The sequence below is a fragment of the Rhodococcus sp. B7740 genome (assembly GCF_000954115.1).
Classification (GTDB): domain Bacteria; phylum Actinomycetota; class Actinomycetes; order Mycobacteriales; family Mycobacteriaceae; genus Rhodococcoides.
The window spans coordinates 4,424,342-4,481,212 of sequence record NZ_CP010797.1; the positions used below are offsets into that span (position 1 = coordinate 4,424,342).

The following is a 56,871-nucleotide window of genomic DNA, read 5'->3' on the forward strand; positions in this document are numbered from 1 at the left end:
GGCGCGATCGTTTTCGTCGTCAGCTTGAACGTCTTACCCGTCACTCCACCGTTGGCCTTGGTGTGGTGGACGATGTAGTCGATCGCGACCTTGGCCGGTTCGGTGCCGACATTGTGGATCGACGCATCGAAGCGCACGCTCTCACCGATCCGTAGCTCCGCGACGTCGAGGGTGGGGCCTGTCACCTCCAAGTCGGCGGGCGCGAACCCCAGCAGGGCGAGTGCGTCGGTGTCACCGTTCTTGATCACCGTCCGAAGTGCGTGTCGTACGAGCCGGTCGGTGTGCGCGTCCGGGTCGTCGAGCCACCGCGCCGCCGTCCGAACGACCAAGTCCGGGACGTCCCGGCTGAAGTCGTTGAGGTGGTTGGCGACCGACCGCCGAACGTAGTCACTGTCGTCCCGGTAGAGCTCGTCGAGGATCGCTACCGTGACGCCGGGCCGCGCAAGAATCTCGGGGACACGCACCGACCACGGCAGATACGGGCGTGTGCCTTCCGATGCCAGACGCCGCACGTGCTCGTCCGATGATCGAGTCCATTCCGCCGCGATGGCGAGAGCCCGATCCAGATCGGCTCGTAGGAACGTGCGGATGGCGAACTCGGAGCTGAGTCTGCCGGTGAGTTCGGCCAGCAGCGACATTCCGTCGTCGAACGCGGCCGAGGTCTGCTCCTCGACGGCTTTCGTCGCCACGGCGCTCGTGACCGGCCAGATCGACCAGCCTTGGAAATCCGGATCCTCGGCGGCCCGTCGGATGGTCCGAGCGAACTCTGCGTAATCGCCGGGCAATCCCACGAGAAGCGCGTCGCGCAGTAGATCGGCGCGCGCCCGCAGCGTGAGCGGTCCCAACTGATCGACCGATCCCGTCAGCAGCGACAGATCAGCACTCGGTACGGCGTTGCGGATGGTCCGAAGCAGCGTGCGAGCCGCGTCCGGGCCGATGAGTTCGTCGGCGAAGGGCATGAGTGCTTCTTACCCGAGATCCATGAGTCGCGGAATCACAGAGCCGAGTCGGGCAGCGTCCGAGCTGCAGTTGGCGGGAAGGATCGACCGCCCCCGGACGTTGACCAGAGGTAATGGACAACGATCTCTCTGCCCCCACTCGGCTGTGGACGCCCTCGCGTGTCCTGGTCACCCGGTCTGCGTCCGAGCTTCCCCATACCGCGGAGATCATCCGTCGATGCGAAGCAGCCGGAGTGACCGAGATCGATATGTTGCAGGGGGACCGTCTGACCGGCCTGCGCGGTGAGTCCGAGCGGGAGACCTATGCGCGTGCCAAGACGACGATGGCGGTGGTGGTGGCACCACCGAGTGTGCTGAAGCCACAACCGATTCCGCCGAGTGCAGATTGGCGTATCGATCTGGCGAAGGGGTGCCCGGCGCACTGTCAGTACTGCTATCTGGCGGGCTCGTTGTCCGGGCCTCCGATCACCAGGGTGTTCGCCAACATCGACGACGTCCTGGCCGGTATCGGCACCCATGCCGGCCGTGGCACCATCACCTCGGGGACCGAGGAGCGTGGACACGAGGGCACCACCTTCGAACTGTCCTGCTACACCGATCCTCTGGGGATCGAGCATGTGACGGGATCACTCGCCGAGGCCGTACGCATGGTGGGTGCAGGAACCTACGGCGACGACGTGTCGCTGCGTTTCACCACCAAGTTCGACGACGTCACCGAGTTGGTGACGCTCGATCACGGGCGACGAACCCGAGTTCGACTGTCGGTCAACGCCGATGACATCGCCCACCGATTCGAGGGTGGAACCGCGAGGATGCCCGCTCGGATCGAGGCGCTGAGACGGTTGGCTCTCGCCGGATATCGAGTGGGGCTGACGATCGCTCCGATCATGCCGATACCGCAGTGGCGCGAACAATACGGTCGACTGCTCTCGAACGTCGCCGACGCGGTGCGCGATGTCCCTGATCTCGACCTGACTGCCGAGATCATCACCCATCGATTCACGCCGTCCAGCAAGGACGTGCTGTTGAGTTGGTACCCGGGGACCAAGCTCGAGATGGACGAAAGTGCCCGCACAGCAAAGAGAAACAAGTTCGGCGGCGTGAAGTACGTCTACCCCAAGGACACGATGACCGAGATGCGCACATGGTTCGTCGAAGAACTGGGGTCCGTGCTCCCCGACGCGCAGCTTCTCTATTGGACGTGACGCAGCCCGGCCGCCATCGGTGTGCGGTGGAGGCCGGGCTGCGAAAGAGGATAATTCACTTCATCTTTCCGAACGTGGCGTCGATGTCGGCCATCTCCATCTCGGCGGTCTGCTGAATCAGCTCCATGAGGTCGGTGTCCAGTCCCGGGGCGAACTCCTCCAGCCGTTCCGGTGAGATTTCCATCGGAACGCCTTCGGGGGCCTGCTCGCGCACGATCCGGTACGAAATGGTCGATCGCGCAGCCTTGTTGGCGGTCATCTCGTACATGCGGCACTTCTGCAGGCAACCGGTCGACTCGAGCATGAGGTTGTACATCAGGTCGAGGATTAGGTTGCCGGAGTTGTAGACGTAGCCACCGCTCCACGGGTTGCCGACGGAATCGACCGGCAGTGCCCCCTCTGCCTGCACTCGACCCTGGGCCCCTCTGCATGGCCGTCGTGCAGGCGATCTATTCCTTGCCCAGCGCCCGGTGACAAATCGGGCTCGTCGAGGTCAGTACCCACGACCCCATCGGATTTCAGGAGTGACATGGCAATTCTGACGTACAACATGCACGTTTCTCTCGACGGCTTCATCGAGAATTCCGCAGGCAGTCTCGACTTCTCCGTGCCCGACGAGGAGTCCCATCGATTCTCGAACCGGCAGACGGAGGCCACTACTGCCTTTCTGTTCGGGCGTCGACTGTACGAGGCCATGGAGGACTACTGGACGGACCCGCTACGAGCGGAGGGTGACGACGTCGAGGCGGAGTTCGCGCGACTGTATGTGGACACCCCGCGGATCGTCTTCTCCGACACTCTCGATTCGGTGGCCGACGGGTGCCGGTTGGTGCGCAGTGCCGACGCTGTCGCCGAGGTCAAGCGACTGAAACGCGAGACCGAGGGGACATTGGCCGTGGGCGGTGCCGCATTGGCGGAGTCGCTGGTCGACGAGATCGATCAGTTCGAGGTCATCCTTCTGCCGACCATCCTGGGCGGTGGCAAACCGTACTTTCCGGTCGGTCACCATCTCGACCTGACACTCGCGGAGCAGAAGGTGTTCGCCGAGTCGGGGTGGCTGTATCTGCGTTACAGCGTGTCTCGCTGACATCTCGCAGGTACGGGCCGGATTGAGATACCCTCGCGGCACGACACCGGCGGGTGGTTCGTCCGCTTTGGTCGGTCCGGCCCACACCCAGCAGTTCAGACCCCGCGGAGGTCATCGATGCCGCACATGCCGCACTCCCACTCCGACGCGGACCCGGACGCGACCGACAGAGAGTCCGTCGTATGAGCGGTTGGCTCTGGGTCGTGATCCTGAACGCGATCACTGCGTCGGCGTATCTCGGGATCGTGCTGTTCATCGTTCGTGGGCTGCGTCGCACCGCCCAGCTTCGGAAGAATCGATTGGCGCTGGCAACCGCCGCCATCTTCACCACCTGCGCGGCTCACCATGTGTTGCATGCGGTTCACCTGCTCGCGGGTGCCGGGCACAGCGAACATGCAGGCGGCGGAACGATCGCGATCATGCGGGAGTCCATGGGCGGCGATCTGGATGTCGCAGTGACCCTGTCGACCGCGTTGGCGGGTGTTCTGTATCTCGGAATGCGCCGCTCCTACGGTCCACTGCTTCGCTCGCCGGCGATGTTCGACGATGCCGGTGAGGCTCGGTACCGTCAGCTCGCCGCGAATCTGCCCCACACGACGGTGTTCATCGTCGACCCTGACCTTCGATTCGTCCTGGTCGAAGGTGCCGATCTGGTCGCGGAGGGCTACGACCCGCGCCGGATGGAAGGGAAGTTGCTCGATGACACGGTGCCAACGGAGGTCTTCGCGCACGTCGCTCCGTACTACCGGGCAGCTGTTGCAGGGGAGGAATCCTCCTTCGATTCCGTCAGCGCCGGGACCGGAAGAGTCTTTCAGGTTCGAGCCCGGCCGCTGCGCGACGAGGCCGATGCCATCGTCGGTGCCATGGTGCTGTCGGAGGACGTGACGGCCGAGCGTGAGGCGCGGGCGGAGCTGGATCGTGCGCGAGCATTCCGGGACGCAGTGTTGACCGCGTCGCCGGATATCGCGACGGTCGTCGACGTCGACACGGGGCACCTGACGTGGGCGTCGCGCAGCCTCCGCTCGTTGATCGGTACCGCGACCGCCGGTAATCCGGAGGGGCAGCCCGACGGAGATTCGACAGTCGACGGTGCCGAGGATTCGTCCGACATCGAGGTGCTTGTGGAGGACCTCGACATCGTTGCGGCGGCCGACCGGGCCGCTGCATCGTTGGCAGACGGGGAAAGCCTCACGACTCAGTACCGAGTGCGTGGCCTCGGCGGTGAGACCCGGTGGTTGTCGCGTCGAACCACGCCCTTTCGACGGGGGCCGTCGGGTGAGGTGCTGCAGGTGCTTTCGGTCCTCCGAGAGGTGACCGACGTCGTCGAGGCCGAGCGTGCTCTCGAACGTGCGGCGCTGCAGGATCCGTTGACGGGACTGCCCAATCGAATGCTGCTGTTGGACCGGATCGGCTCTGCGATCGATCGGGGCGCGCGCACCGGCATCGCGGCGGTGGTGCTGTTCTGCGACCTGGACGGTTTCAAGAGCGTGAACGACAGCGGTGGACATGCTGCTGGCGACGCGGTGCTGGTCGAGGTGGCACGGCGTCTGCGCGCGATACTCAGAAGCGACGACTTCATCGCCCGGGTGGGCGGTGACGAATTCGTCCTGGTCCTCGACGCCCAGATGGACGACCCGGCCTCGGACGCGGACGGACTCGCGGGCAGCGTGGCTGCGCGGATCAGGGCCGCGCTGGCCTCGGCCATCGAGTTCGAGGGACGGCAGTACGAGGTGTCGGCGAGCATCGGAATGGTGGTGGCCCGCAGGGGTGCCACAGCTCAGGATGTGCTTCGGGACGCGGATTCCGCGATGTACCGGGCCAAGCAGAGCGGCAAGGATCGGATCGAATTGTTCGACGATTCAGAGGAAACTGTCGCGTCCGCCGAACAGGCGATCGCGGGCACAGCACAATGAACGCATGACTCCAGCAGACCCCGGCAACTGGTGGACACTGCCCTCTCATCGATCGTGGCTCGACACCGAGTCGTCTCGACTTCTGGATTTCGGAACCACACTCGACCACCCCGCCGGAGGCGCGGCGTGGCTGGACGATCGCGGTAACCCCGACCTCGACCATCCGGCGCATACGTACATCACCGCTCGGATGGCGCATGTGCACTTTCTCGGGTCCGTGCAGGGCCGACCGGGTTCCCGCAGGAGAGCCGATCGCGTCTTCGATGGACTGTTGACCACGTTGCGGGACAGCAAGAATGGCGGTTGGTTCGAGTCCAGTGCCGACACGGCCTCGCCCGATGCAGTGAAATCGGCGTACACGCATGCCTTCGTGGTGCTCGCCGCGTCGGCTGCCACCGCGGTGGGTCACGCACGTGGCCGGGAAGTTCTCGACGAGGCACTCGATATCGTCGACTCTCGGTTCTGGGACGAACGGTACGGAATGTGTTCGGACACCTGGACTGTCGACTGGTCCGAGCTCGATCCGTATCGCGGCATCAACGCCAACATGCACATGGTCGAGGCGCTGCTGGCCGCCGCCGACGCCGGTGCGCCCGAGCTCTGGCGCGAACGTGCACTGCGTATCTGCGACAACGTATGTCGATGGTCCGCGGCCAACGAGTGGCGCGTCCCGGAGCACTTCACTGCAGAGTGGATCCCGCAGCTCGAGTACAACCGCGACGACGTAGCGAACCAGTTCAAGCCCTACGGTGCCACCGTCGGCCACGGCTTCGAGTGGGCGCGACTCCTCGTGCAGGCAAGTCTCGTTGCGGGCGGGCGGGACTACGTCGACGCGGCCGAGTCCCTCTACGACCGGGCTGCCGTCGACGGCTGGCAGCCCGGGCCCACCCCCGGGTTCGTCTACACCACGGACTGGACAGGGCAGCCGGTTGTCACGGGTCGACTGCACTGGGTGTTGTGCGAGGCGATCGGAGCAGCCGCGACTCTCGGACGCGTTACGGGAGAAGAACGGTACGGCACCGACTATCGAACGTGGTGGGACGTTGCGGCCGACTACTTCGTCGACCGCGTCGACGGCTCCTGGCATCACGAACTCGACTCCCACAACGTTCCAGCGGCAACGGTGTGGAGCGGAAAACCCGATCTCTACCACGCCGTCCAAGCGACGTGGATCAGCCGATATGCGCCGAACACGAGCATGTTGGCTGCGCTGCAGCCCGATTCGGACTGACGAGTGCCACAGGCAGCGCAGACGCACAGATGTCAGTGCACCTCCGCCACCAATCGGTTGCTCACCGACCCGAGGTTGTCGATTTCCACACTCACGTGATCGCCGGGCTTCAGTAACAGCTGGGGCTTGCGGCGGTAGCCCACTCCGCCGGGCGTGCCGGTGAGGATGACATCACCGGGCTCGAGGGTGGTGAACGTGGAGATTGTTGCGATCAGGTTCGGCACCGTGAACAGCAACTGCGACAGATCCGATTCCTGTACCTTCTCGCCGTTGACGATCGTACGGATGCCGCAGCTCGCGAGGTCCACCTCGTCGGGGCAGACGACGTACGGGCCGAGGGGAGTGCTTGCGTCCCAAGCCTTTCCCTGCATCCACTGATGCGTCTTGTACTGGAAATCACGCATCGTGATGTCGTTTGCGACGGCGTAACCCAGAACGTGATCGAGTGCGTTCTCCTCGGTGATGCGCCTGCCCGCGCGTCCGATGATCACCGCCATCTCGCCCTCGTAGTCCACCTCGGAACTCTCCGGTGGGATGGCGATGTCGTCGTAGGCCCCGATCAGGCTGGAGGCGAATTTGGGAAACATCACCGGGTACGTGGGGAACTCGCGTCCTGTTTCGGCAATGTGGTCGCGGTAGTTCAGTCCGACGCAGATCACTCGGGCGGGGTCGGTGACAGCCGGGAGGACGCGCACGTCGCCGATCGGCAGGCGCTCCCCGGTCAGGCGATCCGCGGCGGCGAGTGCCTCGAGCGAACTGGTTCGCCCGAGTGCGTCGATTCCCTGCAGCGGGATCAGCGAATCCCCGTCGACCTCGCCGACTCCGCGAATACCGTTGTGCTCGTAGCTGATGTAAGCCATAGCTCAGATCTCGCTTTCGCTCGTCTTGCGCCAGCTCGCCAGCTGTCCGCCCCACAGATTCACCGACGCGGGTACCGGACGCCACTGCCGCGTCACGTACGTGGCTCGGTCGTCGTGGAACTTCTCCATCTCGGCCGAGAGCTCGATGTGGTTGCCCGCCGGATCGTCGAAGAAGACGAACAGATTGTTGCCGGGGCCATGGCGTCCCGGGCCCCAGACGACGTCGACACCGATCTCGGTGAGGCGATCGCACCAGGACTTGAAGTCCTCCCACTCGGCGAGGTCGTAGGAGTAATGGTCGAGATCGCCGGGCACACCGTTCTCGACGACGGCCAGAGTGTGGTGATCGCGGTCGCTGCGCAGCCACGCGAACCGGCCGTCCTCGAGCTGATCGGAGATGCGGAATCCGACGGTGTCGACGAAGAACGAGACCATCTGCGCCACGTTGTCGGTGCCGAGAGTGGTGTGCTGGAACTTGATCGGGCGTCGACCCGGATCGGCAGCGTTCTCACCCTGGCGAGCGACCGGTCCGTGGAAATGCACCGTGGTGCCGTCGGGGTCGGTCACCGAGATGCCCGACGGTGCGCCGACGGCATGGTCGAGGACGGACGGATCCAGATCCACGACGTCATGGCCGGCGTCCTTCAATCGCGCGGTGATCCCGGCGATACCGTCGGCATCACGAACCTCGAAGCCATAGTGAGACAGTCCCTTCGGACCCTCGGTGAGGTCCAGAACGTGGTGTCCGAGGCCCCAGCCGAGGCGCAGGCCGCCGCCCGCGAGCTCCTCCTGCACGGTCAGACCGACGGTGCGGCCGTAGAAGTCGGCGGTGGCGGCGACGTCGGTAACGGTGAATCCGAGGTGCGAGACGGCGGTCCGGTGCAGTGTGCCCACGGCTCCACCTTCCTGCAGTCTGTTCCGGGTGGGAGTGGTCATGTCAGTGATCCGCCTTTCGGGGCGTCGATGGGGTGGGGACGATGGCGTCGGTGTAGACGGTGATACGCACCCGGTCGCCGCGGGTGGGCGGTTCCAAGTGGCCGAGGAACACGCTGTGGTTCAACCACTTCCATCCTGGATCGGCCACCTCGAAGCGAGGGTTGGTGGAGCAGTACCAGCGGTCGATATCGGCACCACCGCCGGCGAAGATGCGCTCCATGGTGGCATCGTCCTGGGTGCCCCAGCCCTCGTTGGTGACCATGATGGTCACGTCGTCGTCGGTGACGATCGTGTAGCGAGCCCACAGGTGGGTGACGCCGTCGGTGCGCACCAGGTTCCAGTCCGCACCGCCGGGCAGGATCGTCCCGGATCCGGCCGGTCCCCGGAATCGGCCGCCGGTGATCGGGATGACCCGACGCATTCCGTGTGGGGTCGACCCGATCACCACCGGGGGAGCCAGCTCGACGTCGAGGGTGAAGACGTGATGGAGAGTGGGCGTGGACATGTCACTCACCGGCGGGCAGCAGTCGCCCGGCCGTAGGTGATGCTGCCGCGTCGATCGGGGCAGCATCGAGTCCCCTGGGGGCTCCGCCGGGAATGACGAGGGCGATGAGCGCAGCCAGGACGGTGGCTCCGGCACAGACGTAGATGCCGATGTCGAGGCCGGTCTCGAGAGCCGTCCTGGCAAGTGGTGCAACCAGATCCGAGATCGGACCGAGGTCGGCGTTGGCCACCGCCAACGGCCCGCCCTGCTCTGCGACGCCGGATGCCACGCCCACCGCCTCGGGAGGGAGAGAACCATCGGACAGGGTGGAGGTCAGGGTGGCTCCGGCAACTCCGAACGCCACGGCGCTGACGATCGCGGGCCCGAGGCTCTGCCCGGTCTCGCGAACGAGACTGGTTACCGCGCTGGCCATTCCGGCGTAATCGATGGCGACGGCTCCGACGGCGACGGCCGTCAGTGCGGTGAACATGGTGATGAAGCCGGTTCCGAGCAACAGGATCGGGCCGGTCATCGCGAGCAGCGAGGTGGAGTCGCCGGGTAGCTGAGCCATCCATATCTGACCGACGGCCAATGCCGACAGTCCGGTGACCAACAGGGTGCGGGCCGCGACGCGCATCAACAGGCGCGGGAGCAGTGGCGTGAGGAGCAGCGGTACGGCTTGGATGAGAGCGAACGGCAGTGCAGCCTGCAGCGGGCTGACGTGCAGGATCGCTTCGAGCTTCACGCTGAGCGCGTAGGCGGTTCCGATGAAGCCGAACATCGCGAGCAAACCGATCAGCGCAGCCGCCGCGAAGGCAGGCGTACGGAACAGCGCGAGATTCAGCATCGGGGTGCGCGCTCGCTGCTCGCTGATGACGAACGCGACGCCTGCGGCGACCGCGAGAACGAAGGCACCCACGATGACAGGGCTCGAATAGCCGTCCACGGAGCCCTGGATCACCGCATACAGCAGGGCGAGCAAGGCGACGGCGATGGTGATCTGGCCCGGCCAGTCGAGTCCGCGTCCGGCGGGATGACGCGAGTCGACGATCACCGCGGCGCTGACCACGGCGGTGACGAGACCCAGAACGGCGGGAATGGCGAACGACCAGCCCCAGCTGAAGTGTTCGGCCGCGAAGCCGCTGATCAGCGGAGCGATCATGGCACCGAACGCCAGGCTGACTGCCCAGAGAGACAGAGCGCGGGCTCGCTCCTGACGATCGGGGGTTGCCGAGACCAGCATGGCCAGTGACGTGGGAAAGATTGCGGCGGCACCGAGTCCGGCGATGGCCTGCCCGGCGATCAGTTGTGTCAGGGTTCCCGACGTTCCGGCGACGACGTCGCCGACGAAGACGAGCACGCCGCCCCAGACGAGCAGCCTCTTGCGGCCGAACATGTCGCCCAGTACGCCGAAATTCAGCTCGAGTATGGCGGTGGGGAGGATGAACGCGGCCGGGATCCAGGCCAGCGCCGCTGCGCTCGCTCCGAGGTCGCGTTGGATCACGCCGAGAATGGGCGCTGCGAGTGAGACGCCCATCTGGGCGACGCCGATCGCGAGGCAACAGGCGATGAGCGTGCCGCGATCCAGTTTCTGGTGGGTGGGGTTCATGGGTTCCTCATCCTGAGGGAATGTCCTGTAAAGCAGGACTACTGTTGTCTAATACAGGACAGTGTTCATGGCCTGGATCACAGCTGTCAAGGGCGAAGATCCGTTTGATGACACCGCAGTCCTGACAGTCAGAACTAGGATGGATACATGGCTCCCGAGACGAGTGGATACCGAGAACGCAACAGCACGGCCGACCGCGCGCTGATCATCCTGGGAATGTTCACCGAGGATCGCCTGCAGATCAGCGCCAACGATGTCGCCGAGGCCCTCGGCAGTGCGCGCTCCACGGCGTACCGATATCTGCAGACGTTGGTCGGCGCATCGTTTCTCGAGGAAGCTCCCAATGGCGGCTTTCGGTTGGGTGTCGCAGTACTCGAACTTGCTCGATTGGCCAGGCGCGGTTACGGATTGACGACGATCGCCCAACCCGTGATGCGTGAATTGGCCGACGAGGTAGGGGAAACCGTGTTGCTCACCAGGCTCGTCGACGACACGGCTGTGTGCATCGAGCGGTGCGAGGGGGCCAAGCAGCTGGTGCGCCTGAGCTACGAGCGTGGGAGTCGGCTGCCCATCAATGCCGGTGCGTCGGCGTTGACGCTTCTGGCCTGGCTGCCGGAGAAGGAGATCCGCTCGATTCTGGGTCGGCATGTGCTGCAACGCTTCACCGATCGGACGTTGACCGACGTCGATCGCCTCGTCGATCGCCTCGAGCGCATCCGCACCACCGGCTACGGCGTCACCGTCGCGGAGGTGGACCCGGATGCGATGGGCATCGCCGCACCCATCTTCGACGAGTCCGGTTCGGTGGCAGCGGCATTGAGCATCGTCGCGATCAGACGTCGTGTTCCGGAGGATCGGACCGACGTGCTCGTCACCGCAGTGCGGGCCGCGGCGGAGACTCTGTCGACGAGGCTCGCCGTCGTCAGCTCGTAGCGTGTCCTATTTTATGGGACACCATTCCTATTTAACGTGATGCGCGCTACCTTGGTGGTGTGGACACGAGATTCGACACCCTCTACGACGTAGCGATCTGCGGTGCCGGTCCGGTCGGGATGACCGCGGGCCTGCTGCTCGCTGCACGAGGGCTCCGCGTCATCGTTCTCGAGCGTCGTTCGACGACGAGCGACGAACCCAAAGCGATCAGCATCGACGACGAGGCACTGCGTACCTATCAGCAGGCTGGCGTCATCGACCGAATTCTGCCGATCGTCGTGCCGGGCACCGGAACTCGCTACTACGGCCTCGATGACGAACCGCTCTTCCACGGTGGTGCGGAGAGCGCCTACCGACTGGGCTACCCGTTCAAGAACCCGTTCGCGCAACCGGATCTCGAACGCGTGCTGGCAGCGGCTCTGCATACGGCACACCATGTCACCGTACGGTTCGACACCGAGGTCACCTCGATCGTGCAGGACGCGGACGCCGTGGCCATCGATGCGGGTGGACGCACGGTGCGCGCCCGCTACCTCCTCGGCAGCGACGGTGGACGATCCACGGTTCGAAACCTGCTGAAGATCGGCATGACCGGACGCAGCCATCCGGAATTGTGGTTGGTGGTGGACACGCTCGGCGACCCTCACATCGAGCGTTACGGAATGCACCATGCCGATCCGAGCAGGCCGCACGTGGTGGTACCCGGACTCGACGGTCGCTGTCGATACGAATTCCGCCTGTTCGACGGCGAGGGCGCGGCCACCGACTCGCCACCGTTCGAGCTCATCGAAAGACTCGTCTCGCGGTACCGCCCGATCACACCCGCTCAGGTCGAACGAGCCGTCAACTATCGCTTCCACGGTCTTGTGGCCGACCGATGGCAGCTCGGGCGCTGCTTCCTGCTCGGCGACGCCGCACACATGATGCCCCCGTTCGCCGGTCAGGGGCTGAACTCCGGCATTCGTGATGCCGCGAACCTGGCGTGGAAGTTGGCCGGGGTGCTCGACGGCTGTCTGCACGAAAGCGTCTTGGCCACATACCGATCTGAGCGTGGCCCGCACGCCGCCGCGATGGTTCGCGCGTCCGAGCGGTTGGGCCGGGTGGTGATGACGACCAATGCTCGTGTCGCGGCCAGGCGCGACGAGTTGGTCCGAGCCGCATTGGCCACCGAGAACGGGCGACGCTGGTTCGAGACCATGGCCTACCGCCCGCCGTACCGATTCTCCGACGGACTCGTACTCCCCGGCGACGACACCGGGAGTGCGATCGGGCAACCCCTGGCCTTCGACTCGGCGACCCGAACCATCCGCCCGCTCGACGAGATTCTCGGAACCGGTTGGGCGCTGATGGGAATCGACGTGCACGACGCGGGGGACTGGTCCCGTGCCCGCGGTATCGCACGCGGCCTGCATGCGGTCGAGGCCGCAGTGCCCACCGATCGCACGGCACCGAGAATCGACGACGTCAACGTACTGCTCGACGTCGACGGTCGATTGGACGACGAGATGCGCACGTACACCGGCAGATTCGTTCTCGTCCGGCCCGACCGATTCGTCGCGGCCGCGTGGCTTCCGCACGAGGGTGACGACGTTCGAGCCGCGGTGGCGTCGTGGACCGGATCTTCCTCGAGCCCTTCCGAACTGTCCTGTCTCGAGACGAAAGGCGTCAGCTATGCGTGACCTACCCACCCCGCTCCCGACGACACTGGTCCGACGGACCGCGCCTGCGACTGCGCGCCACGAGGCGGATGTCGACTGGAACACGTCCAACAAGTTCCTGAACGGTCCGTTCGCGCCGTGGCACGAGGAGACCGAGGCATTCGACCTCGAGGTCATCGGGAAACTGCCCGACGACCTGGCCGGCGCCCTGTTCCGGGTAGCCGACAACCCCCGCTTCGAGCCACTCGACACCGACCGCTACCACTGGTGGGAAGGCGACGGCGGAGTCGCCGGCACCTATATCCGCGACGGGAAGGCGTCGTTCCGGATGAAGTGGGTGCACACCGACACCATGAAGATCGAGGTCGAGGCCGGTGAAGCGTTGTACAGCGGTTTCGTCAACGGCTCGGGAAAGGCCAAGCGGGATCTGCCCGTTGGCGCACCGCCGTCCAAGAGCGTCGCCAATACCAACGTCGGCCTGTTCGCCGATCACCTGCTGGTGTACTACGAAGGCGGACTGCCGCATTCGATACACCCCGAAAGCTTGGACACGCAGGGCACGTACGATTTCGGTGGCGCACTGGACATCCTGTGCACAGCGCACTACAAGATCGAACCGTCGACGGGCAACATGCTCTTCTACTCTGCCATCGGGCCGAATCTGACATGGTACGAGGCCGATACCAGCGGCACCGTCGTCGATACCGTCACTTTCGACATGGGCTGTCCGGCAATGGTGCACGATTACATCGTGAGCGAACACCTCGCGATCTTCCTGATCTCGCCCAACCAGTTCCGCCTCGACCGCATCATGGCGGGGCGGCCAGGGGTGCTCTGGGACGAATCGGCTACACCGAACGGCAGCAGGTTCGCCGTCCTCGACCGTCGAACCCACGAAGTCACGTGGTACGACACCGGCCTGATGCTGGCCCCGACGCACTTCTTCAACGCCCACGAAACTGCCACGGGAATCGTGGTGGACCTGCACGTCATTGCACGTCTGGGCAATCCGGCCGACGATTCGGACGAGCCGATCGACTCGCACTCCTGGTTTCCGCCCGCGATGGCCTGGCGGTTCGTGCTCGATACCGCAACCAGGACGACCACCCAGCACATGCACAGCGGGGTGGCGGGCGAGTTCCCGAAGATCAACGACGCGTGGCTGGGCCGGGAGAATCGCTTCGGCTACTTCGCTACCACCCGAAGCCTGTCGCCGCTGACCCTGACGGATGGGCTTGCGCGCCATGACTTCTCGACCGGACAGACGATCGTGCTCGAAGGACCGGACGGGTTGACCAGCCCCAGTGAACCGGTCTTCGTTCAGCGTCGAGGCGCGAGCATCGAGAACGACGGCTACCTGCTGACCCTGTGGTGGAATCCGGCGTCCGGTCTGTCCGAACTATTGGTGCACGAGGCCGACTCGTTCACCCGCGAACCACTCGCACGCGTCAAGCTCCCCGTCCGAGTGCCGTTCGCATTCCACGGATCCTGGGCCGAGGCCGAGGTGCTCGACGCAGCGATCGCAGCCCAACCTCGACGAACGAAGAACACCGAGTAGGAAAGAGCAGGACTGACATGGCGAACACACTGGCGTGGACGGCAAAGATCTTCGACGGCGGATGGGTGGACGGCGGTGGTGGAACCCTCGACGTGACCGCGCCGTCCGACGGGTCGGTCGTGGCAACCGTCGGTGCCGCCGACGTCGCCGACCTCGATCGAGCGGTCGCGAAAGCTGCACGTGCGCAGAAGGAATGGGCCGCCAAGCCGTACACCGAGCGAGCGTCGGTCATGACGAGGGCCGCGGAGCTTCTCGCGGACGATCCCGAGCGTCTGACGCGGTGGTTGGTTCCCGAATCGGGATCGAGTCACGGCAAGGCGGGGGCCGAGATCGGACTGGTTCTCGCCGAGCTGACCGAGGCCGCCGCTCTCGCGTCGCAGCCCTACGGGCAGGTGCTGCGGAGCGCGAAATCGCGTTTCTCGGTGGGGCGTTACGTTCCGATGGGCGTCGTCGGCGTGATCAGTCCGTTCAACTTCCCCTCGGTACTGTCCATGCGGTCGGTCGCACCTGCTCTGGCCGTCGGCAATGCCGTCGTTCTCAAACCCGATCCGCGAACGCCGATTTCGGGTGGTCTGATCCTCGCCGAGATCTTCGCCGAAGCGGGCCTGCCGGACGGTCTGTTGCACGTGCTGCCGTCGGGCGCCGATGTGGGAGCCGCTCTCGTCTCGCACCCCGATGTCCCGTGCATCTCGTTCACCGGGTCCACGGCGGCCGGCCGGCGAATCGCGGAAGCTGCAGCGCCACTGCTGAAGAAGGTCCACCTCGAACTCGGCGGGAACAACGCGTTCCTCGTGCTGCCCGACGCAGACATCGAGGCCGCCGCATCGGCGGGCGCATGGGGATCGTTCCTGCACCAGGGGCAGATCTGCATGGCGTCGGGCCGGCACCTCGTTCCCGAGCATCTCGCCGAGCAGTACACCGCGGAGCTTGCGAAGATCGCTGCACGCATCACCGTCGGAGACCCGACCGACCCGTCGAATGCGTTGGGGCCCATCATCGACGAGAACCAACTGAAGCGAGTCGACGGCATCGTGCAGTCCACGGTGACGGCCGGTGCCGAACTGGCTGCAGGCGGAACGTTCGACGGTCTCCACTACCGGCCGACCGTGCTCGGCAACGTGCCGAAGGACTCACCCGCGTTCACCGAGGAGATCTTCGGCCCGGTCGCACCCATCACCACGTACCGCACCGTGGACGAGGCGATCGAGATCATCAATTCATCGGAATACGGCCTGTCCGTTGCGATCGTCACCGCGAATCCGTTCGCGGCGTACGAGTTGGCGGACCGAATCCGTTCCGGCGCAGTGCACATCAACGATCAGACGGTCGACGACGAGGCGGTCGCTCCGTTCGGTGGCGTGAAGGCCTCGGGTTCGGGTGGGCACTTCGGCACCACCGTCAACCTCGACACCTTCTGTGACCTGCAGTGGGTCACGATGCAGTCGGACATCCAGAGATATCCGTTCTGAGCCCCACAGCCGTTTCGAACCTGCAGCGGCCCCGCATCCAGTGCTCTACTCGCGGTGTGGGGTCCGCTCGCCGGTATTGGGGTCGACGTCGAACAGTTCGTCGGTGTGGTCCGGCGCGTAGACGACCTGCGTGGACTCGCTGGATCGACGACGAGCGCCCTCGCGTACGGCCAGATATCCGCCGGCGAACAGCGCGATTACCGCGATGCCCGCAACGATGGCCCAACCCTCGAAGCCGCCGGCCAATGCGGCGATCAGGCCGCCGATTGAGGCAATTCCGGCAAAGATCAGTACGACGGCCAACATGTTGACGACAGCTCTGGACATGCTTGATACGGGAGGCCTTTTCTCGACCATGGGAGTAATTCCTTTCGATCAGTTCGATCGTGGAATACCCGAAAGCCGATCGACTAAGCCCCGCGGTCCTACTGGGCCTTGCGCGCTCGATACGCAGCAACCGCCGCGCGGTTGCCGCACGTGGTGCTGCAGAACCGACGCGACCGGTTGCGTGAGAGGTCGAGCACCAGCCCGTTGCAGTCCGGATCGGCGCAGACGTCGAAGCGCGAGAGCTCGTCTGCCCGGATGACGTCGATCATGGCCATCGCGGTCTCGACCACGATGCGGGTCACGAGGGGACTGTCGTCGGCGACGGCATGGACGTGCCAGTCGAGATCTCCGTGACGAACCAGTCGGGGCAGGGCCGAGGACTCGGCGAGAAGACGGTTCACCTCCACCACGGCGTCGTCGCGGCTGCTGGTGAGCAGTGCGCGCAGGGTCGGCCGCAGCGCCCGCACCGCCTCGAGCTCGGCGTCGTCGCCGTCGAACCGGCCGGAGTACCCCTGTTCGATGAAGAACTCGGCGAGCTGCTCCCGCGTGGTCAGTGTGTCCGGGTCCTCGGCCGAATTGACCAAGGCCACGGCGGACAGCAACGACAATTCCGCGTCATGAGCAAAAAGCATGTTGACACCTTACCAAGTCACTCCCTACTGTCACATGTCATGACGGCTTACACTCATGACGCGCAGGTAGATCTCGCGGCCACCCACGACGCTGCGGCGCGGTCGCGTCGACTCTCGGGACTCGGTTTCGCGCTGCTCTCCGCTGCGTCCTTCGGGCTCTCCGGTTCGCTCGCGACGGGACTGCTCGACGCCGGCTGGACGGCCGGGGCTGCGGTGACCGCGCGAATCCTGCTGGCGGCGGCCGTCCTGCTGATTCCGTCGATTCTGGCGTTGCGTGGGCGATGGAGCCTGCTGGCGAAGAACTGGAAGCTGCTGCTCGCCTACGGAGCTTTTGCGGTGGCAGGCTGCCAGCTCGCGTTCTTCAACGCCGTCGGACGGATGGAGGTGGGGGTGGCGCTGCTGATCGAGTTCACCTCGCCTGTGGCCGTCATCGGCTGGATGTGGTTCCGTCACCAACAGCGACCGGGTCGGCTGACCGTGGTGGGCGCACTGCTGGCCGCGATGGGTCTGGTGCTCGTGCTCGACCTGATCTCCGGTGCCGACGTCGACACCGTCGGTGTGCTGTGGGCGCTGGGCTCGATGGCCGGTGCGGCCGTCTACTGGGTGCTGTCGGCGGACGAGAGCAACGGACTCCCGCCGATCGTGCTCGCCGGGGCCGGCCTGCTCACCGGTGGTCTCATCCTGTTGGTCGCAGGGCTGATCGGTATCGTCCCGTTCGCCGCCCCGCTCACCGACGTCACCTTCGTCGATGCGGTTGTGCCGTGGTGGGTCCCGATCATCGGCCTCGGCGTCGTGACGGCCGCATTGGCCTACGTCCTCGGGATCGCCGCGGGCCGACGCCTCGGGTCACGGTTGGCATCGTTCATGGGATTGATGGAAGTCGTTGCCGCACTTGTGTTCGCGTGGTTGCTGCTCGGTCAGGCTCCGGCGCCGATCCAATTGGCCGGTGGCGCACTGGTTCTGCTCGGCGTGGTCGTCGTCAAGTCCGGCGAGCGAGCCACGGCGGAGGAGCCGGTGGAGCCGCTGCAGAGCAGGCCGTGACCTGACGCTCAACCGTCGACGCGGCCGAAGACCACGGCGGCCAGGATGGTGTGGGCGCTGGCGATCACCGAATCCAACGGTTCGCGCTCGGGAGAGAGCAGCCATTGTTGGGCGATGGTGAGGACCGCGCCCACCAGGCCCATAGCCAGTGTTCGACGGTTCGGCCCGGCGAGCCCGTGGCCGGAACCGACCGCCTCGGCCACCTGGAGCACGGTCTCCGAGAACGAGGTCGTGGTCTTGCGGTAGAGCGCATCGACGGTGGACGAGACCCCGAGAATCTCGACGAAGGCGATGCGCGCAGATTTCGGATTCTCGGCGACGAAGGTGAAGAAGCCGGTGAGAGCGGCTCGAAGCACCTGCTCGGTGGAGTCGGCCTCGGCGGCGGCACCGGCCAGGATGTTCTCGCGCATGGCGTCGGTGGCGCGGGCGTAGGTCGCCATCAGCAGGTCCTCGCTGTTGGTGAAGGACTCGTAGAAGTAGCGCTTGGTCAGGCCCGCCTCGCTGCACACCTTCTCCACGGTTGCGGTCCGGTAGCCGGTGGTTCCGAAGACTTCGACGGCTGCGTCGAGCAGGCGAATCCGACGCTCCTGCTGCCGCTGCCGAGGATCGGCACCTCGGTAGGTGCGGCCGACTTCACTGTGAGGGATGGTCACAGACAGATCTTGACACCGCTCGGTATCAGATGCAAAGTGTTCGCAGACAAGCATTCCGATCGAGGGGGAGCACATGGCGGCGTCGACGCTACGGAACAAGGTCGTTCTGATCACCGGGGCGGCACGGGGGATCGGTGCCGCGACCGCGCGGGCGCTCGCCGGCCGAGGTGCCCAGCTGATCCTCGTCGATGTCGACGAAGCCCCGCTCCGTGAGGTCGCGGCCCAGTTGAAGGCAACCGCGTTCGTCGCCGACGTCCGGAACCTCGACGACATGCAGCGGGCCGTCGACGGCGGAATCGAGGCGTACGGCGGCATCGACCTGGTGCTCGCGAACGCCGGAATCGCCAGCTACGGATCGATCATGCAGGTCGATCCCGCCACGTTCCAACGTGTCATGGACATCAACGTGATGGGCGTGTTCAACACCGTCCGCGCTGCGCTGCCGTCGCTCATCGAACGCAACGGCTACATCCTCGTCGTCTCCTCGCTCGCGGCGTTCACCCCGTGCCCCGGCCTGGCCGCGTACAACGCCAGTAAGGCTGCAGCAGAACACTTTGCGAATGCGCTCCGGCTCGAGGTCAACTACCGAGGCGTCGACGTCGGCTCGGCACACATGGCCTGGATCGATACGCCGATGGTGCAGGACGCCAAGTCCGACCTCACCGCATTCCAGGATCTGCTCGCGGTGCTCCCGGGCCCGCTGGGCAAGACGATGACCGTCGACCAGTGCGTCGATGCCTTCGTCGACGGCCTGGCCAAGCGCAAGCGTCGCGTCTACGTGCCGCGGTGGGTGGGAGCAGCGTCGTGGTTCAAAGCCGTCATCACCTCGCGGGTCGGCGATCGCAGCATGCTCGAACACGTGCCGACGATCCTGCCGAAGATGGACGAGGAAGTGGCCCGCCTCGGCAGGTCCGAGAGCGCTCGCAACAAGACCAGCTGATCGAAAGACATCGAAGGAATCGTTGACATGACTGCCGTACTGCCCACTCCCGAGGTCGACGTCCTCATCATCGGTGCCGGCCTGTCCGGGATCGGTGCCGCGCGCCACCTCGGGCACGATCTGCCCGGCAAGACCTACGCAATTCTCGAGAGCCGCGGCGCTATCGGGGGAACGTGGGATCTGTTCCGCTACCCCGGGATTCGCTCCGACTCCGACATGTACACCCTCGGATACAGCTTCAAGCCGTGGATGGGGGAGAAATCAATCGCCGACGGCACCGATATCCGCAACTACATCGTCGAGACCGCGCGAGAAGCAGGCGTCGAGAAGCACATCCGGTTCCATCACAAGGTCGTCGCTCTCGAATGGTCGTCCGAGCAGCAGTTCTGGACGGTGACCGCGCATCGAAGCGATACGAACGAGACGGTCACGGTCACCGCGTCGTTCGTGTTCTCCTGCAGCGGCTACTACGACTACGACAAGGGCTTCAGTCCCGAGTTCGCCGGACAGGACAAGTTCGGCGGCCAGGTGATCCACCCGCAGCACTGGCCCGAGGATTTGGACTGGTCGGGCAAGAAGATCGTCGTGATCGGCAGTGGTGCCACGGCAATCACGTTGGCCCCCAATCTGGCTCGCGATGCCGAGCACGTCACGTTGCTGCAGCGCTCGCCCAGCTACGTCCTCTCACTTCCGTCGCAGGATCCGATTGCGCTGACCCTTCGCAAGCGCCTGCCGAAGAAATTGGCGTACAGCGCCACTCGGCTCAAGAACGTGTCCATGGCGATGCTGATCTACACCCTGAGCCAGAAGTACCCGGAGTTCATGAAGAAGCGGATCCGGACGATGCAGGAAGGGTGGCTGCCGAAGGGATACGACCTCGACACCCACTTCACCCCGTCCTACAACCCGTGGGATCAGCGGCTGTGCCTGGTGCCCGACAACGATCTGTTTCGCTCGATTCGCAAAGACGAGGTCTCGATCGTCACCGACCACATCGACACGTTCACCGAGACCGGACTGAAGCTGAAGTCCGGCCAGCACCTCGATGCCGATATCGTCGTCACCGCAACGGGACTGAATCTGTCTGCATTGGGCGGCGCCGCGTTCCGCGTCGACGGCAAGGACGTCGACCTGCCCAGCACCATGGCCTACAAGGGCATGATGCTCACCGGTATCCCCAACTTCGCCTTCGTCGTCGGATACACCAACGCCTCGTGGACGCTCAAAGCCGACATGGTCTCGAACTACGTGATGCGACTGCTCGCGCACATGGACGAGAAGGGATACAGCACCGTCGAACTCGAGCGCGACCCGTCCATCGACGAAGAACCGTTCCTCGACTTCGCCGCGGGCTACGTTCTGCGCGCGGTGGACAACTTCCCCAGGCAGGGCAGCGAGACCCCGTGGAAGCTGCGCATGAACTACTTCCGCGACCTTCCGGTGCTGCGCTACGGCAAGGTGGTGGACAAGGCCATGAAGTTCGGCCGTCCGCGCGCGAAGGTCTCGGTCGGATCCTGACGGGAATTGTTTCGGGTCGAGTGTGTTGGTTCTCGATATGAAAATTGGAATCATCGGAAGTGGACTGATCGGCGGCACCCTCGTTCGGCGTTGGGCGGCGCTCGGTCACGAGATCAGATTCTCGAATTCACGTGACCCGGAAACGCTGGCGGACCTGGCAGCGGAGACCGGAGCGACGGCCGTCTGGGCCGCGGAGGCCGCGCAGGACGCAGACCTGGTGCTGCTGAGCATTCCGCAGAAGAACGTTCCCGATCTCGCTCCGGGAATTGCTTCCGCCCGCAAGCCCGGGGCCCCGATCATCGAGACCAACAACTACTACCCGCAGCAGCGGGACGGATTGATCGAGGACATCGAGGGTGGGACGCCCGAAAGCGTGTGGGTCTCCCAGCAACTCGGCGAGCCGGTCATCAAGGCGTTCAACGGAATCTGGTACAAGCACCTGCTCGAGAAGGGTGTGCCCGCCGGGACCAGAGGTCGAATCGCACTACCGATCGCAGGCGACGACGACGATTCGAAGAAGCTGGTCTTCTCGGTCATCGACGAGCTCGGATTCGACCCCGTCGACGGCGGAACCCTCGCCCAGTCGTGGCGTCAGCAGCCGGGAACGCCGTCGTACGGCAGGGACTTCGGAATCGACGCCCTCGTCGAGGCGCTGGGTCAGGCCACCGACGAACGCAGTGCGGAGTGGAAGGCCTGAACGAGGTTCTCGCGCTACCGGACGCGACCCTCGCGGAGTGTGCGCTCCGCGAGGTCGCGTAGCGGGCCGGTCAGGCTGGAATCGCCCACCCGGCACGAGTGCTCACCCACCGACACACTCCACACGAAGGTGTCGCGGGCGTTGGACTCGGCCGGATCGGCGGCCTGCTGATCGGCGATGTACGGCTGCGCGGCCTCGACCAACGACTGCCATTCCGGCTCGTCGGTCTCGACGACGCCGCGCTTGGACATCCCGGCGACACCACCGGTTCGCAGTACCTCGATGCGCAGGCTCATCTGCTCTCGATCACACCCGATCGTCGCTCGGCTTCGGTAGGGACTCGAGCCCTGTTGTCTTCACCCCCACGGTAGACCAACCCGTGGCCACGGCCTCGGCAACGTCGGAACCGGCTCCGAATCGCTTGGTTGCTGCGGCGAGGGTCGCGGCCGAGAACCCGGCGAAATCGACTGTCGGGGACAGTCCGCCGACGGTCATCGTGTCGAACCACACCTGCCCGATGCGGTCCCAGGCCGGACCGCCGAGCGTGGTGGCCGCAACGGCGAACGCGCGGTTCGGGATACCCGAATTGATGTGCACGCCACCGTCGTCCTCGGTGGTGACGACGAAATCGTCCATGCTGGCCGGCTGCGGATCCTTGCCGAGCACGTCGTCGTCGTAGGCGGTTCCGGGCTCGAGCAGCGAGCGCAACGCCTGACCTTGCACTGCAGGCAGGAACAGGCCTTCGCCGATCAGCCACGAGGCGTCCTCGGCGTTCTGCCCGGCTGTGTACTGCTCGACCAATGCGCCGAACACATCGGAGATCGACTCGTTCAGCGCGCCGGCCTGGTCCTTGTACTCGAGCGGGGTGGTGTACTGCGTGAACCCGTGCGCGAGTTCGTGTGCGATGACGCCGAGCGAGACGGTGAATCGAGCGAACACCTCACCGTCACCGTCGCCGAACACCATGCGCGAGCCGTCCCAGAACGCGTTGTCGTAGTCCTGGCCGTAGTGCACGGTCGCGTCGAGGGGCAGGCCGCTTCCGTCGAGACTCGAGTAGCCGTAGACCTCGTCGAAGAACGCGTATGTGGCACCGAGGCCGTCGTACGCTTCGTCGGTCGCGGCATCGCCCGTGGGATCCTCGCCCTCGGCACGTACCTGCCGGCCGGGTAGATCACGAGTGGACTGCGCGTCGGAGATCGTGCGCTCGAGCGTGCCGCCGGTGCGCGGGGCGATGGCGGTGCGCGCCTGCACCACCTCGCGGCCTGCGCGCATCTCACGATCGGCGAGCAGAGTGGCGCGAGCACCCGGCCCCTGCAGCCGCTCGAGCAGAAACGGTGGAACTACAGAATGGAACGTCATACGCGGTGACCCCCTAGGTCCGTGGCATGTGCGGTGATGGTTCCTAGTGTGCACGAGCTCACCGACACATCTCGGTGAGCTCGAACGAAACAGGTCAGCTGCGCATCGCCGACAGGTCGATTCCCTCCACCTCGCTGGGCGGACGGATCGCCGTCAACGTCGCCCAGTTGCGGGCCAACAGCGACGCGTCGGAATCGTCGTCCTCGGCTCGGATCTCGTCGAAACGAACGGTGACGAAATCCTCCCCGCGATCGCCTATTTCGGCCTGGACCGCGCCGTAACGGGCCAGAGATGCGGGCACGATTCCCGCCAACTCCGTGAGCGGAACGTCCGGGACGTTGACGTTGACGACGGCATCGGACGGGCCGTGGGACATCATCCACGTCACCGCGATGCGGGCCACGTGCTCGGCCGTCGCCCAATGGGTGGGCTCCGTGGCGATCGACGACAGCGCCATTGCCGGGACCCGATGCGTCAGTGCCGTCAAAGCGGCTCCGACCGTGCCCGAATGCAATACGGCGGCACCGGTGTTCGGTCCGTGGTTGATTCCGGAGAGCACCAGATCCGGGGGGTCGCCGAACGCCCCGCGGGTGGCCACGAACGCGATGAGAGCGGGTGACGCCTGCACCGCGTAGGCCGGGACGTCGGGAAGACCGGCAATGGCGACGGATCCGATACCGAGGTGATCGTCGACGCCCATGCCCGTCAAGGACGCGCTGGCCCCGCTGCGCTCCTCGTGCGGCGCGGCGACGACGACGTCGAGACCGGCTTCCACTGCCACGCGTGCGAGCAGGGCGATGCCCTCACTGGACACGCCGTCGTCGTTGGTGATCAGGGCTCTCATTTCTTGCCTGCCTTCTCGTACGGACGAACCTCCACCGCCTCGGTGAGGCCGAGAACCAGGTCGCGTCGCCCGCTACCAAGGCCACGGCGCGTGACGTTGGCCGTGCCCGCTCCACCGCCGAGTCGCAACGCCTCGGGGACCGACAGTCCCTGAGCAAGCCCCGCGGCGATGCCTGCACTCATCGAATCGCCTGCTCCGTGGTGATCGACCATGCGCAGCCCCGGCGTGACGATCTCGAGCACGTCGCCGTCGACCAGCGCCAGAGCTGGATCTCCGGCCCGCGAGATCACGACGATCTCCGCGCCGTCGTCGTGCATTTGCCGCATCGAGTCGATCAGGTGCGCCGGGTCCTCGGACTCGGCCCGGCCGTCGGCGATGAGGTCCTCGTGGCTGACCTTGAGCACCGTCAGGCCGCCGGCGAGCGCGGCGATCATGGTCGGTCCGGAGAGGTCGGCCACCACCGTCTTGCCCAGGGCGGTGAGGTCCGCGCACAGCCGCTCGTACACCTCGGGCGGAACGATGTCGTCTTCGTGCGGTCCGCCGAGAATGGCGACGTCGCTGCGGGCACCGGCTGCGAGGGCGGCGCTGAACAGGTCGTCGAGGGCGTGCCGGGCCAGCGGCGGCGGGTCGACGGTGGCCAGGATCTCGCGCTCACCGCTGCGGCGATCGTGAACGTACGAGCCGCTCTCCTGGCCGATGTCGACGGAGACGACGGTGATGCCCTCCCGCTCGACGATGTCGCGAAGAATGCCCCCGATCTCGCCGCCGAACACTCCCGTCAGTGTCACGTCGAGGCCGAGCACCGTGGCCATCCGGGCGATCCAATGGCCTTGGCCGCCTGCGTGCACGTGCAGTTCGGTGTTGCCGTTGGGGGCTCGGTCGAGGGTCACCGTCAACAGTGGGGATGGGGCGAAGACGAGAGCACTGAGTTCGCGAGGGGAGGGGGGCATCGAGGGCGAATGCCCGATATGTCAGGTCCGAAACGGCAAGCACGTCAGAAGCGACGACGCAGGCGCATTCCGATCGGGCGGCCGTCGGGGTCGACGAACAGCCGGTACGCGAACGCAGCGAGTCGCTGCTGCCAGACGGGCGGCACGGAGATCTCGTGTCGGCGCAGCCTGCCGGTCGGGCGCGGGCCCGAGGACGGGTTGCGGTGCCATTCGTCGAGTGCCGTCGCACAGGCCGAGATCGCATCGAAGAACTGCTGTGGATCCACCAGGTCGGCGTCGTCACCATCGGCCCGGCCGAGGTGTTCGCGAATGAGCTCCAGGCGCAGGTTGCGGGCATGGGTACGGGCACCGTCGCCCAGGCCTGCGGGGTCGAGGGGCTCGCGGGTGTCGCGTTCTTCGTCGACGATGGCCGCCGTCAGCTCCGAATCATGGGTCCACGAACGACGATTGAAGTTGTCCGAGCCCACCGCGGTCCACACGTCGTCGATGATGCACACCTTCGAGTGCACGTACACAGGTATCCCGCGGTCGTTCTCGATGTCGAGAACCAGTACGCGATCACCTCCGGCAGCGCGGATGACCTCGAGCGCGGCCGAGTGCCCCAGCAGCGCAGAGGGAATGGTGAGTGCGCTGTCGTCGTCGAGGTGCTTGGGAACCACCACCACCAGCTTCAGGTTCGGCTTGCGACGCAACGCAACCGCGAACACGCGGGCGACGTCGACCGACCACAGGTACTGATCCTCGATATAGATCAATTCGGTGGCGCGGTCGAGTGCCTTGGCGTACGCCCGGGCTGCACTGCGCTCGCCCTTGGTCGCGAACGGGTAGGCGGGACGCCGCCTGGGGTACGTGCGCAACAGCTGCACCGAGCACGTGCCCCGAGGTTCCGGAGCCGGTGCCGCAGGCGGCAGTTCCGACGGCTCACGCGTCACGCCTCGGATCATGTCGGGTATCGCGTGCCACGGCAGTCGGGACAGGGCTCCGGGATCCTCCCACCGCTCGCGAAAGACGTCCTCGACGTCCCGCACCGCTGGGCCCTCGAGCTGCACCTGCACGTCGTGCCACGCGGGAATCTCGCCGTACTCTGGAGGAAAGGGACGTGAGACAGGATCGCCGAAGTGATCGGCGTCATCGCGTCGGGCACGGGCCAGATCGATTCCGCCGACGAACGCGATGTCGGGCAGATCTTTCCTGCCGTACCGCACGACCACGAACTTCTGGTGGTGGCTTCCGGTCACCAGCACGCGCTGGTCGAGGATCACCTCACCACCGGCCTCCTCGAGGCGAAGGGCGAGTTTGCGATTCTTCGGTCCGGTGAAACCGAGCGTCTCGATGTGCGAGCGCCACACCATGCCTTTGACGACACCACCGCGGTGCGCGACGTCGGCGAGCGCATCCTCGACGGTCACTCCGTCGTCGGTGAGCATCTGCTCCGGGTCGCCGCGCCAGTCGGTGAAGAGCACCAGATCGTCGCGCTCGGTCTTCGCGAGCGCCTTCGCCAACGCCGCGAAGTACGTCTTGCCATGCACGAGATTCTGGACGCGGTTGCCCTCGGTCCAGGCCGTGATTCGAGTGTCGTCGTTGCCGCGTTCGGTGGCAGTGAGGAACCACGGATGAGCGGGGTCGAAGTGCCGCTCAGGAGAGATCAAGGCTGAGGAGGATCGGCCGAGGCTTTCGGAGACACGGTCGACGACGCGCCGGATGCGCTGCACTATCACGACCGCATCATTTCATCCGGTTTGAAGCACCGAGAGGGCGGGCACCCGAGCGTCATGACTCAGGTACCCAACGTCACGCTCAGAAACGGCAAGCAGATCCCGCAGCTCGGTTTCGGCGTGTTCCAGATCGATCCCGACGAGACGGCGAAGGCTGTCGAAACGGCACTAGAAATCGGCTACCGCCATATCGACACGGCCGAGATGTACGGCAACGAGAAGCAGGTCGGCGAAGGCATTCGCAATTCCGGCCTCGACCGCGAGTCGGTCTTCGTCACCAGCAAGCTCAACAACGGCTTCCACAAGCCCGACGACGCGCGAACGGCATTCGACAAGACCCTCAGCGACCTCGGAACCGACTACGTGGACCTCTTTCTGATCCACTGGCCGCTCCCGACTCGCTACGACGGCGACTTCGTCTCCACCTGGAAGACGTTGGAGGAGTTCGTCGCCGACGGGCGCGCCCACAACATCGGCGTATCCAACTTCCAGCCCGCCCACCTCGACCGGTTGGCGGAGGAGACCGAGACGGTCCCCGCGGTGAACCAGATCGAGGTGCACCCGTACTTCGTCAACAACGACGTGTGGGCCTACGGCCGTGAGCACGCCATCCCCACCGAGGCGTGGTCGCCGATCGCTCAGGGCAACGTTCTCGGCGACCCCGAACTGAAGCGAATCGCCGACGCGACAGGCAAATCCGTCGCTCAGGTGGTGCTGCGCTGGCACATTCAGCGGGGCAACATCATCTTCCCGAAGTCGGTGACGCCGGAGCGTGTCAAGGCCAACTTCGAGATCTTCGACTTCGAGCTCAGCTCCGCCGACGTCGACGCCATCACGGCCCTGGACAAGGGTGAACAGGGCCGTAACGGCCCGAACCCGGACACCTTCGACATGATTCCGGACTAGATACCTCGAACTGTGGGCTCGAACGTTGTCGATACGTTCGAGCCCACAGTGGTATCACGACATCTGTGTCACGGGATCGTGAGTGCGGATCCCGTTGCGGCGGTGACCTCTTCGGAAGTGACACCGGGTGCGAGCTCGGCCAGTGCGAGGGTACCGTCGCCGACGACGTCGATGACGGCGAGGGTGGTGATGATGCGATTCACGACGCCCTGTCCGGTCAACGGCAGAGTGCAGGCGTCGAGGATCTTCGGGTTCCCGTCGCGGTCGGTGTGTTCCATGACGACGATGACGCGCCGGGCACCGTGCACGAGGTCCATCGCACCGCCCATGCCCTTGACCATCTTGCCGGGCACCATCCAGTTGGCGAGGTCGCCGGTGCGGGAGACCTGCATGCCGCCCAACACGGCGGTGTCGATGTGGCCACCGCGAATCATGCCGAAGCTCAACGACGAATCGAAGTACGCGGCACCGGGATTGACGGTGACCGTCTCCTTGCCCGCGTTGATGAGATTGGCGTCGACCTCGTCCTCGGTGGGGTACGGCCCGGTGCCGAGGATGCCGTTCTCCGAGTGCAGGGTGACCTTGACCGCGTCGGTGAGGTACCCCGGGATCAACGTCGGCAGTCCGATGCCGAGATTGACGTACTCCCCGTCGACCATTTCCGCTGCGGCGCGTTCGGCCATCTGGTCGCGTGTCCACCCTGTATTCATGCTCGAACTCCTGAACTGACGGTGCGCTTTTCGATGCGCCTGTCCTGTGGCCCGGTGTGCACGACACGTTGGACGAACACTCCGGGAAGATGTACGTGGGCCGGATCGATCTCGCCCGGCTCGACGAGATTCTCGACCTGCGCGATGGTGATCTTGCCTGCCATCGCGGCGAGGGGGTTGAAGTTCATCGCCGTCTTGTCGAACACGAGATTGCCTGCGGTGTCACCGATCTCGGCGTGCACCAGTGCGAAGTCGGCATTGATGGACTCCTCGAGAACGTAGCGCTTGTCGCCGAACACCCGAGTCTCCTTGGGCGGCGACGCGATCGAGACGGATCCGTCGGCGGCGTAGCGCCACGGCATTCCGCCGTCGGCGATGGGGCTGCCCACTCCGGCCGGAGTGAAGAACGCGGGAACACCGTTGCCGCCGGCGCGAAGTCGCTCGGCGAGCGTGCCCTGCGGGGTGAGCTCGACCTCCAGTTCGCCGGCGAGGTACTGGCGGGCGAACTCCTTGTTCTCACCGACATACGACGCGGTGACACGGCGAATGCGTCCGGCTGCCAGCAGGATTCCGAGCCCGTAGCCGTCGACGCCGCAGTTGTTGGAGAACACTTCGAGCTCGGTGGCGTCGGTGTTCGCGATGGCCTCGATGAGGGCGTCGGGGATGCCGCACAATCCGAAGCCACCGACCGCGATGGTCGCTCCTCGGCCGATGTCCGCGACCGCCTCGGCGGCGGACGCGTAGGTCTTTCCAGTCACTTGCAGCTCCTGATGTGTTCGTTGAGCAAACGTTGCACCCAGTGAACCTGAGCTGTGTATTTGGATCCGGCGAATGCTGGTTTTTGCTCGTTCGGTGAACGGATGCGGGCTCGGCGTCCACTGAGTGGACGTACTATGGGCGGGTGACCTCAGCGGAAGCCAACGCAAGTGTGATCGGCAAGATCTGTTCGTTGCTGCGCGCGGCGGGAAGCGAGGAGCCGTCGGGTGCCTCGACCACCGCGCTCGCTCGGGCGACCGGTATCGCGCGACCGACTGCACATCGCCTCTTGGCGTCTCTGGCCGACCAAGGGTTCATCGACCGCGACGCCGCCACCGGCCACTGGTCACTGGGCCCGGAGATCTACCTGCTCGGGTCGATGGCGGCATTGCGCTACGACATCACCGACCAGGCTCGAAAGATAGTGCAGGCGTTGGCTGCCGAGAGCGGAGAGAGTGCGTTCCTGTCGGTCCGGCGCGGAGCGGAGACCGTGTGCCTGCTTCGAGTGGAGGGGAGCTTTCCGCTGCGTTCGCACGTGTTGTACGAGGGGATTCGGCTTCCGCTCGGGGTGGCGTCCGCAGGTCTGGCCATTCTCGCTCACCTTCCCGATCGGGAGGTGGACGAGTACCTGGGTGGAGTCGACTTGGTTCCCGAGTGGGGAGAGACGCACTCGGACAACGCGATTCGACATCGCGTGGGACTCACCAGGACAACGGGGTTCGCCGTGAATCCTGGATTGCTGGTGGAGGGCAGCTGGGGTCTCGGTGCTGCCGTGTTCGACCGTGCCGGAGGTCCTGCGTGGGCGCTGAGCCTGACGGGTGTCGAGACGCGATTCCGTGATGATCGACGACGTGAGCTGGGCAAGCTGCTGCTCGACGCCGCCCACCGACTGACCGTGCAATTGGGGGAGCGTCCCAGCCCCGGCTAACTGTCCATCTCTTCGAGAATGTCCGCGGCGTCCTGACTGCCTGCGGTGGCCAACCGCTGCAACTCCTCGCGGTCGCCGCGTTCACCGGCGAGCTCGACGAGGATGTCGACGGCATCGCTGCTGCCCGCATCGGCGAGAGAGCGGAGTTCGTCGAGGTCGTTTCGAGAACCTGCGAGTTCGACCAACTGGTCGAGGGCGTCGTGATCGCCCTCGTGTGCCCGAGCTCGCAACTCGGCCATCTCGGACGCCGTGAAATCAGGCTCGCTCATGGGGTGGAGTGTAGAACGACGCGGCGAACAATGGCAGGTCAGTCGCCTGCTGTTCGGCTCCAGCATTTTTGTCGGTGGCCCGGGCTACTGTTCTTCTTGTTCGAACATGCGTTCTTGTTTCGGCTCACCGGGGGGGGAAGATGGGTGCTGTACCGACCGTGTCATTGGAGGCGTTGACTGCTGCTGCGCGTGCGGAGAATCGGCAGGCGGCCCGCAAGATCACCGCCTGTTACGAGGTCCATCGGAGCTGGATCACCCACGACATCGAGTGCAAGCATTACAGCCGGTACGGGCGCACCGAAATGGCCGTCGCGTTGGGGTGCTCGGCGACGGTCGCCGAATCGTATATCTCGGTCGGCGTCGCCCTGCACACCCGACTGCCCCTGTTACGGAAAGCATTCGAGGGCGGTGAGGTCGACCTTCCGCGGGTGCGGACGGTGTGCCGGATCCTCGACAACCTCTCCGACGACATCGTCACCTCCGTCGAAGCCGAGGTCGTCGAAGCAGCCCACCGGTTGTCACCGGGTCCGCTCGAGAAGGAGATCTGGGACATCCTGCTGCGGGTCGCCCCGGAAGAAGCAGCGGCACTACGCGAGTTCGCGAAGAGGTTCCGGACCGTCACCTACACCCCGGCCGGGGAACTGGCGCGGATCCGGGCGGAGTTGACCGCTCCGGAAGCTGCCGCTGCGTGGCAGTTGCTCGAGGAGATGGCCGACACCTTGTGCCCGAAAGATCCGCGCGGGAAGAAGGAACGCTTGTGCGATGCGTTCATGGCCCGCATGCACGGTGAATCGCGCTTGGCGTGCCTGTGCCGACGGGATGACTGCCCGAAGGCGGATGCGGTGTTGCCCGATCGGCGGGTGCCGTTGACGATGGTCACGGTCGATATAGCCACCCTGATCGGGTTGCTTGCGAACCCTGCGTATCTGGCCGGGCACGGTTCCATCGATCCTGATCTCGCTCGGGAGTTGGCGCGCAGCAGTCAGTGGCAGATCCTGCTCACCGAAGCAGTTACCCTCGCCGAGAAACTCGGACTGGCTGTGCAGAACCCGGAAACCGGGGAATGGGAACGAACACCGAAAACCCGAGCTCGGGAACAGGACTCAGGGTCGGCAGCGACAGCGGACACGGACGCAGACTCAGGGACGAACACTGCGTCGGGAAGACGCGCTACCGAGACCCACAGCCGCACCGACAGCAACCCGGAGCCCGAGACCGAGACCGAGTCGGAACCCGAGACCGATTCGGAACCTGAGACCGACTCGGAACCCGAGACCGAGGCCGAGTCCTGCTTGACCACAAGCACTTCCGATGATGTCGACTCCGATGCGACCACTGCCCCGGAGGCGGATCCGTCGGACGGATCCGCTGCGCGCGGTGAGCCTGACATCGAATCAACCACCCCAGCTGCACCGGTGTCGGCAGCTCAATCTGCATCCGACCCGGAACCGATTCCGGCAGTGGCTCCGACGCAGCGCAAGCGCCTGGGCCCATGCTCTCACCGGAGTCCGGCACTGCACCCGACCGAACCGAAACAGGCTCTGCTTCAGAGCGACCCGGGACGGTCCCGCCGACATCAGTACCACCACCGACAACGGGCCCCACGCCAGGAACAGTTATCTCGCCGGAACCGGGCACGGCGACGTCACCGACTTCGATGCACAATCAGACGGAGGATCCAGCGGGGGACACCTCTGCCCGTTCAGCTCCTTCCGAGACCGAGACCGAGACCGAGACCGAGACCGAGACCGGGGCAGGCGCGGACAGGCAACGGCGGACGCAATCGTTGACCTCCGCCGCAGCGCTGTTCTGTACCCATACTCCTGTCGGCCGGGGCACACGGCACAGCTCTGCCCTCGACCTGCCCTTCGCAATCCGGCCCAACAGCCGCACGATCCACACACCGGTAAGCCGCACACCCGGGGGCCTCTATCTCGGCAACGCCTCCCTCGCCGCCGCACTCGAAGCCGCCATCGCCGCCGACCCCACCCTCGGAAAGTCGGTACCCCGCGACCCCCTCACCGACCGGGCCCTGATCTACCGACCCGACGCCCTCACCGCCGCAGCGGTCCGGTTCCGCGACAAACACTGCCGCTTCCCCGGCTGCCACCGCCCCGCCGCCCGCTGCCAACTCGACCACGTGAACCCGTTCGACCACAGCAACCCCCTCGGCGGCGGCTGGACCACCGTGGGCAATCTGCAGTGCCTGTGCGAGTACCACCACTGCGTCAAGACCGCCGGCTACTGGAAAGCCGTCATGCTCCCCGGCGGAGCGATCCTGTGGACATCGACATCGAAGACCACCCGAATCACCCTGCCCGCCAACGGCACAGCCGTCCCCATCCTCGGAAACGACCTCAGACCACACATCCCCACCCAACCGGGAAACTCCGGCATCATCGCCTACCCCGACCCAACGGACAACCAACGGCCCGAGACAGACGACACGGCAGCACCGCCGTTCTAGGCGATGCTGCCGTGGATACCAGTGCCCGCTGGGTCAGATCAGGTGCTGAATGTGGTCGCGGGTGAATTCGATGCGCTCGTCTACGCGGCCGTCTCCGACCTTGTTCACCCACTCGGGGTCGGACAGCAGCGCACGTCCGACGGCCACCAGATCGAATTCGTTGTCCTGGAACTGACCGACCAGCGCGTCGAGTCCGGTGACACCGGATGCGGCGTCCTCCGACCATGCCGAGGTGAACACCGAGTCGAGGCCGACCGATCCGACAGTGATCGTCGGAACGCCGGTGAGCTTGCGGGTCCACCCGGCCAAGCCCAGCTTTCCGTCGTTGCCGTCCAGCTCCGGGAATGCCGGATCCCAGTGGCGACGGGTCGAGGCGTGCAGGATGTCCACTCCGGCGTCGACCAGGGGAGTCAGGACTCGTCCGAGTTCCTCGGGGTTCTGTGCGATCCTGGCGTCGAAGTGATTGCTCTTCCACTGCGAGAATCGGTACACGATGGCGAAGTCCTCGCCCACCGCGGCGCGGATCGCGGCGACGACCTGCGCCGGGAAGCGCGTCCGAGCTTCGAGGGAACCGCCGAACTCGTCGTCGCGTACGTTGGTTGTGGCCCAAAGGAATTCGTCGAGCAGATACCCGTGCGCGCCGTGCAGCTCCAGGCCGTCGAAACCGGTGTTCTTCGCGTTGACCGCGGCCTGTACCCACTGCGAGGTGAGTTCGTCGAGGTCGGTGTCGGTGAATGCTCGACCCACCGAAGAACCGTCGAGTGCAATCCCCGACGGGCTGACGGTAGTGACGTCCGGGAACAGGCGGGGTTCGGTGCCGCGCTCGACCCCGAGGTGTCACAGCTGCGGGATGATGGCGCTGCCCTCGGCGTGCACGGCGTCGACGACGCCCTTCCAGCCCTCGAGGCTGGCGTCACCGTAGATCCGCGGGACGCGGGTGTGAGGGCCGGCGGCGGGATCGGGAATGTAGGTGCCCTCGGTGATGATGAGGCTCGTGCCACCGGCAGCGCGTTTGCGGTAGTACTCGGCCACATCGGGACCGGGGACGCCGTCTGGGGAAAAAGCGCGCGTCATCGGGGCCATGGCGAAGCGGTTGCGCAGCTTCAGCGATTTGACCTCGAACGGCTCGAAAAGCCCGGCGGTGGACAGATGCTGTGTGGTGGATGCAGTTTCGGTCACGCCTGCGGGCAACCTGCATCGACACCGAGCTATTCCCGACGCGAGGCTGTTAGCGTCGAAGCCTTATGAGCCCTTCGCCGCTGATCTCTGCCGCCGAACTGCACGACCTCTTCGAGATGGGGCGCGGCCCGGTCGTCCTCGACGTCCGCTTCACGCTCCTCACCGGCAGCGACCGAGCCGGATACGAAGCCGGCCACATCCCGAGCGCGCAATTCGTGGACCTCGACGCGGAGCTGGCGGCTCCGCCCGACAGTCGCGGACGCCACCCGTTGCCCGACGCCGAGACGTTCGTCGCAGCGATGCGCGGTGCCGGGATCGACGACGACTCCTCCGTGGTGGTCTACGACGCAGGCCCAGCAACGGCCGCGGCGCGCGCGTGGTGGCTGCTGCGCTACTTCGGGCACCGCGACGTTCGGGTCCTCGACGGTGGCCTCGCCCAGTGGGTCGCAGCTGGATTTCCGATCGGGACCGAGCCGTCGATCGTGGCGGCCGGATCGTTCACCGCCCGACCATCGCTCGCACGCGTCCTCGATGTCGACGATGTGCTCGACTTCGCGCAGAACAACATCCTGCTCGACGCCCGCGCACCAGAACGGTTTCGTGGAGAAGTGGAGCCGGTGGATCCCGTCGCCGGTCACATCCCCGGTGCGGTCAATCGTCCGACGACCGAGAACGTCGATGCGGATGGGCGTTTCCTGCCTCCCGAGGTACTCGATGGCACATTCGGTGGACTCGTACCCGAGGGGAAGGACGTCGCCGTCTACTGCGGATCGGGGGTGACTGCGGCACATCAAATTCTCGCGCTCGAGTTGGCGGGCATCGATGCGGCGTTGTACCCGGGGTCGTGGTCGGGATGGATCACCGATCCGGCGCGCCCACGGGCGTAAGACACGTGCCCTGAGCAGCGCGTTCATGCAACCAGGGTTGAACTTGAAACTGACTTCAACTATACCTGGGGCATGAAGGTTGAAGGCAGAGTTGCCATCGTCACCGGGGGTGGTGGCGGAATCGGCGGTGCCATCGCTGCCCGGCTCACCGAACACGGGGCACGCGTCGTCGTCTCCGACCTCGACGAGTCCACGGCCCGGTCCGTGGTCGACGCCATCGAACGCGATCGGCCGGGAACGGCCGTCGCCGCTGCGGCGGATGCGTCGAACAGCGAGGACATTCGACGGCTGATCGCGGTGGCCGAGGATTCGTTCGGACCCGTCGATCTCTACTTCGCCAACGCAGGCATCAGCGGCGCACCCGGACTCGACGTCGCCGAGCAGGACTGGGACCTCTCGTTCGACGTCAACGTGCGCGCGCACATTCGCGCCGCGCAGTTGCTGGTGCCGGGTTGGCTCGAACGCGGCGAGGGCTACTTCGTCAGCACCGCGTCCGCGGCCGGCTTGCTCACCCAGATCGGCTCGGCGACCTACGCGACCACCAAGCACGCGGCGGTCGGATTCGCCGAATGGATGAACGTCACCTACGGCAACCGTGGCATCCGCGTCAGCTGCCTGTGCCCGATGGGTGTCAACACCAAACTGCTCTACGAGGGACGTGAATCCGGAGATGCATTGGGAGCGGCGGCAACTGCCGCGGTTCTCAGTGCCGGTGCCGTGCTCGAACCGCTCGACGTCGCCGATGTGGTGCTCGTCGCAATGGACCGCGAGCAGTTCCTGATCCTGCCGCACGAGAACGTACTGGACATGTACCGCAACAAGGGTGCCGATTACGACCGGTGGTTGCGCGGCATGCGTCGCTACCAGGACAGCTTGCTCGACAACAACCGATAGGGGCCCACCGTGGCATTTTTCGAGACCTCCGACCGCGCGAAGAAGTACGAGTCGGATCTGTTGGAGTTCATGGACTCTCACATCTATCCGGCCGAGGCAGTGTACGAGCAGCAGATGCTCGAGTCGGGTGACCCACACTTTCAGCCGCCGATCATCGAGGACCTGAAGAAGGAAGCGCGCTCGCGTGGACTGTGGAATCTGTTCCACCCGCATCCCGAGTGGGGCCCGGGCCTGACCAACCTCGAATACGCACCGCTGGCCGAGATCATGGGCCGCAGCCTGCTCGCTCCCGAGGCATGCAACTGCAACGCTCCGGACACCGGCAACATGGAGGTGTTCACGCTCTTCGGCACCGACGAGCACAAAGAGAAGTACTTGAAGCCGTTGCTGGACGGCACCATTCGTTCTGCCTTCGCGATGACCGAGCCCGACGTGGCCAGCTCCGATGCCACCAACATCGCGATGAAGATGGAGCGCGACGGTGACGATTTCATTCTCAACGGGCGCAAGTGGTGGACGTCCAATGCGATGCACAAGAACTGCAAGGTGCTCATCGTGATGGGCAAGACCGATCCCGAGGCGGCCACGCACCGCCAGCAGTCGATGCTGGTGGTACCCATCGACGCACCCGGTGTCACGGTGCTGCGCAACCTGCCGGTGTTCGGGTACATCGACCGCGAAGGCCACGCCGAGGTGCTCTTCGAGGACGTGCGGGTGCCGGCGAAGGATGTGCTGAAGGGACCGGGTGAGGGCTTCGCCATCAGCCAGGCCCGCTTGGGGCCGGGCCGGATCCACCACGCCATGCGCACGATCGGCGTGGCCGAGCGTGCACTCGAATTGCTCTGTCGCCGTGCGGTATCGCGAGTGACGTTCGGCAAGCCGGTGGCGATGCGTGCGAACATCCAGGACTGGATCGCCGAGGCGCGCATCGAGATCGAGAAGACTCGACTGCTCACGTTCAAAGCCGCGTACCTGATGGATACCGTCGGGAACAAGGAAGCGCGTACCGAGATCGCCGCCATCAAGGTTGCGGCACCGGAGATGGCGCTGAAGATCATCGATCGTGCCATCCAGGTTCACGGCGGAGGCGGAGTATCCAACGACTTCCCGCTCGCGATGATGTACGCGCACATCCGCACGCTGCGGCTCGCCGACGGTCCGGACGAGGTGCACAAGATGTCCATCGCGAAGATGGAGCTGAAGAAATACCTGTGAAGGTAGCCCACCGTAGCAAGGTGAGCCTGTGCTAACTTCTGCGGATGAAACGGACATTCCTGGGGTGTGTGCTCGTTCTGACAACCGCGTCGGCGCCGGTCGCGTGCAGTAGCGGGGCAGCCGACGACGCCGGAACCGACGCCCGCACCGTCACGATCGACACACTTGCCGGGCCGACACAGATCACGGGAACGCCGGAGCGCATAGTCGCCTTCGGGCAGCAGTGGGTCGACGCGCTGCTGGAATTCGATGTGCAACCCGTCGGGTACGTCTCTGCCGGATCGAACGGCGACGAACGTGGGCTCTACCCCTGGCAGTCGGCAGTGAGTTCCGATGCCGAGATGCTCGACCCGGCTGCAGTCGGCCAGATGGACGGTGCGGTGCCGACCGAGCAGATCGCGGCGCTGCAGCCGGATCTGATCTTGGTGTCGGGGATCGCGTCGATCGAACCGTATGAAGGTCTGGCGGATTTCGCACCGACAATCTTGCCCAAGTCGGACAGGGTCGAGACCTGGGAATCGCAGATCGAGACCCTCGGCCTTGTGCTCGATCGGGAAGACGACGCTCGGCGAATCATCGACGAGGGCCACGCCGTCACCGACGACATCAAGAAGGACTATCCGGGACTCGACGGAAAGACAGCGGTGCTCTCTCAGTTCGTCTTCGACTCCCAGCAGCTTGCTGTCGTCGCCGACCCCGAAGACGGCGCTGCCCAGGTGTTCGGCAGCATCGGGCTCAGTGTGCCGCAGAGTCTGGTCGATTCACCCGACATCTCGCACGGACGCATCGTGCTCAGCCCCGAGCGTCTCGACGTGTTGACGGCCGATCTGGTCGTGATGCTTCCCAACGGGGGAACGCGGGAAGACCTGGAGAAGCTTCCGGGATTCTCGACTCTGCCTGCGGCGGCGGGTGGTGGAGTAGCCGTGGTGGACTACGCTACGGTCGTCGGTTTCAATACACCGTCGAAGGCGTCGGTCGAGCACTCGCTGAACAAGATTCGGCCACAACTCGAGGCGGTGGCGACTTAGCTCCGGGGTGACCAAGCCGGGTCCCGGCCGATGAACGCCATCAGCTTGTCCTGTGGGGATGCGTCGTCGGCGACAGGGACGGCGGGGCCGTACTGCCCACTGTCCCGCAACATCTGCTCCATCGGTCGCATGGCCTCCAGGGCTGCAGCGCAGCGCTCCTGACCCAGATCCGGCTCTCGGCCAAGGGCTTTCGCCAGGTCCCAGGAGTGCATCCAGACGTCGGCGGTATAGAACATCTCGATCGCCTTGTCCACCGGCATGTCTCCGGTGTGCGGGTTGCTCAGAATCCGGCCGGCGGGGTCGTCGAGAATTGCCTGGATGTCTGCGACGTGCTGGGTCCAGGCCGCGGCCGGGTCGGCTTCGACGTCCAGAGTCTGCAGTTCGATACCGGCCCCGCCGGCGAGAAAACCGCGAGACCACTCGATCAGGTGCTTCACGACATCGATTGCGGCCCAGCCTGATACCGGGCTCGGGCGTGACCAGTCCTCGGTCGATGCGGACGCGGCGAGCTCACTGAACCGCGCCGCATCCTGCATGTGCTGCTGGGCCGGACCTGAGCTGTGCCCGAGCAGCTCGTCGAGCTTGTCGTAGCCCTCCTTCACGCCTACGTCCATTCCACTGGAGAGCATGCCGTCGCGAGAGGCGAAGTCCGACATCACACTGAGCACTCTGAGCAGCGTGCCCCCGCCCTCGCGGTTCTCGAACGTGAGCGTCTCGAGCGCGACCGAATCTGGCTGGCCCTCGTAGGTGAAGGTCCACACGATGCGTTCGTTCGGGCGCACCTCGTGGAAGCTGCCGAAGAAGGAGGCAATTTCCTCACCGTCACGGTCGTTGGCGAACGCCCACGCGCCTCCGGTATGGCCCTGCCACTTCAGGATTCGGGTCGTCAACGATCGCGGACCAACCCACTGGCGATACAGTTCGGGGTCGATGTGAGCGCGAAACACCCGCTCCGGTGCCGCATCGAACTCTCGAATGATCTCGATCGTGGGGACTTTCTCGTCCGCAACGATCTCGGTTTCGTGCGCGGTCATGACACTTCCTTCGTCTCGGTGGTCTTGTCGTCTGCGATGGTTTCCAGCAGGGCATCGAGGCGTCGATACCGTTGCTCTGCTTCCTGGCGATAACGCTCGATCCATTTCGTCATCAGGCCGAACACCTCGGCGTCGAGATGCACCGGACGACGCTGGGCATCCTTGCTGCGGGTGACCAATCCGGCCGCTTCGAGCACCTTCACGTGCTTCGACACCGCTTGCAGGCTGATGTCGTACGACTCGGCCAGCTCGCTGACGTTCGCATCCGCCCGGGCGAGTCGAGCGACGATGTCGCGTCGCGTCGGGTCGGCCAAGGCCGCGAACGTCCTGTTGAGCTGCTCTGTTCGATCGTCCATGGTGTCCTCGCTGTGTGGTGCCGCCGAGAATAGGCCGCCCGCCGAACGTAGTCAACCAGTTGGTTGATAAAGGGATCGCCTACCCTGGGCCATGAGCGTCGGTGATGACATGGTGCGAGACGTGCTCTCCCATGCTCCGGGCCATCCGCTCCGGGTGGCCATCGACGGAGTGACGGCTTCCGGTAAGTCCACGTGCGCACGATGGCTCGTGGATGCTGTTGCAGCACATGGTCGTCCGTCCCTGCATGTGACGATGGACGGTTTTCATCACCGGCGCGCCCACCGTTACCGACAGGGTCGGGCGTCGGCCCTCGGCTACTACCGGGATGCCTACGACTTCGACGCGCTCCGAACACACGTGCTGATTCCGTTGGGACCGGACGGAAGCGGCGAAATCCGGCGTCGGATTATCGATCTGGCGTCCGATGAGCCGGTGGAAGATCCGCCTGAGCCGGTGCCTACCGACGCGATCGTGGTCGTGGACGGAACATTTCTCCATCGGCCGCCGCTGCCCGACTGCTGGGACTACACCGTCTTCGTCGACACCCCCATGGAACTCGCGCGAGCCCGAGGTGTCGCCAGGGATGCGGATGCGCTCGGCGGCACGGAAGCGGCAGGTAGAGCCTTCGATCAGCGCTATCACGCGGCGTGCCGGATCTATCTCGACGAGGTGGGTCCACGCGAGCGAGCTACTCGGGTGCTTCCGGGTATTGACAGTCTGCTGTCAATCGAGTGATGATTGACAGCATCCTGTCAATCTACTCGGAGGACGTTCGATGACCACCACCATTGCGCTCTATGCCACCGACGCCATGGCCGACTGGGAGTACGGATACCTCATCGCCGGACTTGCCATGGCCCGTGAACAAGACCCGGACGCCAACCGGCTGATCATCGCCTCCGAGGCCGGGGAGGCTGTCACAACGATGGGAGGTGTCCGCATCGTTCCCGACGTCTCGGTCGCCGATCTTCCGACCCTCGATGCCCTGATTCTGCCCGGTGCGGACACTTGGAACTCCGGGCACGACACGGTTCTGACGCTGGCCGCCGAACTGGTTGCGGCGGGGAAACCGATCGCGGCGATTTGCGGTGCCACCTACGGGCTCGCCCGGACCGGACTGCTCGACAACAGGCCGCACACCTCGAATGCAGCCGAGTTCCTCACGCAAGCAATCGAATACCGCGGTGCCGAGCATTATCGGGACGACCGAGCAGTGTCCGACGGCACAGTGATCACCGCGGGAGGCGTGAACCCGCTCGAGTTCGCGAAGCTGGTATTCGAGCGGTTGAACGTGTTTCCGCAGCCCGTCGTCGATGCCTGGTACGGCCTCTACAAGACGGGGGATCGCAAGTACTACGACCAGCTCGTGAACGCATGAAGCGGCGCACACCCGAGGGCGATGCGCTGACAGAGTTGGTGTTGCCCGTCTTCGAGCTCAACGGCGAATTTCTCGCTGCCGCACACGACATCACGGAGCCGACGGGTCTGACGCCGGCGTGGTGGCAGGTTCTCGGTGCCACCCTGGACGAGCCGTTGTCGGTCGCCGACATCGCGCGACGCGTCGGGCTCGGGTTGGCGCGGCAGAGTGTGCAGCGGACGGCAAATCTGTTGGTGGACAAAGGTTGGGCCGTCTACGTCGACAACCCGAACCACAAGCGCGCAAAGCTGTTGGAACCCACCCCCAAGGGGCGGGACACCGTTGCACAGCTGCGGGATGCGCAACATGCATGGTCCGATGCCGTGGGAGCCGCTGTGGGAGAGAGTGAACTGCGTGCCTTCTCCGCCACCCTCGGCAAGATCCTGGCGGCATCCCGGCACTATCGCGGCGGCAGTGCATAATTCGGGCATGACTGCGCTCGGGGTACTGCTGACCGGATTGCTGGCAGGATTGTCGATGCAGCCGGACGGGATCGATATCCTCCGCGACACCGGCTTCGGCGGGGTGCTGTTTTCCAGTGGCGGCGGAGGAGTCGCGGTGGCAGTGATTCTGGCGTCGGGTCTGGCGATGTTCGTTCGTCGGCGCAGTATTCTGGCCGGCCTGTCCATCGCCGCTGCTGTCGCCATCGGCGGCTCGGTGCTGCTGCTCTCGTCCGACTTCGTCGAGGTGGTGGCAGGTGGAGTTCTGTTGGGATGCAGCGCAGTACATGCCAATCGCGAACGAGTTCGTCAGGCGCTGCTGGCCGCGTCGTTCGTTCTCGGACTGCTCAGCACAGGCGCGATCGAAGCGTTGCAGTACCCAGGCATTCCACGGCGTTACGCCGACTACCTCGCCGAGTCCGAGCTGGGTACACCGGTGGTCGTGCCGGTGCTCTGCGTGCTCGTGGGGTTGGTAGCGGCGTGGGCGGCTCGCGTCGAAAGCCAGGCCCACAGCCCGGCCACCGATCGTGGTGTTCGCGCGGTCTCGGCGATACTGCTGGTGGCCATCGGTGGGCTATTGCTCGATATGCTGTTCGGGCACAGCGTGTTCCATGGTGAGTACGGGTTCAGTGGCCGGTGGTATTTCGGCCTCTTCGTCGTACCCGTGTTGTTCGGGGCGGCCGGCTTGCTGCCGGGTCGCGGTGGCGTGACGGTTCTCGCCGGAACGGCCGTGTTGCTCGCCTCGACCACCACGTCGGGTGTGGGTATCGAAGTGTCGGACGGAGTCTGGACACTCGGAATCGTGGCCGTCATCGCACTGTCGGTTGCGGCCGGCGCTGCACTCGGATTGCGTTGGGGGCGTCCGATGGTCGGTGTCGCAGTGCTGGCGGTGGTCTGCTCGACGGCACTGTTCGCGCAGCCGCCGCTGGACAACGTTCACTATGTGGCGTCTCTGATCGTGTTTCCGGCCGCTACGGCCTACCTCTACGTGGCGCGCACACCCGCCGACCCTGCACCGGCGACCCTCGGCCTCGCGGTGCCGGTCGCGATCACCGTGCCGATGGTGGTCACCTACGGCTGGACGGCGTACACGCCGCTGACGTCTGTCGTGCACAGTAGTTGGCCCAGCACCGAGCTGTGGTTGTCGACCGGTGCGGCCGTCGTGACGGTCGTCCTCTGCGGCGTCGGGATGTGGGCTCTCGGTCGTCGGCCACTATCGAACTGACCACCGGAGTACCGTTTTCTGTATGGCTTACAGATACCTCGGAAACAGTGGACTGAAGATTTCGGAGATCACCTACGGCAACTGGTTGACGCACGGATCGCAGGTGGAGAACGACATCGCAACCCAGTGCGTGCGCGCGGCGCTCGATGCGGGCATCACCACCTTCGATACCGCCGACGTGTACGCCAACGGAGCGGCAGAGACCGTCCTCGGTGAAGCGCTGAAGGGCGAGCGTCGGGAATCGCTGGAGATTTTCACCAAGGTCTACTTCCCAGTCGGGCCCAAGGGTCCAAACGACACCGGACTCTCTCGCAAGCACATCCTCGAAGGCATCGACGCCTCGCTGCGTCGGCTCGGCACCGACTACGTCGACCTCTACCAAGCGCATCGCTACGACGTCGAGACACCGCTCGAAGAGACCATCGCTGCCTTCGGTGACGTCGTCCGCCAGGGCAAGGCGCTCTACATCGGCGTCTCCGAATGGACCGCCGACCAGCTCCGGGCCGGTCAGGAACTCGCCCGGCAGAACGGCTTCTCGATCATCTCGAATCAGCCGCAGTACTCCGCGCTGTGGCGCGTCATCGAGGACCAGGTGATCCCGACGTCGAAGGAGCTGGGCATCTCGCAGATCGTCTGGTCGCCCATCGCCCAGGGTGTGCTCACCGGAAAGTACCTCCCCGGCCAACCCCTGCCCGACGGTTCGCGCGCCAAGGACGACAAGGGCGGCGACAAGATGATCGCGCGCTACCTCGACGATCAGACGCTCACCCGAGTGCAGCAGCTGAAGCCGATCGCCGATGATCTCGGAATCACCATGGCGCAGTTGGCCGTTGCGTGGGTACTGGCAAACGACAACATCGCCGCCGCACTCGTCGGGGCCTCCCGCCCCGAGCAGATCGCCGAGAACATCAAGGCCTCCGAAGTGACGCTCGACGCCGACGTGCTCGCCAAGATCGACGACGCCCTCGGCGATTCCGTCGAGCGCGACCCGGGCAAGACGGGTTCACCCGAGGCACGTCTGGTCTGACCGCCTGAGGGCGTCGGTCCGATCCGAACAGGGTAGTAATGAGGTATGGACACGATCACCGTCGATACACCTCAGGGCCAGGTTCGCGGTCGGACCGACGCAGGCATCATCTCGTTCCTCGGAGTTCCGTACGCCGAGGCCCCGTTCGGGCCCCGCCGATTCCAGGCACCCTCGCCGCCGCCGACCTGGAACGGCGTGCGCGACGCCCTCGAGCTCGGGGCAACCGTCCCCAAGGTGGGCTACCGGCCGCCGACCAGCGAGATCCTCAGCGAGCCGGTGGTACCCGGCGAAGAGTGCCTCAACGTCAACGTCTTCACCCCCGACGTCGCGGGATCGGCACCGGTCTTCGTCTGGATCCACGGCGGCGCATTCGTCAACGGCAGCAACGCCATTCCCACGTACGACGGTTCCGCCTTCGCCCGGGACGGCGTCGTCGCCGTGGTGATCAACTACCGCCTCGGAGTCGACGGTTTCGCGTCGATCGACGGTGCCCCGGCCAATCGAGGAATGCTCGATCAGGTCGCAGCCCTCGAATGGGTACGTGACCACATCACCTCCTACGGCGGCGACCCCGCGCAGGTGACCATCGCGGGGGAGTCGGCCGGTGCGATGAGCGTCGGCACCCTGATGTCGATGCCTAGTGCCGACGGGCTCTTCCACCGGGCGATTCTGCAGAGCGGAGCCGGGCACCACGTCATCACCGCCGAGACAGCCGCAAAGGTCTCCGCGGCGTTGGCGGCCTCGCTCGGCGTCGAGGCCACGGTCGACGGCCTGGGTTCGGTACCGGTGGACGCGTTGGTCGACGCTCAACGCGAACTGTCGGATCGGATCACTGCCGAGGCTCCGACCGGAGCGTGGGGTGAGCTGGCCCTGAACGTGATGGCCTTCGAACCGTACATCGACGGCGATATCGTTCCGGCACTGCCCTTTTCGCGTATCGGCGACGGCGCGAGCGCGCAGGTGGATGTGTTGATCGGGACCACCAGCGAAGAGCACGCCTTCTTCATCGTCCCGGCCGGGCTGGTCCCGCACCTCACCGAGGACTACGTGAAGATGGTCCTCGCCGGGTACCGAGCCGATGCGTCGGCGCTGGAGAAGTACCGCGAACAGCTGCCCGACGCCTCTGCCGGCGAGCTGATGATCGCCGTCATGACCGACTGGTTCTTCCGTATCCCGGCGACGCGTCTGGTCGAAGCCCGCTCCGGCAACGCCTTCGTCTACGAATTCACCTGGCGCTCATCGCTGTTCGACGGTGCCCTCGGTGCCTGCCACGCACTCGAGATCCCGTTCGTATTCGACATGTTGCACAAGCCCGAGACCTCGCGCATCACGGGACCGAACCCGCCTCAGCAGGTGGCCGACCTGATGCACCGCGCCTGGGTCGACTTCGTGCGCGACGGCACTCCAGGCTGGGACTCGTACGGCACCGACCGCGCCGTGATGATGTTCGGCAACGAGCCCGGCGTCGCCCTCGACCCGAGGCCGGCGACACGCGCGGTGTGGGACGGGGTGCGCTGACCTCCGCTCCACAACCTCCGAACGTCGTCTGCGAGGCCTGCCGCCGTCGGGTTAATCTCGGATATGCGCAGATTCCTTCCCGGTTTCGGTTCGAGTTCTCCGGCCCCCGCGCGGCCTGCTCGCGTCGTGGTGGTCGGAGGCGGCTTCGGCGGATTCAACGCTCTGCAGCGGCTGTCGAAGCTGCTGGGGCCCGACCGCGCCGTGCTGACGTTGGTGGCTCCCACCGACTACCTGCTCTACAGTCCGCTGCTGCCCGAGGTCGCCACCGGTGTGCTCGATCCGCGGGACATCGCCGTCTCCTCTCGTCAGGCACTGCCGGGCGTCAAGTTGGTGCTCGGTCACGTCACCACCGTCGATTTCGAGGCGCGCGAGCTGACGGTGACCGGCCCCGACGGTGAGTCGACGCTCGAGTGGGACAAGCTGATACTCGCGCCCGGTTCGGTGACCAAGCAGTTCGACATCCCCGGCGTCGACGAGCATGCGTACGGGCTCAAGACGTTGAGCGAGGCCGTCTACATCCGCAACCATGTGCTCGCGCAACTCGACGCGGCCGATGCCCTGCCCGACACCCCGGAAGGCCGGAGCGAACGCGCCGAGCGGTTGACCGTGGTGGCCGTGGGTGCGGGCTACACCGGCACCGAATTCGTTGCCCAGATGCAGAATTGGGTTCGTGGTATCGCATCCCGATGGGCGACCGTCGACCCCGACGAGGTGCGCTGGGTGCTCGTCGACGTGGCCGATGCGGTACTTCCCGAGCTCGGTGAGCGACTCGGTCGAGAAGCGCTCGCCGTGCTCGCCGACAGGGGTGTGGACGTGCGGCTCGGTGTGTCGGTGGCCTCGGCCACCGCAACGTCGGTGACGCTCACCGACGACGAGGTCATTCCGTCCCGAACTCTGGTCTGGGGAGCAGGCGTCGCACCGAGCCCTCTCATCGCGCAGCTGGGTCTACCGACAGCGGGCGGACGCCTCGTCGTCCGAGCGGACATGACCGTCCCCGACGTATCGGACGTCTGGGCGATCGGCGACGCGGCCGCAGTCCCCGACCTCGCCGCCGACCCGTCGAAGCCGACACCACCGACGGCTCAGCACGCCCAGCGGCAGGGCGTTGCCGTTGCACGCAATGTCGCGGCGTCGATGGGCGTCGGGCAGGCACGTCCGTACAAGCACAAGGATCTGGGGTTGGTCGCCGACCTCGGCGGATTCGACGGTGTCGCAAAACCACTCGGCATTCCGCTGACCGGACCTGTGGCGAAGTTCGTCGCGCGCGGATATCACCTCTACGCGTTGCCGACGGTCTCCGCCCGAGTGCGGGTGGCGACGGACTGGCTGTATTCCTCGGTGCTGCCGACACGGGTCGTCAACCTCGCGCAGGTGCGATCCGAGGATGCGCTGATCAAGAAGGCTCAGGCAATCGATCTGTACGACTAGACGGTATGGAGGTCTTGGCTGGGGCCCCTCCGCATGTAAGCGTGGGTTGCCGACAGGAGTGGGTCCTGGCCGGTAGAGCCACAGATGTGGGAGGCCCCAGTGAAGAATCATCGTACGAGTGTTGGTTTGGATGTGCACGCACGATCGGTGGTGGCGTGCGGTTTGGATGGCGAGACGGGCGAGTTGTTCGAGCGTCGCATGTCGCCTGATCACAAAGAAATCCTGGAGTGGATTCGTTCGCTGCCAGGACTGGTGCATGTCGTCTACGAGGCGGGCCCGACCGGTTTCGGTCTGGCCCGTTTTCTGTTGGCCGCCGGTGTCGATTGTGTGGTGGCGGCACCGTCGAAAATTCAGCGTCCCCCTGGTGACCGCATCAAGACCGATGCCCGTGATGCCCGGCATTTGGCTCGGTTGCTTCATTTGAGTTCTATTGTGCCGGTTCTGATTCCGAGTACCGAGCAGGAGTCCGCTCGTGATCTGGTGCGAGCAAGGGAGGACTGCCGCGGCGATCTGGTGTCCGCACAGCATCGCCTGACACATGTGCTGCTGCGTCAAGGGATCATCTACAGCGGCGGCAAACCCTGGACCGCAGCCCACGATCTGTGGTTACGTCGCCAGCGGTTCGATTCACGTGCACTGCAGATCACCTACGACACCGCCTACGAGACCGTCATCGCCACCACCGAACGCCGGAATCGTCTCGATACCGCCATCGCGGACATGGCTGCGCATTCGTCGTTCACTCCGGTGGTGACCCGGCTGGGGTGCCTTCGTGGGGTGGCGACGTTGACAGCGTTCGGTTTGGCGACGGAGATCGGTGAGTGGGACCGGTTGACCGGCCGCTCGATCGGTGCGTTCGTCGGGTTGATCCCGACCGAGCATTCTTCCGGTGAATCCCGGTCGCAGGGCGGTGTCAGCAAAACCGGCAATGCTCACGTACGCCGACTGCTGGTCGAGGCTGCCTGGCATCATCGCAAGCCGTATCGGCCGGGGCGTGAACTGGTGGCACGGTGGAAGGCGTCGACTCCCAAAGCCAAAGCGCGAGGACATCAAGCGAACCGGCGGCTGCACGCACGGTGGGAACATTTCGACGAACGCGGTAAACGTGCGGTGGTCGCCAATGCCGGGATCGCACGAGAGCTGGCCGGCTGGTGCTGGTCGTTGGCCACGCTCGAGGAATGACTGAAGCTCCGACGCCGAAGTAGCGATCTGCGTCGGGATAGATGTCCGGAATGAACGGTCGACGACGATGTGGGATGTGGCCGAGCGTCTGGGAGTGACCCGCTAGCCGCCTATGAGCAATCCTCAACTGCGCGTTGGGATCACGCTCGACTCATAGACTTGCGATCCACTCCAGCCGAAACAGTCCGTCCTGCGGTAACCAACCCGCGTATATGAGAGTTGACGACGCGTCGAACACTACGACACGCTCACCTCCCACTCGCATCGATCACCATCCCGGCAACAGGAAGCGGTGGCACACACGACGGTGCGTGCCACCGCTTCACCATGCCGTCGTTGACAGGCCGACCTCCATATGAGAGCGGCTGCGCCGCACGTGAGCGCGGAGCCTGCGGTCGTTCCGCAGGCTCCACTCCGAATTTCGTAGCAGGCTACGAACTTCCGCTCACATCAGTCACCGCAGGTGATGCACTTCCTGCAACCCGTAGACCGGGGTGTCGATGCCCTCGTAGCGCGCCTTGATCTGCAGTGCCAGGTACAGCGAATAGTGCCGGGACTGATGCAGATTGCCGCCGTGGAACCAGAAGTTCTCCTGCTGCGTCGGCTTCCACATGTTGCGCTGCTCGCCCTCCCACGGACCGGGATCCTTGGTGGTGTTCGAGCCGAGTCCCCAGCACTTGCCGACCTTGTCCGCGGTCTCCTGATCGATCAGATCGGCGACCCAGCCGTTCATCGAGCCGTAGCCGGTGGCGTAGACGATGAGATCCGCCGGAAGCTCGGTGCCGTCGTCGAGTACGACGCCCGTCTTGCTGATGCGTTCCACCTGTCCGGCAACGAGTTTGATCTTCCCGTCCGCGACCAGCTCGGATGCGCCGACGTCGATGTAGTAGCCCGAGCCGCGGCGCAGGTATTTCATGAACAACCCTGATCCGTCGTCACCGAAGTCGAGTTGGAACCCGGCCTTCTCCAACCGATCGTAGAAGTCCTTGTCCTGCTCCGCGATCTGCTGATACACCGGAATCTGGAACTCGTGCATGATCCGATAGGGCAAGGAAGCGAACGTCAGATCGGCCTTGCCCGTGGTCATTCCGGACTCGACGGCCCGCTCGGAGTACAGATCTCCCAGCGCGATCTCGCACAGCGAATCGGACTTGACGATGTGCGTGGACGAGCGCTGCAGCATCGTCACGTCGACGCCCGTCTCGTACAGTGCCTTGCAGATGTCGTGTGCAGAATTGTTGGAACCGACCACCACGACGCGCTTGCCGACATACGCGTCGGGACCGGGGTGTTCGCTGGAATGATGCTGCTCGCCCTCGAACTCGTCCATGCCGGGGAAGTTCGGAACATTCTTCTTTCCGGACATTCCGGTGGCCATCACCAACTGCTTGGGCCGCAGAATCACTTCCTCACCGTCGCGATCGACGACGACCGTCCACTCCTTCGCCACCTCGTCGTAGGTCGCGGACTTCGCGGTGGTCTTGCTCCAGTACGGCACCTCCATGACCTTGGTGTACATCTCGAGCCAGTCGCCGATCTTGTCCTTCGGCGCGAACACCGGCCAGTTCGGCGGGAACGGCAGGTAGGGGAGGTGGTCGTACCAGACCGGATCGTGCAGGCACAGCGACTTGTAGCGTCCGCGCCACTGGTCGCCGGGACGGTCGGCCCGGTCGACGACGATCGCAGGCACACCGAGCTGCCTGAACCGCGCGCCCAGAGCGATGCCGCCCTGGCCTCCGCCGATCACGAGGGCGTACGGCTGCACGCTGTAGCCCAGCTCGGACTCCTCGATCTCCTTCTTCTCCGCCCAGTTCTGGGTGTCGGCATTCGAGCCGTGCACCGCGCCCTTGATGCGAGTCCTGCCCTGCCGTTCCTCGTATCCCTTGAGCTCCTGCATCGTGGTCAGCAGCGTCCAGGCCACGTCCTCGCCCGTGTCCGCGTCCACCGTCAGGCGCAGATGTCCTTTGCCGCGGCTCGTGGCGGTCTCGAACTCGATCCACGCCGAGACGACGCCGTCCGCCTCGTCGGGAACCTCGGTGGTGTGAAAGCCCGTCGGATCGGTGTCGTCGAGGCGCTCGGACAGCATGTCGCTGACACCGTCACGGCCTTCGACGGTCTTGAGATTCCAGGTGAACGTCACGAGATCGCGCCAGAAGCTGCTGACGGCGAACATGCCGGCTACCCGAGGGATATCACGTGCGACCAGGGCTTCCTCGAACTTCGACAGCCAGGCGTCGACCCGTTCCTGCGGGGTGTGCGTGCGGGTGATCTCGACCGGCTCGATGGTCTGGGTCATGAAAACTCCTAGCGATTCGTGGTTCCAGCGATGTGACCCAGCACACTCCTGATGCGCGCAAGGGTCGAGAGTTGCAGTGGGTTGCAGTGCGAATCGGGTGCAGACGACCGCGCTCACCGCGGTTGGCTGCACCCGATCTCGAGTCATCGACTGCAGCTCGACGTCTCCCGAACGAAGTCGGCGATCAGCAAAGCCAGCTCGGCTGGTCGATCCTCGGACACCCAGGTGCGCGAGTGCTCGACCATCGCGAATCGCGAGTGCGGGAAGTCCTCCGCCAGGCGTTTGCCGTGGTCGAGGGGAAAGAAACCCGGAGCCGTGGGTTCGGCCGCAGATCTCGCTGCTGCAGTGAACCTGTCGACATCACGATTTCTGCACCTGTTCGCGGCCGAGACCGGCACCAGCTTCCGCCGATATCGATTGTGGGCCAGGATGCTTCACGTCGGTGCCGCGGTCGCCGCGGGTGATGACCTGACCCGGGCTTCTATCGAGGCCGGCTTCGCCTCACCATCACACTTCAGTACCGCATTCAATGCGATGTTCGGTCTGTCAGCGGTCGCGTTGCTCGGCGGTGGTGCGCAGGTGATCGTGATGGAATCCTGACCGGCGCTATCGGGACGAGGTTGCCGGCTTGACGTATTCGTCCGCGCGCACGATGTCCGCCGCTGTCGGTGCCGCAGCCGGGTCGGTCAGTATCTGCACCGCCAGACCGGTGAGCAGCGAGTAGTAGTGCGATCCCACGGCATGGATGTCGGACGGATCTGCGTCCGGTCCGAGTCCGCCGAACGCCTGGGCGAGCGCTTCCCTCGACTGGGCCTGCCCGGATGAGTTGAGCGCGCGCACCTCTGGGTCGCGTTGGACGTACCCGATGGATTCGAAATTGACGAACCAGAGCGCCCGGTTCGCCTCGATGGACGCAATGATCCGAGCCCATCGATCGACTGCCGGCAGGTTTCGGTCGCCACCGAGCGCCGAGAAGAGCTTGGTCCCCCATTCCGCGTTGAGTTCCAGCAAGGCGCGGGTCAGTAGCTGTTCTTTTGATCCGAAGTGGTAGCTGATCGACGCCAAATTTGCGCCCGACGAGGCGACGAGGTCTCGAACGGTGACCTGCGCGTAGCCCTTTTCGAGCAGGCAGGAACGAGCTGCCTTCAACAGATTGTCTCGATGTCCCACAGGGCGTAGGTTAGCACTGCACTGATATAAACGTTCGTTTTAAACGATCGTTCTAGCCGAAGGGGTCGTCTATGTCACTCGAAATCCACGACGTACATGCTGGATACCGCCAAGGGTTCGACGAGGTCCCCGTGCTGCGCGGCGTCAGCGTGCGAGTCGCGACGAGTTCCTTCACTTCGGTGATGGGCCCGTCTGGTTCCGGCAAGAGCACGCTGCTGCGCTGTGCCGCAGGACTGACAATGCCGTCACACGGACGCGTTCTTCTCGACGGGACCGACATCACAGCCCTATCGGGTGACGACCTCACCCGTGCCCGACGCCGTTCGATGGGCTTTGTATTCCAATCGTTCGATCTCCTACCCGCGCTGACCGTCCGGCAAAATGTGGAACTCCCACTGCGCTTGGACGGCCGTCGACCGGATCGACGCACCACGATCGAGATGCTCGACGCTGTCGGCTTGGCAGACTTCGCCGACCGCGGTCCCGACCACCTCTCGGGTGGACAGAAGCAACGGGTCGCGATTGCCCGTGCTGTGATCGGTGACCCTGCAATCGTATTCGCTGACGAACCGACCGGAGCACTCGACATCAACAGCGCCGCAGACGTACTCTGCAGTCTCCGCAAAATTTCCGACTCGGGCCGCACCATCGTCATGGTTACCCATGACCCTGTGGCGGCGGCCGCGTCGGACAAGGTGCTGTTTCTGGCCGACGGCAGATTGGTCGACCAACTGAGTGCACCGACGGCGCGCGCGGTTGCGTCACGAATGACCGACCTTGTCGCGGCGGCGTGAGACATGCTGAACTATGCGATCCGAACTCTGTGGAATAGGCGACGTCTTTACGTACCAGCTGCGGTCGTGCTCTTCGGCGGACTGACGTTGGTGTTGGCGTTCGTCGGTCTCTTGGCCTCCAGTCGATCGGCAGCAAACCCGGATGATCAACAATTCCTGCTGATGTTTCCTGCCATTCTCGGCAGCTGGGTCCTGGCCATTTCGATGTTCGCGATAGCGTCCACGGTCAGTGTGGTAATGCTTGCGCGTGCAGGGGAATTCGACACCCTGCGTCGACTCGGTGCCACCGGAACTCAGATTCGCCAGCTCATCTGCCTCGAGACGGCAGTCGTGGGAACGATTGTGGCGATTCCCGCGGCGGCCGCGGGGACGGTGCTGGGTTCGATCATCTTCGCAAGACTGCACACCATCGGAATGGTCGACACGGCAACTGACTATTCGCCCGGGATCGTCATGACGAGTGTTGCGACAGGGTGTCTCGTTGCGATCAGTGGTGTTGCGGCACAATTTGGTTCGCGACAGACCGCGTCGCAGCACGACAGCATGAGGCGGCGTCGGGTGGCCGCTGCACTTGTGCTCGCTGTCGGGATGGGATCGTCGACGGCCGCGTTCGCCGTCGAACCGGACGGTGCCGCGGCGACCGCAACTGCAGGGCCGGGGACTGTGCTCGTGGCCATCGGTCTTGCTCTACTGACACGAGAGATGCTCGGCGCCGTTTGCCGCGCCTGTACGCTCTTCTTCAAGAAAAGCGGGGTCAGCGGATATCTCGCCACCATCAATGCGATTGCGGTGGAAGGAGCGCGACCGACGGCGATGTTCCTTACTCTGTTCGTCGGGGTGAGTGTGGGGACCCTGACGATGCAGCATCTGGAGGACTCCTCGGCCGGCGTGGGCACCGAGGGGCAACTGATGGCGTCGATCAACTACTCGGTGGTCGGCCTCGTCGCGGCTTTCATGGCGATTGCCCTGATCAACAACCTGGTTGCGTCGATCGGGCGGCGGAGCGGGGAATTCGGGGTGATGTACCGGATCGGCGCGACATCCGGTCAGACCGTTGGAATGCTGATGCTCGAAACAGCGGTCGCCGTGCTTGCAGCCGGGACTGTGGGAACGATCGGAGCCGTTCTCGCCGTAGTGCCGTACGCCTATGTCAAGAGCGGTAGCCCTTTGGCCGCACTGTCACCGACGATCGCGCTCGCGGTGCTGGCGGTCGGCACTGTCCTGGCCATGGGGGTGACTTTCGCTGCGGGTCGCCGAACCATCAACTCGGTTGTCGGACCGTGATGCAACGCGCTGCAACCCTGTCCGAAGTGGCCGGCATCACATAGACATGAATGCATCCGACGATCAGGAGTGAGAACCGATGCGCGCAGCTGTGTATTACGGACCGAACAAGGTGGAGATCACCGACGTTCCCGAGCCCAGTCCCGGTGAAGGCCAGGTCAAGGTCAAGGTCGGGTTCAACGGAATCTGCGGAACCGACCTGCACGAGTACTACGCGGGCCCCATCTTCATCCCCACCTCGCCGCATCCGCTGACCGGACAGGAGATGCCGCTGGTGCTGGGCCACGAGTTCTCGGGAACGGTCACCGAGCTCGGGAAGGGCGTGACCGGCATCGCGGTGGGCGACCGCGTGGCCATCGAGCCGCTGTACCGCTGCGGCCACTGCGGACCGTGCCGGGCCGGCAACTACAACATCTGCGCGCAGATCGGTTTCCACGGACTGATGTCCGACGGCGGAATGGCCGAGTACACCGTGGTACCCACCGACATGATCCACGCCTTGCCCGACAACGTCTCCCTCGAACTCGGAGCCCTCGTCGAACCGATGTCGGTCGCCTATCACGCTGCGACACTGGGAGATCCGAAGCCCGAGGACACCGCGATGGTGTTCGGAGCCGGCCCCATCGGCATCGGACTGTGGTTCGCCCTGCGCGGTAAGGGTCTCGACAACGTCTACGTCGTCGAGCCCTCGCCGACGCGTCGAGCATCGATCGAAGCACTCGGTGCGAAGACACTCGATCCGACGGCCGTCGACGTCCCCGCGTTCATCGCCGACCTCACCGACGGCAACGGGGCCGACGCCATCTACGACGCGGCAGGCGTGCAACCTGCCGTCGAGACCGCCCTCGGGTGCATCGGAGCGCGTAAGCCGCTGGTCAGCGTCGCGATCTACGAAAAGCCGTTGACCACACCGCTGCAGAAGCTGGTGATGAACGAATCGAGAATCCAGGGCTCGCTCTGCTACACCGCCGCCGACTACGAGGCCGTCATCGACCTGATGAGCCAGGGCCACTACGACACGACGGGGTGGGTGGACAAGATCACGCTCGACGGCGTCATCGACGATGGATTCGAGGCGCTGCATGCGGGCACCAAGATGAAGGTCCTGGTCGACCCCTCCACCGGAGCAGCGTCATGAGCGCGGTGTTGGTGACGGGCGCCGGGCAGGGCATCGGCCGGGCCATCGCCTTGCGGTTGGCGAACGACGGCCACGACATCGCGCTGGCGGACCTGAACGAGGACAAGATTGCAGGCGTGGCCGACGAGGTGCGTCGAACAGGCTCGAAAGCAACGACATTCGTGGCCGATGTCAGCGATCGCGATCAGGTGTTCGCCGCCGTCGAACACACCAACGAGGCACTCGGCGGCTTCGACGTGATCGTCAACAATGCGGGCATCGCGCAGGTCGCCCCACTCGACGATGTGCGCCCCGAGGACGTCGCGAAGATCTGGGCCGTCAACGTCGACGGCGTGCTGTGGGGAATTCAAGCTGCCGCAGCGAAATTCAAGGCTCTCGGCCGGAAGGGCAAGATCATCAACGCGTCCTCGATCGCCGGTCACGACGGGTTCGCGATGCTCGGGGTCTACAGCGCAACGAAATTCGCGGTACGTGCCCTGACCCAGGCAGCGGCGAAGGAGTATGCCGCCGAGGGAATCACCGTCAACGCGTACTGCCCCGGTGTGGTCGGAACCGACATGTGGGTCACCATCGACAAGCGATTCGCCGAGTTGACCGGTGCCGCCGAAGGCGAGACGTACGACAAATTCGTCGGCGGTATCGCCCTCGGTCGCGCGCAGACGCCCGAGGACGTCGCAGCGTTCGTCTCGTATCTCGCCGGGCCCGACTCGGACTACATGACGGGCCAGGCACCGTTGATCGACGGTGGTCTGGTCTACCGGTGACCCCCGTTCATTCCGATTTGTGAGCTGGAGCACAATTGACTGTGATGACGCAGTCGACAGGCCCCGAACCTGCGCTGGCGGCCGGCGAAGACCCGCGCCGCTACGCGCAGATTCTCACGGCCGTGTACGACGCGACCATGACCGGCGGCAAGTCGCCCGCACGGCCCCGCGAGGTCATCGGGGACTCGTGGCGGCGGTTGCAGACCCTGGGTATCGATCCGGAGTTGGGTAACCCCGCCGAGACGCAGATGGACGTCTCAGACCTCGAACTCAGCCGTCGAGAATCGGGATTGTTCGACATCCTCGACGACCTGGCGCGCGGACTGGAGTCGGTGGTGCAGGACGGCGACAACATACTCGTGGTCGCCGATCGGCACGGCAGGGTGCTGTGGCGCAGCGGATCGACCTCGGTGCTGGATCGGGCCGACGACCTCGGCTTCGTGGAAGGCGCGAACTGGGCCGAGGATTCGGTGGGTACCAACGCCATCGGAACTGCCCTGGTCTCACGCCGCGCGGTCCAGATCTTCTCGGCCGAACACTATGTGCGCAGCCATCATTCGTGGACCTGCGCCGGCGCACCGATCCGTGATCCGCGAACCGGTCAGGTGTTGGGCGCGATCGACGTCAGCGGGCCGGCCAAGACGGTGCACCCCACCACCATCGCGCTGGTCGACGCCGTCGCACGATTGGCCGAATCCCAACTGCGAGAACTGCATCGGAGCACACTGGATCGACTGCGGTCGGTGGCCGCACCGATGCTCGCGCGACTGCAATCCCCGGCCCTGGCCGTCGACGCGAACGGCTGGGTCGCGGCCGTCGAATCGGTAGCGCTGCGCAATCGCATCCTGCTGCCCGAGGATCTCGCGACCGGACGCTTCTGGCTGCCGACCCTGGGCGTGTGCGACTTCGAACCCCTGCCCGGTGGATGGCTCGTCCGACCCACCAGCACGATGGATTCCGGCGTCGCCGACATCGGATCGACGAGAATCCGTATCGACCTGCGCAATTCGCAGAAGCCTCGCATCGAAGTGCGCAGCGAGGTGGGGGAGTGGACACACGAACCGACACCCCGGCACGCCGAAATCATGTACCTGCTCGCCACCCATCGACAAGGACGTACCGCCTCACAGATGGCGGCCGATCTCTTCGGCGACGACGGCCGCGCGATCACGGTACGGGCCGAGATGTCGCGGCTGCGCAAACACCTCGCCGGCATCATCTCCACGCAGCCGTATCGGTTGGACGAATCGGCGACCGTTGAGGTGGTCACGCCGTCGGAGATGAGTCGGTTGCTCCCGCATTCGTCGGCTCCTGCGATCCGGGCGGCACGGGGCTGAGCCGTAGCGCAGAATCGGGGAATGAAGCGCCTCGCCCGGATCCTCGACGCCTCGGACCCGGGGCAGGTACGGCTGCGCAGTGCGTCGGCTACGACGCTGACGGTGCTGTTGGCGATGGTGACGCTGGTGCTGACCACACGCGCCATCGGCCAACCGGTGACGGTGGCGATGCTCGGAACCGTCGTGGCGATGCAGGCGTCGGCGGCGGTGAAGGACAGAGATCAACGCAGTCGGCTGATCACCACCGCGCTGATGGCACTGCCTGCATCGGCGGCAGTGACGTTGGCGGCGTTGCTCTCCGAACTCGGCAAGGTGGCCGACGTCGGATTCATCGCGGTCCTCTTCACGGCGGTGTGGGTGCGCAGATTCGGCCCTCGCGGAACGGCGTTGGGGATGGTGTCGTTCATTTCGTACTTCTTCGCACTGTTCCTGCGCGCGACACCGGAGCAACTGCCGATGTTGATCGCGGCCATCCTCGGCGGCTTGCTGATCGCGCTGTTCGTGCGGGCCGTCGTCTTCCCGGACCGGCCGGTCGTGGAGGTGCGCCGATTGCTGTTCGCGATGCGAGCGGTATCGGCCTCGGTGCTCGAGGCGGCCTCGGCAGGGCAGAGCCGCGACCTGAACCTGGTGCGCCGCAGACTCG

At 65.1% G+C, this 56,871-nt stretch carries 56 protein-coding genes and 1 pseudogene (2 of these 57 only partly in view); 35 read left to right on the forward strand and 22 right to left on the reverse strand.

Features of this window, described 5'->3' with window-relative positions:
* Positions 1-959 carry the 5' portion of a DNA alkylation repair protein gene (locus tag NY08_RS20540; RefSeq protein WP_045198470.1) on the reverse strand. 139 nt of this gene lie to the left of the window's left edge, so the window shows 959 of its 1,098 coding nt (coding positions 1-959); its start codon is at positions 957-959; its stop codon lies off the left edge, out of view.
* Positions 960-1,072: 113 nt separating this feature from the next.
* Between NY08_RS20540 and NY08_RS20545 the strand changes: the two genes are divergently transcribed.
* Positions 1,073-2,164, forward strand: coding sequence for a spore photoproduct lyase family protein (locus NY08_RS20545; RefSeq protein WP_045198473.1), 1,092 nt, complete (start codon positions 1,073-1,075; stop codon positions 2,162-2,164).
* Positions 2,165-2,219: 55 nt separating this feature from the next.
* Here the strand turns inward: NY08_RS20545 and NY08_RS20550 are convergent, their stop codons facing one another.
* Positions 2,220-2,573, reverse strand: coding sequence for a manganese catalase family protein (locus NY08_RS20550; protein ID WP_052683891.1), 354 nt, complete (start codon positions 2,571-2,573; stop codon positions 2,220-2,222).
* Positions 2,574-2,693: 120 nt separating this feature from the next.
* Here NY08_RS20550 and NY08_RS20555 point away from each other — a divergent pair, with 120 nt between their 5' ends.
* From NY08_RS20555 to NY08_RS20565, 3 genes are all read left to right on the forward strand, one after another.
* On the forward strand, positions 2,694-3,251 hold the full coding sequence (locus NY08_RS20555) for a dihydrofolate reductase family protein (RefSeq protein ID WP_045198477.1): 558 nt from the start codon (positions 2,694-2,696) through the stop codon (positions 3,249-3,251).
* Between the two features lie 182 nt (positions 3,252-3,433).
* Positions 3,434-5,164 carry a diguanylate cyclase domain-containing protein gene (locus NY08_RS20560; protein ID WP_045198478.1) on the forward strand — a complete coding sequence of 577 codons (1,731 nt, stop codon included), beginning with the start codon at positions 3,434-3,436 and terminating at the stop codon, positions 5,162-5,164.
* A gap of 4 nt (positions 5,165-5,168) precedes the next feature.
* Entirely contained in the window at positions 5,169-6,395 is a 1,227-nt protein-coding gene (locus tag NY08_RS20565) for an AGE family epimerase/isomerase (RefSeq protein WP_045198479.1), read from the forward strand.
* Positions 6,396-6,427: 32 nt separating this feature from the next.
* Here NY08_RS20565 and NY08_RS20570 read toward each other — a convergent pair whose 3' ends face one another.
* From NY08_RS20570 to NY08_RS20585, 4 genes are read right to left on the reverse strand one after another with little or no spacing between them, the layout of a single operon-like run.
* The gene (locus NY08_RS20570) at positions 6,428-7,255 is read right to left on the reverse strand and encodes a fumarylacetoacetate hydrolase family protein (protein ID WP_045198480.1); all 828 of its coding nucleotides are present in this window, start codon (positions 7,253-7,255) and stop codon (positions 6,428-6,430) included.
* 3 nt (positions 7,256-7,258) lie between these two features.
* Positions 7,259-8,191: a VOC family protein gene (locus tag NY08_RS20575; protein ID WP_045198481.1), complete on the reverse strand. Its 933-nt coding sequence runs from the start codon at positions 8,189-8,191 to the stop codon at positions 7,259-7,261.
* 1 nt (position 8,192) lies between these two features.
* Positions 8,193-8,696: a DUF3237 domain-containing protein gene (locus NY08_RS20580; RefSeq protein ID WP_045198482.1), complete on the reverse strand. Its 504-nt coding sequence runs from the start codon at positions 8,694-8,696 to the stop codon at positions 8,193-8,195.
* A 1-nt stretch (position 8,697) separates the two neighbouring features.
* Positions 8,698-10,284 (reverse strand): MFS transporter, encoded by a 1,587-nt coding sequence (locus NY08_RS20585; RefSeq protein ID WP_045198484.1) that lies wholly within the window; start codon positions 10,282-10,284, stop codon positions 8,698-8,700.
* A gap of 147 nt (positions 10,285-10,431) precedes the next feature.
* On the opposite strand from NY08_RS20585, the gene NY08_RS20590 reads away from it, so the two are divergent.
* The 4 genes from NY08_RS20590 to NY08_RS20605 are packed head-to-tail and all read left to right on the forward strand — an operon-like array spanning position 10,432 to position 15,902.
* Complete coding sequence (locus NY08_RS20590) at positions 10,432-11,217, forward strand: IclR family transcriptional regulator (RefSeq protein ID WP_045198486.1); 786 nt, start codon at positions 10,432-10,434, stop codon at positions 11,215-11,217.
* A 59-nt stretch (positions 11,218-11,276) separates the two neighbouring features.
* Positions 11,277-12,896, forward strand: coding sequence for an FAD-dependent monooxygenase (locus tag NY08_RS20595; RefSeq protein ID WP_235386982.1), 1,620 nt, complete (start codon positions 11,277-11,279; stop codon positions 12,894-12,896).
* Positions 12,889-14,433: a carotenoid oxygenase family protein gene (locus tag NY08_RS20600; RefSeq protein ID WP_082073902.1), complete on the forward strand. Its 1,545-nt coding sequence runs from the start codon at positions 12,889-12,891 to the stop codon at positions 14,431-14,433. The genes NY08_RS20595 and NY08_RS20600 overlap by 8 nt, the downstream gene beginning before the upstream one ends.
* 17 nt (positions 14,434-14,450) lie before the next feature.
* Positions 14,451-15,902 (forward strand): aldehyde dehydrogenase family protein, encoded by a 1,452-nt coding sequence (locus tag NY08_RS20605; protein WP_045198488.1) that lies wholly within the window; start codon positions 14,451-14,453, stop codon positions 15,900-15,902.
* 45 nt (positions 15,903-15,947) lie between these two features.
* Here the strand turns inward: NY08_RS20605 and NY08_RS20610 are convergent, their stop codons facing one another.
* Positions 15,948-16,229 carry a hypothetical protein gene (locus NY08_RS20610; RefSeq protein ID WP_052683892.1) on the reverse strand — a complete coding sequence of 94 codons (282 nt, stop codon included), beginning with the start codon at positions 16,227-16,229 and terminating at the stop codon, positions 15,948-15,950.
* Positions 16,230-16,327: 98 nt separating this feature from the next.
* Complete coding sequence (locus tag NY08_RS20615) at positions 16,328-16,861, reverse strand: CGNR zinc finger domain-containing protein (RefSeq protein ID WP_045198490.1); 534 nt, start codon at positions 16,859-16,861, stop codon at positions 16,328-16,330.
* Between the two features lie 39 nt (positions 16,862-16,900).
* Here NY08_RS20615 and NY08_RS20620 point away from each other — a divergent pair, with 39 nt between their 5' ends.
* Complete coding sequence (locus tag NY08_RS20620) at positions 16,901-17,902, forward strand: EamA family transporter (RefSeq protein WP_045198491.1); 1,002 nt, start codon at positions 16,901-16,903, stop codon at positions 17,900-17,902.
* A gap of 8 nt (positions 17,903-17,910) precedes the next feature.
* Here the strand turns inward: NY08_RS20620 and NY08_RS20625 are convergent, their stop codons facing one another.
* Positions 17,911-18,555, reverse strand: coding sequence for a TetR/AcrR family transcriptional regulator (locus NY08_RS20625; protein WP_032395220.1), 645 nt, complete (start codon positions 18,553-18,555; stop codon positions 17,911-17,913).
* 73 nt (positions 18,556-18,628) lie between these two features.
* Between NY08_RS20625 and NY08_RS20630 the strand changes: the two genes are divergently transcribed.
* The 3 genes from NY08_RS20630 to NY08_RS20640 are packed head-to-tail and all read left to right on the forward strand — an operon-like array spanning position 18,629 to position 21,710.
* Positions 18,629-19,495: an SDR family oxidoreductase gene (locus NY08_RS20630; protein ID WP_045198492.1), complete on the forward strand. Its 867-nt coding sequence runs from the start codon at positions 18,629-18,631 to the stop codon at positions 19,493-19,495.
* 27 nt (positions 19,496-19,522) lie between these two features.
* Positions 19,523-21,013 carry a flavin-containing monooxygenase gene (locus NY08_RS20635; RefSeq protein ID WP_032395218.1) on the forward strand — a complete coding sequence of 497 codons (1,491 nt, stop codon included), beginning with the start codon at positions 19,523-19,525 and terminating at the stop codon, positions 21,011-21,013.
* 37 nt (positions 21,014-21,050) lie between these two features.
* The gene (locus NY08_RS20640) at positions 21,051-21,710 is read left to right on the forward strand and encodes an NADPH-dependent F420 reductase (RefSeq protein WP_045198493.1); all 660 of its coding nucleotides are present in this window, start codon (positions 21,051-21,053) and stop codon (positions 21,708-21,710) included.
* 14 nt (positions 21,711-21,724) lie between these two features.
* On the opposite strand, the gene NY08_RS20645 is transcribed toward NY08_RS20640, so the two are convergent.
* The 5 genes from NY08_RS20645 to NY08_RS20665 form a co-directional block, all read right to left on the reverse strand.
* Positions 21,725-22,006, reverse strand: coding sequence for a protealysin inhibitor emfourin (locus NY08_RS20645; RefSeq protein WP_052049464.1), 282 nt, complete (start codon positions 22,004-22,006; stop codon positions 21,725-21,727).
* A gap of 10 nt (positions 22,007-22,016) precedes the next feature.
* Positions 22,017-23,069, reverse strand: coding sequence for a M4 family metallopeptidase (locus NY08_RS20650; protein WP_045198494.1), 1,053 nt, complete (start codon positions 23,067-23,069; stop codon positions 22,017-22,019).
* A gap of 94 nt (positions 23,070-23,163) precedes the next feature.
* Positions 23,164-23,913 (reverse strand): 5'/3'-nucleotidase SurE, encoded by a 750-nt coding sequence (gene surE, locus NY08_RS20655; protein ID WP_045198495.1) that lies wholly within the window; start codon positions 23,911-23,913, stop codon positions 23,164-23,166.
* Positions 23,910-24,863 (reverse strand): 1-phosphofructokinase family hexose kinase, encoded by a 954-nt coding sequence (locus tag NY08_RS20660; protein WP_045198496.1) that lies wholly within the window; start codon positions 24,861-24,863, stop codon positions 23,910-23,912. Before NY08_RS20660 ends, surE begins: the two co-directional genes overlap by 4 nt.
* Before the next feature lie 44 nt (positions 24,864-24,907).
* Complete coding sequence (locus NY08_RS20665; RefSeq protein WP_045198497.1) at positions 24,908-26,581, reverse strand: phospholipase D family protein; 1,674 nt, start codon at positions 26,579-26,581, stop codon at positions 24,908-24,910.
* Positions 26,582-26,635: 54 nt separating this feature from the next.
* Between NY08_RS20665 and NY08_RS20670 the strand changes: the two genes are divergently transcribed.
* A complete protein-coding gene (locus tag NY08_RS20670; protein WP_045198498.1) occupies positions 26,636-27,484 on the forward strand; it encodes an aldo/keto reductase in 849 nt (282 codons plus the stop codon).
* Positions 27,485-27,552: 68 nt separating this feature from the next.
* Here the strand turns inward: NY08_RS20670 and NY08_RS20675 are convergent, their stop codons facing one another.
* On the reverse strand, positions 27,553-28,194 hold the full coding sequence (locus NY08_RS20675; protein WP_045198500.1) for a 3-oxoacid CoA-transferase subunit B: 642 nt from the start codon (positions 28,192-28,194) through the stop codon (positions 27,553-27,555).
* Positions 28,191-28,952, reverse strand: coding sequence for a CoA transferase subunit A (locus NY08_RS20680; protein ID WP_045198502.1), 762 nt, complete (start codon positions 28,950-28,952; stop codon positions 28,191-28,193). Before NY08_RS20680 ends, NY08_RS20675 begins: the two co-directional genes overlap by 4 nt.
* 143 nt (positions 28,953-29,095) lie before the next feature.
* Here NY08_RS20680 and NY08_RS20685 point away from each other — a divergent pair, with 143 nt between their 5' ends.
* Positions 29,096-29,878, forward strand: a complete 783-nt coding sequence (locus tag NY08_RS20685; RefSeq protein ID WP_179275427.1) for an IclR family transcriptional regulator — start codon at positions 29,096-29,098, stop codon at positions 29,876-29,878.
* Here the strand turns inward: NY08_RS20685 and NY08_RS20690 are convergent.
* Complete coding sequence (locus NY08_RS20690) at positions 29,875-30,147, reverse strand: hypothetical protein (protein WP_200893143.1); 273 nt, start codon at positions 30,145-30,147, stop codon at positions 29,875-29,877. The two genes, NY08_RS20685 and NY08_RS20690, sit on opposite strands and share 4 nt — an antisense overlap.
* Positions 30,148-30,287: 140 nt before the next feature.
* Here NY08_RS20690 and NY08_RS20695 point away from each other — a divergent pair, with 140 nt between their 5' ends.
* Together NY08_RS20695 and NY08_RS20700 are read left to right on the forward strand one after the other, a co-directional pair.
* Positions 30,288-31,937: a DUF222 domain-containing protein gene (locus tag NY08_RS20695; protein WP_052683893.1), complete on the forward strand. Its 1,650-nt coding sequence runs from the start codon at positions 30,288-30,290 to the stop codon at positions 31,935-31,937.
* The gene (locus tag NY08_RS20700; RefSeq protein ID WP_052683894.1) at positions 31,934-32,614 is read left to right on the forward strand and encodes an HNH endonuclease; all 681 of its coding nucleotides are present in this window, start codon (positions 31,934-31,936) and stop codon (positions 32,612-32,614) included. Before NY08_RS20695 ends, NY08_RS20700 begins: the two co-directional genes overlap by 4 nt.
* A 33-nt stretch (positions 32,615-32,647) precedes the next feature.
* On the opposite strand, the pseudogene NY08_RS20705 reads toward NY08_RS20700, so the two are convergent.
* Positions 32,648-33,793: pseudogene (locus tag NY08_RS20705) on the reverse strand (NADH:flavin oxidoreductase).
* 65 nt (positions 33,794-33,858) lie between these two features.
* Here NY08_RS20705 and NY08_RS20710 point away from each other — a divergent pair.
* From NY08_RS20710 to NY08_RS20725, 4 genes are all read left to right on the forward strand, one after another.
* A complete protein-coding gene (locus NY08_RS20710; RefSeq protein ID WP_045198504.1) occupies positions 33,859-34,680 on the forward strand; it encodes a sulfurtransferase in 822 nt (273 codons plus the stop codon).
* 72 nt (positions 34,681-34,752) lie between these two features.
* Positions 34,753-35,574, forward strand: a complete 822-nt coding sequence (locus tag NY08_RS20715; protein ID WP_045198506.1) for an SDR family oxidoreductase — start codon at positions 34,753-34,755, stop codon at positions 35,572-35,574.
* Positions 35,575-35,643: 69 nt separating this feature from the next.
* Entirely contained in the window at positions 35,644-36,789 is a 1,146-nt protein-coding gene (locus NY08_RS20720; RefSeq protein ID WP_442970849.1) for an acyl-CoA dehydrogenase family protein, read from the forward strand.
* 44 nt (positions 36,790-36,833) lie between these two features.
* Positions 36,834-37,817 carry an ABC transporter substrate-binding protein gene (locus NY08_RS20725; RefSeq protein WP_082073903.1) on the forward strand — a complete coding sequence of 328 codons (984 nt, stop codon included), beginning with the start codon at positions 36,834-36,836 and terminating at the stop codon, positions 37,815-37,817.
* Here the strand turns inward: NY08_RS20725 and NY08_RS26510 are convergent.
* Entirely contained in the window at positions 37,814-38,851 is a 1,038-nt protein-coding gene (locus tag NY08_RS26510) for a TIGR03086 family metal-binding protein (RefSeq protein ID WP_082073904.1), read from the reverse strand. The two genes, NY08_RS20725 and NY08_RS26510, sit on opposite strands and share 4 nt — an antisense overlap.
* A complete protein-coding gene (locus tag NY08_RS20740) occupies positions 38,848-39,207 on the reverse strand; it encodes an ArsR/SmtB family transcription factor (RefSeq protein WP_045198510.1) in 360 nt (119 codons plus the stop codon). The genes NY08_RS26510 and NY08_RS20740 overlap by 4 nt, the downstream gene beginning before the upstream one ends.
* A 91-nt stretch (positions 39,208-39,298) precedes the next feature.
* Here NY08_RS20740 and NY08_RS20745 point away from each other — a divergent pair, with 91 nt between their 5' ends.
* From NY08_RS20745 to NY08_RS20780, 8 genes are all read left to right on the forward strand, one after another.
* Positions 39,299-39,943, forward strand: a complete 645-nt coding sequence (locus tag NY08_RS20745; protein ID WP_045198512.1) for a hypothetical protein — start codon at positions 39,299-39,301, stop codon at positions 39,941-39,943.
* Positions 39,944-39,983: 40 nt separating this feature from the next.
* A complete protein-coding gene (locus tag NY08_RS20750) occupies positions 39,984-40,586 on the forward strand; it encodes a DJ-1/PfpI family protein (RefSeq protein ID WP_045198514.1) in 603 nt (200 codons plus the stop codon).
* Positions 40,583-41,047, forward strand: a complete 465-nt coding sequence (locus NY08_RS20755) for a MarR family winged helix-turn-helix transcriptional regulator (protein WP_045198516.1) — start codon at positions 40,583-40,585, stop codon at positions 41,045-41,047. The genes NY08_RS20750 and NY08_RS20755 overlap by 4 nt, the downstream gene beginning before the upstream one ends.
* Before the next feature lie 7 nt (positions 41,048-41,054).
* Positions 41,055-42,290: a hypothetical protein gene (locus NY08_RS20760; RefSeq protein ID WP_045198518.1), complete on the forward strand. Its 1,236-nt coding sequence runs from the start codon at positions 41,055-41,057 to the stop codon at positions 42,288-42,290.
* 22 nt (positions 42,291-42,312) lie between these two features.
* Positions 42,313-43,317 (forward strand): aldo/keto reductase family protein, encoded by a 1,005-nt coding sequence (locus tag NY08_RS20765; protein WP_045198520.1) that lies wholly within the window; start codon positions 42,313-42,315, stop codon positions 43,315-43,317.
* Between the two features lie 45 nt (positions 43,318-43,362).
* The gene (locus NY08_RS20770) at positions 43,363-44,835 is read left to right on the forward strand and encodes a carboxylesterase/lipase family protein (protein ID WP_045198522.1); all 1,473 of its coding nucleotides are present in this window, start codon (positions 43,363-43,365) and stop codon (positions 44,833-44,835) included.
* A gap of 63 nt (positions 44,836-44,898) precedes the next feature.
* Positions 44,899-46,263, forward strand: coding sequence for an NAD(P)/FAD-dependent oxidoreductase (locus NY08_RS20775; protein ID WP_045198524.1), 1,365 nt, complete (start codon positions 44,899-44,901; stop codon positions 46,261-46,263).
* Positions 46,264-46,362: 99 nt separating this feature from the next.
* Complete coding sequence (locus NY08_RS20780) at positions 46,363-47,445, forward strand: IS110 family transposase (protein WP_426374983.1); 1,083 nt, start codon at positions 46,363-46,365, stop codon at positions 47,443-47,445.
* Positions 47,446-47,899: 454 nt separating this feature from the next.
* Here the strand turns inward: NY08_RS20780 and NY08_RS20785 are convergent, their stop codons facing one another.
* Positions 47,900-49,741 carry a flavin-containing monooxygenase gene (locus tag NY08_RS20785; RefSeq protein WP_045198526.1) on the reverse strand — a complete coding sequence of 614 codons (1,842 nt, stop codon included), beginning with the start codon at positions 49,739-49,741 and terminating at the stop codon, positions 47,900-47,902.
* 315 nt (positions 49,742-50,056) lie between these two features.
* Here NY08_RS20785 and NY08_RS26515 point away from each other — a divergent pair, with 315 nt between their 5' ends.
* The gene (locus NY08_RS26515; protein ID WP_235386983.1) at positions 50,057-50,341 is read left to right on the forward strand and encodes a helix-turn-helix domain-containing protein; all 285 of its coding nucleotides are present in this window, start codon (positions 50,057-50,059) and stop codon (positions 50,339-50,341) included.
* Between the two features lie 6 nt (positions 50,342-50,347).
* On the opposite strand, the gene NY08_RS20795 is transcribed toward NY08_RS26515, so the two are convergent.
* The gene (locus NY08_RS20795; protein ID WP_045198528.1) at positions 50,348-50,911 is read right to left on the reverse strand and encodes a TetR/AcrR family transcriptional regulator; all 564 of its coding nucleotides are present in this window, start codon (positions 50,909-50,911) and stop codon (positions 50,348-50,350) included.
* Between the two features lie 71 nt (positions 50,912-50,982).
* Here NY08_RS20795 and NY08_RS20800 point away from each other — a divergent pair, with 71 nt between their 5' ends.
* From NY08_RS20800 to NY08_RS20825, 6 genes are all read left to right on the forward strand, one after another.
* Positions 50,983-51,705, forward strand: coding sequence for an ABC transporter ATP-binding protein (locus NY08_RS20800; RefSeq protein ID WP_045198530.1), 723 nt, complete (start codon positions 50,983-50,985; stop codon positions 51,703-51,705).
* Positions 51,706-51,771: 66 nt separating this feature from the next.
* A complete protein-coding gene (locus NY08_RS20805) occupies positions 51,772-52,989 on the forward strand; it encodes an FtsX-like permease family protein (protein ID WP_158462605.1) in 1,218 nt (405 codons plus the stop codon).
* Positions 52,990-53,068: 79 nt separating this feature from the next.
* Positions 53,069-54,127: a 2,3-butanediol dehydrogenase gene (locus tag NY08_RS20810; RefSeq protein ID WP_045198533.1), complete on the forward strand. Its 1,059-nt coding sequence runs from the start codon at positions 53,069-53,071 to the stop codon at positions 54,125-54,127.
* Positions 54,124-54,891: an acetoin reductase gene (locus tag NY08_RS20815; protein WP_045198535.1), complete on the forward strand. Its 768-nt coding sequence runs from the start codon at positions 54,124-54,126 to the stop codon at positions 54,889-54,891. Before NY08_RS20810 ends, NY08_RS20815 begins: the two co-directional genes overlap by 4 nt.
* A gap of 44 nt (positions 54,892-54,935) precedes the next feature.
* A complete protein-coding gene (locus tag NY08_RS20820) occupies positions 54,936-56,228 on the forward strand; it encodes a GAF domain-containing protein (protein ID WP_045198537.1) in 1,293 nt (430 codons plus the stop codon).
* A 21-nt stretch (positions 56,229-56,249) separates the two neighbouring features.
* Positions 56,250-56,871, forward strand: partial view of an FUSC family protein gene (locus NY08_RS20825; protein WP_045198539.1) — the 5' portion only. The gene runs 1,436 nt beyond the window's last position; only the first 622 of its 2,058 coding nucleotides appear in the window; it begins with the start codon at positions 56,250-56,252; its stop codon lies off the right edge, out of view.

Coding starts and splice junctions, on each gene's coding strand:
- surE (WP_045198495.1), bottom strand. CDS start 23,913: ATGAGAGCCCTGATCACCAACGACGACGGCGTGTCCAGTGAGGGCATC.
- NY08_RS20630 (WP_045198492.1), top strand. CDS start 18,629: ATGGCGGCGTCGACGCTACGGAACAAGGTCGTTCTGATCACCGGGGCG.
- NY08_RS20770 (WP_045198522.1), top strand. CDS start 43,363: ATGGACACGATCACCGTCGATACACCTCAGGGCCAGGTTCGCGGTCGG.
- NY08_RS20670 (WP_045198498.1), top strand. CDS start 26,636: ATGACTCAGGTACCCAACGTCACGCTCAGAAACGGCAAGCAGATCCCG.
- NY08_RS20580 (WP_045198482.1), bottom strand. CDS start 8,696: ATGTCCACGCCCACTCTCCATCACGTCTTCACCCTCGACGTCGAGCTG.
- NY08_RS20600 (WP_082073902.1), top strand. CDS start 12,889: ATGCGTGACCTACCCACCCCGCTCCCGACGACACTGGTCCGACGGACC.
- NY08_RS20775 (WP_045198524.1), top strand. CDS start 44,899: ATGCGCAGATTCCTTCCCGGTTTCGGTTCGAGTTCTCCGGCCCCCGCG.
- NY08_RS20565 (WP_045198479.1), top strand. CDS start 5,169: ATGACTCCAGCAGACCCCGGCAACTGGTGGACACTGCCCTCTCATCGA.
- NY08_RS20725 (WP_082073903.1), top strand. CDS start 36,834: ATGAAACGGACATTCCTGGGGTGTGTGCTCGTTCTGACAACCGCGTCG.
- NY08_RS20710 (WP_045198504.1), top strand. CDS start 33,859: ATGAGCCCTTCGCCGCTGATCTCTGCCGCCGAACTGCACGACCTCTTC.
- NY08_RS20755 (WP_045198516.1), top strand. CDS start 40,583: ATGAAGCGGCGCACACCCGAGGGCGATGCGCTGACAGAGTTGGTGTTG.
- NY08_RS20760 (WP_045198518.1), top strand. CDS start 41,055: ATGACTGCGCTCGGGGTACTGCTGACCGGATTGCTGGCAGGATTGTCG.
- NY08_RS20620 (WP_045198491.1), top strand. CDS start 16,901: ATGACGGCTTACACTCATGACGCGCAGGTAGATCTCGCGGCCACCCAC.
- NY08_RS20640 (WP_045198493.1), top strand. CDS start 21,051: ATGAAAATTGGAATCATCGGAAGTGGACTGATCGGCGGCACCCTCGTT.
- NY08_RS20800 (WP_045198530.1), top strand. CDS start 50,983: ATGTCACTCGAAATCCACGACGTACATGCTGGATACCGCCAAGGGTTC.
- NY08_RS20675 (WP_045198500.1), bottom strand. CDS start 28,194: ATGAATACAGGGTGGACACGCGACCAGATGGCCGAACGCGCCGCAGCG.
- NY08_RS20575 (WP_045198481.1), bottom strand. CDS start 8,191: ATGACCACTCCCACCCGGAACAGACTGCAGGAAGGTGGAGCCGTGGGC.
- NY08_RS20765 (WP_045198520.1), top strand. CDS start 42,313: ATGGCTTACAGATACCTCGGAAACAGTGGACTGAAGATTTCGGAGATC.
- NY08_RS20610 (WP_052683892.1), bottom strand. CDS start 16,229: ATGTCCAGAGCTGTCGTCAACATGTTGGCCGTCGTACTGATCTTTGCC.
- NY08_RS20570 (WP_045198480.1), bottom strand. CDS start 7,255: ATGGCTTACATCAGCTACGAGCACAACGGTATTCGCGGAGTCGGCGAG.
- NY08_RS20585 (WP_045198484.1), bottom strand. CDS start 10,284: ATGAACCCCACCCACCAGAAACTGGATCGCGGCACGCTCATCGCCTGT.
- NY08_RS20635 (WP_032395218.1), top strand. CDS start 19,523: ATGACTGCCGTACTGCCCACTCCCGAGGTCGACGTCCTCATCATCGGT.
- NY08_RS20815 (WP_045198535.1), top strand. CDS start 54,124: ATGAGCGCGGTGTTGGTGACGGGCGCCGGGCAGGGCATCGGCCGGGCC.
- NY08_RS20740 (WP_045198510.1), bottom strand. CDS start 39,207: ATGGACGATCGAACAGAGCAGCTCAACAGGACGTTCGCGGCCTTGGCC.
- NY08_RS20695 (WP_052683893.1), top strand. CDS start 30,288: ATGGGTGCTGTACCGACCGTGTCATTGGAGGCGTTGACTGCTGCTGCG.
- NY08_RS20555 (WP_045198477.1), top strand. CDS start 2,694: ATGGCAATTCTGACGTACAACATGCACGTTTCTCTCGACGGCTTCATC.
- NY08_RS20690 (WP_200893143.1), bottom strand. CDS start 30,147: ATGAGCGAGCCTGATTTCACGGCGTCCGAGATGGCCGAGTTGCGAGCT.
- NY08_RS20545 (WP_045198473.1), top strand. CDS start 1,073: ATGGACAACGATCTCTCTGCCCCCACTCGGCTGTGGACGCCCTCGCGT.
- NY08_RS20750 (WP_045198514.1), top strand. CDS start 39,984: ATGACCACCACCATTGCGCTCTATGCCACCGACGCCATGGCCGACTGG.
- NY08_RS20810 (WP_045198533.1), top strand. CDS start 53,069: ATGCGCGCAGCTGTGTATTACGGACCGAACAAGGTGGAGATCACCGAC.
- NY08_RS20645 (WP_052049464.1), bottom strand. CDS start 22,006: ATGAGCCTGCGCATCGAGGTACTGCGAACCGGTGGTGTCGCCGGGATG.
- NY08_RS20715 (WP_045198506.1), top strand. CDS start 34,753: ATGAAGGTTGAAGGCAGAGTTGCCATCGTCACCGGGGGTGGTGGCGGA.
- NY08_RS20660 (WP_045198496.1), bottom strand. CDS start 24,863: ATGCCCCCCTCCCCTCGCGAACTCAGTGCTCTCGTCTTCGCCCCATCC.
- NY08_RS20615 (WP_045198490.1), bottom strand. CDS start 16,861: ATGCTTTTTGCTCATGACGCGGAATTGTCGTTGCTGTCCGCCGTGGCC.
- NY08_RS20720 (WP_442970849.1), top strand. CDS start 35,644: ATGGACTCTCACATCTATCCGGCCGAGGCAGTGTACGAGCAGCAGATG.
- NY08_RS20820 (WP_045198537.1), top strand. CDS start 54,936: ATGACGCAGTCGACAGGCCCCGAACCTGCGCTGGCGGCCGGCGAAGAC.
- NY08_RS20745 (WP_045198512.1), top strand. CDS start 39,299: ATGAGCGTCGGTGATGACATGGTGCGAGACGTGCTCTCCCATGCTCCG.
- NY08_RS20590 (WP_045198486.1), top strand. CDS start 10,432: ATGGCTCCCGAGACGAGTGGATACCGAGAACGCAACAGCACGGCCGAC.
- NY08_RS20605 (WP_045198488.1), top strand. CDS start 14,451: ATGGCGAACACACTGGCGTGGACGGCAAAGATCTTCGACGGCGGATGG.
- NY08_RS20650 (WP_045198494.1), bottom strand. CDS start 23,069: ATGACGTTCCATTCTGTAGTTCCACCGTTTCTGCTCGAGCGGCTGCAG.
- NY08_RS26510 (WP_082073904.1), bottom strand. CDS start 38,851: ATGACCGCGCACGAAACCGAGATCGTTGCGGACGAGAAAGTCCCCACG.
- NY08_RS20785 (WP_045198526.1), bottom strand. CDS start 49,741: ATGACCCAGACCATCGAGCCGGTCGAGATCACCCGCACGCACACCCCG.
- NY08_RS20560 (WP_045198478.1), top strand. CDS start 3,434: ATGAGCGGTTGGCTCTGGGTCGTGATCCTGAACGCGATCACTGCGTCG.